Here is a 57,671-nt window from a genome sequence, read left to right as displayed (position 1 = left end):
CCGGACCAAAGCTACGGTGATGTTTAATCAACGTTTCTTTAGCGATTTCATCAAGACCTAAACCACCGATTCGCGAAACTGCACCAGTGAAATAAGTGTTTACCACTTGTTTATTTAACCCTAAAATTTCGAAAATCTGTGCACCTTGATAAGACTGTAGTGTCGAGATTCCCATTTTTGAAAAGATCTTCAACAAGCCGCTGTTTACCGCGTAAATATAATTCTTAGTCAGTTGTTCTGCTGATAAACCAGATTCTGCCTGGAAGCCATTGATGGTTTCTAAAGCCAGGTAAGGGTTAATTGCGGTAACACCGAAGCCTAATAAAGTGGCGAAGTGATGTACTTCCCAAATGTCTCCGGCTTCGATTACAATCCCCACTGCACCACGGTAACCTTTGCGGATTAAGTGGTGGTGAACGGTAGAAACTGCTAACAATGAAGGCATTGCCGCATGCTCTGAATCGATTGCTCTATCGGTTAATACTATTACCTGGAAGCCATCTTCAACGGCATCAACTGCATAACGGCACAAACGATCTAAAGCTTTCGCCATTGCGCCTGGTTTACCATCGGCTCTAAAATAGGTCTGTAAAGTCTTTGCCTGAAAAACACCAGTATCGATACTTCTTAATTTTTCTAACTCCTGATTGGTTAAAATAGGGTGCTTAATGGCCACACAATGCGATTGTAATGGATTTTCTTCTAATAAGTTGCCATTGCTTCCCATGAAACTCGCCAAACTCATCACTACCTTCTCCCGAATCGGATCGATTGGCGGATTGGTCACCTGTGCAAATAATTGCTTAAAATAGTTGGATAAGTGTTGAGGCCGTTTTGATAGAATAGCAAGTGGCGTATCGGTACCCATCGAACCAATTGGCTCTTTGGCTTCTATCGCCATTGGCTTAAGTAATAAATCTATATCTTCTCTGCTATAACCAAAAACCTGCTGATATTTAAAGATAGATTCTTCAGAAAGGCCGGTGAACATTACCCGTGGCTCGGGCAATTCTTCTAAACGGATTTGATATTGATTGATCCAGTCTGCATACGGACTGCCGCCACAAACTTTAGTTTTGATTTCATCATCACTGATAATTCTGCCCTGCTCCATGTCTACCACGAACATTTTGCCTGGTGTTAATCGACCTTTTTCGATAATGGTACTCTGATCTATGGCCAATGCACCCGCTTCTGAACCCATAATGACACGGTCATCTGAAGTGATGGCGTAACGAGATGGACGTAATCCGTTGCGATCTAACGTTGCACCAATGAGTTTACCATCTGTAAATGCAATGGCAGCCGGTCCATCCCATGGCTCCATTAAAGTAGCATGGAATTCGTAGAAGGCTTTCTTAACAGGATCCATATCCTCATTGCCATCCCAGGCCTCTGGAACCAACATCATTAATACATGTGGTAACGTTCTGCCTGCGTGAAGCAATAATTCGATTACGTTATCTAAACAGCCCGAATCGGAGTTGGTCTCATCGATTACCGGCAATAACATATCCAGTTCTTCTTTGGTAAAATAGGCAGATGCAAAAGATTTTACACCAGCTCTAAACCAGTTCAGGTTTCCTTGCAGGGTATTAATTTCGCCATTGTGGGCGATAAAACGGAAAGGTTGCGCTAACCGCCACGATGGAAAAGTATTGGTTGCAAAGCGAGAATGTACTAAGCCTAAAGCAGAAACCATTCTTTTATCACTCAGGTCTTTAAAATAAGTACGAACCTGCAGAGAAGTTAACTGACCTTTATATATAATGGTTTGCGCAGATAGCGAAACGATGTAAAAATCCTTGCCGCCGTTTACCGTATTGGCAATTAATTTAATCAGGTAATTTTTAAAAATATAGAGTTTACGTTCGAAATCTGCACCTGGATTAACTGCATAAGGGCGGGCAATAAAAACCTGCTCAATTTCCGGCTCTACTGAAAGTGCCATATTGCCAATATCGGTGGTATCAACATCAACCTTTCTGAAGCCTAAAATTTCTAATCCTAATTTTTCTGCTGCGCGATAAATTAATTCTCTGCATTCTTCTCTGGAACGGATATCTTTAGGCATGAAAAGCATACCCACACCATAATTATTGGTTTCTGGCAGGCTGAAACCTGCTTTTAAACATTCATCGTAAAAAAATTCATGGGGAATCTGAATCATAATACCAGCTCCATCGCCTGTATTTGGTTCTGCTCCACATGCCCCTCTATGATCTAGATTTTCTAAAATAGTAAGTGCATCGGAGATGATTTGATGCGATTTTCGCCCTTTCACATGTGCAACGAACCCAATACCGCAGGCATCGTGTTCAAATTGCGCATCGTACAATCCACTGTTTGGTTCCATTCTTTGCTCGTTAGTTGTTAGTGTATAGGAAACACTAAGATACGAAAAACGAAGATCAAATTACAGAGTTGCTACAATTTTTAGAATTATTTTAGTTTTTAAACAATTTTAATCCATTCTATTAAAATATAGATAATTATCAGGCACTATAATTATAAGTTTGATAATTGACTTTTTTATCTATAAATATGCTGTTTGCGCAGATTTTGGCAGTTAAAAATATAACACCTAAACATTATTTGTTCTTATGTATCTTATATATATGACGAATTTAGCAAATTCTGAAAATAATTTAAGAAAGATTTTAGCCTGTTAAATTTTATTTACGTATCAATCAGCGAGATAGCCAATAGTGCTGAAAATTTCAAAAAATGCATTTTGCAAAACAACTTCTTTTTCTACCTTTGTGGCGGGCAAGTCTTTTACGACCAGCTCCCTTTGAACTCCCCCAGGATGGGAACATAGCAAGGGTAGAAGGTTGTAGCGGTGCGATAGAAGTTGCTTGCCCATTTTTTTCTTTTCCCTTAATCCCCTGAAGGGGGAATTAAATTCTTCAGGGTTCCAATCATTGAAAACTCAAATATTTAAGAATTTACAACCATGAAATTTTTTATCGACACAGCAAATCTTGATCAAATCAGAGAAGCTCATGACCTTGGCATTTTAGACGGCGTAACCACCAATCCTAGCTTAATGGCTAAAGAAGGTATTACCGGCGAAGAAAATGTAATCAACCATTATAAAGCAATTTGCGATATCGTTGAAGATAACGTAAGCGCAGAAGTTATTGCTACTACATTCGACGAAATTATCAAAGAAGGTGAAGCTTTAGCAGCTTTAAATCCTAAAATCGTTGTTAAAGTTCCGATGATTAAAGATGGCGTAAAAGCAATCAAATATTTTTCATCTAAAGGAATTAAAACCAACTGTACTTTAATTTTTTCTGCCGGACAAGCATTATTAGCGGCTAAAGCCGGAGCAACTTACGTTTCTCCTTTCTTAGGTCGTTTAGATGATATATCTAGCGATGGCTTAGTATTGATCGAAGACATCAGAACCATCTTTGATAACTACGGTTACGAAACTCAAATTTTAGCTGCTTCTATCCGCGGTCCGTTGCATATTGTAAACTGTGCAAAATTAGGCGCTGATGTAATTACTGCTCCTTTAGCTGCAATTGCAGGTTTATTAAAACACCCATTAACTGATTCTGGCTTAGCCACTTTCTTAGCAGATCATGCTAAGGCAGCGGGGAAGTAAGTTTGGAGTTTGTGAGTTCGGAGTCTTTAGTCCTAAGTCGGAAGTCTAAAGTTAAGGAGCTTATAGCAAATAGCATATAAATTAAAAATCCTAAGTTTTGAGTAGAAGATCTGCTCGAAACTTAGGATTTTTTTATGGAGTAGGATTTTTTCAAGGACTTGACTGGTTGGTGAGCCACTAGCGAGAGATATAGGGAATAAGAGTTTGGAGTATTTAGTTTGGAGTGGAGAGTTCCAAACGCAAAAAAAACTACAAGTTACTCATTATCTATCGGTTGATGTCTCACCGACCGAAAAACCACACCTAAAAACTCAGTATTAATAGATTGAAGAGATAAAAATTAGGCTTGTTGGTGAGACACCAAACCGGGAGGTAGCGGGAAATAAGAGTTTGGAGTATTTAGTTTGGAGTGGAGAGTTCCAAAAGCGAAAAACCTACAAGTTACTCATTATCCATCGGTTGGTGTCTCGCCTATCGAAAAATCACACCTAAAAACTCACTATTAATAGATTGAAGAGATAAAACTTAGGCTGGTTGATGAGCCACAAAACCGGGAGGTAGCGGGAAATAAGAGTTTGGAGTATTTAGTTTGGAGTGGAGAGTTCCAAACGCAAAAAAAACTACAAGTTACTCATTATCTATCGGTTGGTAGGTTGAGAGATATAGGGGAATAGGAGTTTGGAGTATTTAGTTTGGAGTGGAGAGTTCCAAACGCAAAAAAGTCCTAAGTTCAATAATAACTTAGGACTTTTGTGTGTCAAAGAAATACGATTTAAGACTCTAGACTAATGACTCACGACTCAAAACTTCCTTAACCTTCTCATAACTAATCTGCTCATCAGGTGCAATTAATATTCCCTTCACTCCTGCTCCATTTGCGGCTTCCACATCTCTTACTTTGTCGCCGATCATTACAGATTGAGCCGGATCGATATCATACATATCTATAGCATCCAGAATCATACCTGAAGCTGGCTTGCGACATTTACATTCACCTCCAACCGTTGGGTGATGTGGACAGTAATAGAAACCAGCAATATCAGCTCCCTTCGCTACAAATGCATTTCTCAACATTTGGTGCATAATGGCTAGCTCTTGCTCGGTATATCTTTTTAAAGCAATCCCTCCCTGGTTTGTAATGACGATTAACAGATAACCTTCATCAAATAATTTCTTCAATACTGGAATCTGATAATCAAGAATTTTGAAATCTTCCACACGGCAGATATAATCATAAATCTCGTGATTGAGCACACCATCACGATCGAGAAAAATAGCTTTATTCATTTGGGAATTTAATATTTGAAACTTAAACTTTACGGATTAAGTTTTACGTAAAATTGAAACTTCAAAATAAGGCAAAATTAATGGTATAAGAAAGTTAAACTGATCCTGAAGGATCAGCATTATTTCTCAGACCATTTCTTAATTAGGTTTTACAGCTGAAAAGCTTACTTCTTCCCTAAGCGATAGCCACTTACAGCAAAGTAAAGGATAAATAAGTAAGCTGGAATCATCATGAGATAAGCAGTTTGTCCATTGCCGATGGTTTCAGAAATGTAGCCATAAACCGGTGGAAGGATCGCACCTCCTACAATAGCCATAATCAGCAATGCTGATCCCATCTTCGTAAATTTGCCGAGCCCATCTATCGCCATTGGGAAAATTGCTGGCCACATTACGGAGTTTGAAAATCCTAGAAGGGCAAAGATCCAGACTGCCGGATGTGTAGGTAGATTGAAGTTACTGCCGAATAAATGAAGGCTGGTAAGACCAGGATTCGCTTTTATAAACACCACGAGAATGACCAAAACTATGCTGAGCAGACACGAAACGATCAACGCATTTCTTTGTGAGATAAATTTAGGAATGGAGATGATCCCGATAGTATAGCCTAGCAACAAACCGTAGCCAGTATAGGTGGCAAAGCTTTTCGAAATATCTAGTTTGTAACCGAGATGTGTTCCAAGTCCGGCGAAAGTATCATAACTGATTACTTCCATGCCAACGTAGAAAAACAAAGCAAAAACGCCAACGATTAAATGCGGAAAATTGAATACATTTTTATCGGTTGCAGCTACCTGCGCATTTCCTGGCAAGGCATTCGGATCCAGAATATCCTGCTCCTCCTCTACTTCAGGAAGCTGAACAAAGAATAACAAAATCCCAACAATTGCAAATGAAGCGGCGATAAACACATAAGGCATTACTACTTTTTGCGCAAGGGCATCTAAAGCGGTATTTTTGGCTACCTCATCCATGGTTTTCAAACTGGCTTCAAAAGCATCGCTATCTTTCAGAATGATGCTTCCTAATACGTAAACCGCCAGAATGCCGGCAATTTTATTACAAATCCCCAGGATACTAATGCGTTTTGCAGCACTTTCTTTCGGACCTATTGCCGCTGCATATGGGTTGGATGCGGTTTGAAGTAGCGCTAAACCACTGCCAATAACAAACAAGCCAATTAAGAATGTTGGAAAACTTCTGGCATAGGCCGCAGGAATAAATACCGCAGCGCCAACCGCCATCACGAACAAACCAACAGACATTCCTTTCTTGAATCCTGTGAATTTCAGCACAAAGGATGAAGGAATAGACATGACGAAATAAGCGGCAAAAAAAGCAGAGGCTACATAATACGATTCGGTACTGGAAAGCTGACAAGCAATTTTTAAATACGGAATAAGTTGGCTATTGGCCCAGGTAATGAATCCGAAAATAAAGAAGAGCACACCGATTACGAACAATGCAAATGTATAATTTTGCGATTTTTGTGGATTTGACATTAGTTTGGTTTGTGATTTGAATGGTTTCGCCAAAATAACCAATTATTTTCCTGATTTAGAAATCAAATCGCAGTATAATATTAACACATATCTATTTTAAATTCACATTTACTAAAAAATTTGCATCAATCATCTGCCACACATCGAAAACCAGTATGTTCCAAGCCGGTATCAGCTGAGGTTTTCATTCTTGAGGTAACCCGATATCCTTTGCAATATGATGCGTTGCACATAAACGAACCGCCGCGAACTACTCTTTTAGGAACTGTAGGTTCCATCGGATCATAACTATCGCCCGGACCTTTGGGGTTTAATGCGATGCCTTTTAAGCTTTCATAATAATCCGGACGATACCAATCACTGCACCATTCCCAAACATTGCCGGCCATATCATACAATCCATAGCCATTGGGCTTGAAACTTTTAACTTTAGCTAGTCCGGCAAACTGATCCCATACTGTATTTTTTACAGGAAAATTTCCTTGCCAGGTATTTGCTTTTGGTTTGGCTGTTTCTATATCCTCATTTCCCCAGGGATATTTGGCATTTTTCAGGCCGCCCCTCGCTGCAAATTCCCATTCGGCTTCTGTTGGCAAACGCTTGCCAGCCCATTTGCAATAAGCCATGGCATCATCCCAGGATATCTGTACCACAGGATCATTTTCTTTTCCTTTGATGTTGCTGTTCAAGCCTTTCGGGTGTTTCCAACTTGCTCCTTTAACCCAACGCCACCATTGCGAAGCATCATTCAGGCTAGTGATGGTTTTGGGTTGATAAAAAACCAGGGATGCGGCAACCATTACGCTATCTGGTGGTTTTGGTGTTCCTGCAGGAAGCTGCTTTTCCATCTCCTCCCAGTTCGGCTTCCGTTCTTCTGTAGTTACATAGCCGGTAGCCGCTACAAATTTCGCAAAACTTGCATTGGTTACTTCTGTCGCATCCATCCAGAAAGCATTTAACTTCACCTGATGTTTGGGATATTCATCTTCCCGCCCCTCTTGATCTGCTGCGCCCATTTCAAATGTTCCTGCCGGAATGAATACCATTCCTTCGTGAGTTGCCTTATTCACAGCGAAACTAGAGGTATCTTTCACTATGCCAAACCGACTGGGCAAATTTTTCTCGCAAGAGGCTAACGAATCTTGTTTTCTTTTGCTTATTTCTTCTTCTTTTAGGTTGTTACAACATGCGATTAGGGCTATGAAGGGTAAATAACAGATGATTTTAAATTTATTCATAAGGCAAGACTGTGAGCTAAAAATATCAAATAACTTTAAAAAAACGGTTATCAATAATTAATCACCTTATAAATCAATACAGTAGCACTTTTCCAGGTTTTTTATTTGCATCAGATGTATTTGAACCCTATATTTGCATCACTTTAAAGGAAACGGAGACGTTTTAAGTAAAGTAGATTCCGTAGCTCAGCTGGTAGAGCATTACACTTTTAATGTAGTGGTCCTGGGTTCGAATCCCAGCGGGATCACACCAAAGACTATCAAAACGTATAAAACCCTGCAATCGCACGATTAGCAGGGTTTTTGCTTTTAGGGAATTGCCAAATTTCGCACGAATTCACAAAACTTTGGTGAGTGATTCGGTGAGTAAGGCAAAACGGTTAAAATTGACTCACCGAATTGTACATAATTATTTATTGTACAGGCTGTTACAAACTGAACATCTTGTGTAGATTTAGTTGCAAAGCTATTTTTGTTTCACCTTTAATCGTTAGATTATGAAGACCAATTTTAGCCTGCTTTTCTATCTGAAAAAGCAAAAGAACTATGTGAGTGGAAATGTGCCGATCTACATGAGGATTACCGTAGAGGGAAACCGTGCGGAGATGGCCACCAATCGCGATTGCGATCCTAAGCGATGGAACGCCAAGGGTGGCAGAGCTATCGGCTCAAAAGAAGAGATCAAGATGTTGAACACCCATCTTGACCAGTTGCAGAATGCAGTGTATTATGCCCATCAACGTGTTTTCGATATGGGGTTGCCTATTACTGCCGATGCCATCAAATCCAGTTACCTCGGTACGCTAACCAACTCCCATACCCTACTGGAAGCGGTTGCCGATCATAATTTAAAGATGGAACAGCTTGTAGGTAAAGATTATGTACGTGGCACATTGAACCGTTATAAAGTCTTGGAAAGACACCTTAAAGTTTTTATCCCTTTGAAATATGGTGTAGCCGATATGGACATTAGAGCTATCGACCAGGCATTTCTGAACGGATTTGACCATTACCTAAGGTCTGACAAGAACTGCGCGAACAACTATGTGGTGAAAAACATTAAGAACCTCGGGAAAATCCTTCGCATCTGTATGGAGAACGAATGGATAGACAAATCGCCATTTACAGCTTATAAAGGCAAAACAAGGAATGTTGATCGCTTTTATCTGAACAAGGAGGAATTGGCTCATATCGCGGGAAAAGAGTTTTTATCGGAGAGATTGAAGCAGGTAAGAGACGTTTTTATTTTCTGCTGTTTCACTGGCTTGGCTTATGTCGATGTCTTCAAACTGAAACAGGAGAATATCAGAAAGGGAATTGATGGCGAGCGTTGGATCTTTACCAATAGGCAGAAAACCAAAACAAGGTCATCGGTTCCGCTACTGTCAACAGCTGTTGAAATTGTCTATAGATATTTAACCAACAAAGTTTGCCTTAATAAAGGCTTGCTTCTTCCTGTTCCCAGCAACCAAAAGATGAACGAATACCTGAAGGAAATTGCCGACCTGTGCGGAATTGAAAAGAAACTCACCTCACACATTGCCCGCCATACCTTTGCGACTACGGTTACCCTGTTGAACGGTGTACCAATAGAGAGCGTTTCAAAAATGCTTGGACATACGAACATCAGGACTACCCAGCATTACGCGAAGATTTTGGATATCAAGGTAAGTGAAGACATGGCCATGCTAAAGAAAAAGTTAGCTATGATATAAATCAATAAATTTAATAACCTCAGCCAACTGACAAATATTTAAAAATATTAGGCATTAATTCCTGTTTTAGTTAGATTTGTAGGATGTTAAAGGAATTGAACAAAAGAGTAATCGTTGTGCATTGGAAAAGATTTGCCAGTACAGATATCGATGTGTTTTCAAGTCTGAAAGGATTTTGCGACAGCTACCCAACCTATAACTATCATACATTGAACAACTATCTTTCGAAAAAAAAGGTTCCATTCGAAAACGATGAAATCAAAATTGAAAGACATCCACTGATACAAAAGGTCAGAAGACCAGACCTTCCAAAGGTACTGTTCTGGGATTTCGATTTTGAAAAACTGGACTGGAACAGGAGTTACAAAACCGTTATCGAACGGGTGCTTGATAAAGGCAATACAATGGATTGGGAAGAGATGATCAGGTTTTATGGTAGAGAAAACGTAATCCGAGCCCTCAAAGAAGACATCACCTATCTTTCTGATATGACCATGGAGGCCGTTTGCAAATATTTTCAGTTGAGCAAAGAAAAACTCAGATGTTACATAAAGAAACAGTTACACCAGGGACACTGGATCTAATCCAGACACTGATGCAAGACCATCAGCTCAACTCCTTTTACCTTGTAGGCGGTACCGCATTATCCCTGAGGATCGGCCATAGGGAATCCATAGATATCGACTTTTCAGCTCATCGGACTTTGATGGTGATGAACTCGCTGTATACTTAAGGAACAGCTATGGCGCAGATGTAAAACGCCACAAGAGCAACTATGTAAGTGGTAGCATTGGCGAAGTTGATTTTGATTTTATCTCGCACAAGTATCCATCTATCAGGCCAATAGAAACAATCGAAGGCATAAGGATGATGTCCAATCAGGATATATCGGCCATGAAGATTAATGCAATTGTGAATAGTGGACAACGGATCAAGGATTTTATCGATATGCATTACCTGTTAATGGAAATGCCTTTAGATGAAATATTGGATTACTACTGCCAGAAATATCCAAATGTCGACTCTAACACTACTAGGTCGTCTCTAATGTACCATAACGATATCGACTTTAATGTTCCCGTAAAACTGATGGATGGAAAGCTAAAATGGCAGGATGTGCAGAAAAGCATTTCAAAGGCGGTACGTGAATATACCAGTCTACTAGAAAGCAGGGAATTGTATCGTAAGCTTCAGGAGGCAAAAAATAGCCAGAAAAATGACCGTGGCAGAGGGATGAGTCGCTAGATTTTCACAATAAGATAGGTTATCACAATTCGTGATAACCTATCTTATCTTAAGGTACCAAATTGGCACCTTAAGATATGAAGTATTTTAATTGGTTCAAAAGACAAACTGAGTTGCGATTGATGGTGAGCATTAATTTAGATTTAGCGGAAATGGTTGGAGATCATTCCTGCTTCGCTTAACCAATCGGCACCATATTCTGTAGAATTGCAGTCAACTATTACCGTTTAAATTGCTGTTTTTAATTGTCAGCTGATTACCTTATTTTAGTTTAAAGTTCTTTAACTCTATCTCTCTTTTTATACAATCCATTCCCATATTTTAATTGTTTACGGTTTCCCATAAGGTGCGCCAATATTTTAGATTTAGTTTTGAAAGCTTGATGTTTTAAAGACAAATGATCAACAAGACGAAATTGTCATCTGATGCTAACGAATTTGGCTGGACTTTGGATGGCCGAGTAATATAAATTCAACAGTAATACGGTAACTTTAGGCTGAGTCAAATAAACTAAAAAAAACAATAAACTAATTATGTCAACAACACATCATTCAAACGGGAGAGCAAAATGGTCTTTAGGAAGTGCTTATCATGAAAACGGAAGAACCGCATATTCGTTAGGAACTGCCTATCACGAAAACGGAAGAACTGCGTATTCATTAGGAACTGCCTATCATGAAAATGGAAGAACCGCATATTCGTTAGGGACTGTTTACCATAGTAATGGAAGAACCGCATTTTCGCTAGGAACTGCCTATCATTCAAATGGAAGAACTGCATATTCTTTAGGTACCTTTTACGATGAAAATGGAAGAAGAGTTGACAATAAGAGCTTTAGTATTGGATTAGGAAAAGGTATTCAAATACAAATTATACCAACTATAAAAATTACAGTTTATGGGAGAAAGATAAACTAATCCCAAAATTAACACTTGCAAGGGTATTGCGTCAAATGGGCTGAAGTGTAAACATTTGGTTCTTGGCTTCTAATGCACTTTTGTAGGGGTAAATATTTCCGACTCGATTTAAAACTTTGTAAACACTGGTCAAAGGAAAAGCCAAAACAGTTTCTATGTCATCGGAAATTGATGAATTTGCAAGTAAACCTATTTAGTAAAATATTTTAGAAAATTTTAATATGGCTTTAATAGATTCTTATCGAAATTCAAAAATTAGTAAGCAAAGGGAACTTGCTAGTTTAAATTCAGAAAAGGCAAAGGAATTTGTAAAACTATCTGATTTGAATAAAAAAATAAATTCAGCATCTGAGTCGATTAAACGTACAAAGATTGTAAGTACAGTCAACTCAAAAATGAAAGAGATTGAGCGATATAATAAAAACATAGCTGATACAAATAAGAAAATAGCAGATATAGAATCTAAGATTGCTAAGAAAGAAAAGGAAATTTTTGATTACCAAACCAAAATTGAGAAAGAACAAAGCAATCTTGATAAAAAAAGAAATGCTGAAGCTGAAAAAATCACTAAAGATCAGGAAAGAAGCTTAAGAAATATAAATTCAACGTTATACCTTCATGATAAATTGCATCGAAATACTTTAAATGAAATCAAGGAATTAAAAAATATTCCCGAGAAAATCACAGTTTTATTTTTGGCATCCAATCCAATAGATCAGGTGCAATTGCGTCTCGACGAAGAAGCTCGATCTATTTCGGATATGATAAGAAAAGCGAAACTCAGAGATTCTGTAAAACTTGAATCTTGCTGGGCGTTACAACCAATGGATTTGCTTCAAGCTTTGAATGATTTTAATCCTACAATTGTGCATTTCAGCGGTCATGGTTCAAACGAAGATGAAATAGTTTTTCAAGCTCAAGATGGTACTGCGAAATTGGTTAGCAAAGAAGCTATCGTTCAAACGATGATGGCGTCATCAGAAAATATTAGACTTGTATTTTTTAATACTTGCTATTCTAGAAATCAAGCTGAAGCAGTATCTCAATTTGTAGATGCAACAATAGGAATGAATACATCAATCGGAGATGAAGCAGCAAGAGTTTTTTCTTCACAATTCTATTCTTCAATTGGTTTTGGTCATTCTGTTGGCAAAGCTTTCCAACAGGCTAAAGCATTATTAATGATGGAAGGCATAAAAGAAGAAAACACACCAGAATTATTTATAAAATATGGAATGAACTCGAACGAGATAATATTGGTAAAACCTTAAAAAATTAAAAGCCTTCTGCTAAGTGAAATTTTAGCAGAATTGAATTCAAGGAGACTTTTACTCTATTTTCTCCAAATCAATTTGCCAATTAAAAAAAACATCTTTGGCTGTATTTCAAATTTCAACCTAACTATGCTACTTCAATTTTAAAGGGGTACAAGTCTCTTCATTTTCCCGAATTTAATTCAGAAAAATCAAACAAATCTCTCGGGTCAACCTTTAAGAACTTCGCATAAATCGAAACATGGCTGATGCTGGTGTTAACCTGTCCTAGTTCAGTTCTTGCTATCTGGCTTTGCGATACTTCAGTTAGTAATGATAGCTGTTCTTGAGATAGTCCACGGCTTTCGCGTACCTGCTTCAGCTTTTGGCCGAATTTCTTAATAAAATCTTCGTCTTTTAGATACTTCACAAAACAAATAGACAGCTATAAAACAAAATAATTAATAGCAAATTTGCTATTAAAAGTAATCTTTCTTAAATTAGCTTTATGAAAAAATAAAGGAACAAAAAATAATATTGCAGTTCTATCATCGGTAAAGGAATTGCTAACAAGCCTCGCAACTAAATCTGACAGTTTATTCCCGCGAGAGTAAGTTGAGCAACCAAAACCCTATATTTGCTATAGGGTTGGTGCTCGCTTATGTCTTTTGTGGGAGCCCTTCTGAAAGGAAGGGTGGCTTTGTCAGAGCCAAGTTACATTAGACTAAGTGGGTTGCCAACCCTATTGTAATTATGGCATCCACTTGTTGAGGCTTATTTAATTTTAAAATTAAATGAGATCAATATGGAACCATCAAAATTATTACCAGAGGCCGAACACGCTGTCAATTTCAGGGAGTTTATCCATCGGCTCGCCCAGAAGTTCGAACCGCTACAGATCCTCAGCTTTTCGCAGAACAGCTACACTCATAATTCTCAGGGCTGCTTTAATGATGGTCAACACTATTTCAGATGCGACTATTGCCTATTGGTAGTTACTGAAACTGCAACCCGAGTTGATTATGAAATGCAGGATTTCGCCAACACCTATTATCGGCAAGGCACAATTACCATCATCTGCCATGGCAGGCAATCCGTTATCGACGCAGTACAGCAAAACAGCCGCTTTTTTATCAGCGTGCTTACCTATGGAAAACTGCTCTATAGTAAGGATGGACTGTTAGACAATGATCCAATCTTTGCGTTTATCCCCACAAAGGGCGCGATAAAGGCAATAAGACATTATGAACATCGTATACCGCTAGCTGACGGATTTCTGATGTGCGCATCCGAATGTCTGGAGAAGGAACAGTTTGGAATATGTGCCTTTATGCTCCATCAGGCCGTAGAACAGACTTGTATCTGTCTGGTGAGGGTTAATATCGCCTACCGTTCTGAGTTCCATAATCTTTACCGCCTGCTCCGTCTGTGTCAATGCTTTTCTGAAAAGCCTTTTCAGCTTTTCCTGTCCAGTCCCGAAGACGAGCGGTTATTTGACGTAATGGCAAAAAGTTATTCTGGTTCACGTTATAAAGATGATTTTATGGTTTCCCGACAGGATGCGGAGCGTCTTTATCAACGGGTCGCAGCTTTTCTTTTGTTGGCAAAAGAGATGTGCAACGAAAAAATAGAACTGCTTGCTAAATCGGCATCAGATTATGCAGCCTTAAAAAATGCTGATCATGTACAGATCGAAAAAATATTACAGACCAATATTTGAAACTATGGAAAAGCAAACAAAAAGAACATCGGATAACAGGATCGTTTATCTTGACAATGATGAAATAACAGATCCGATAAAAGTGATACACGATTTTTTCAGTCACTCCTGGTTGCCCAATCATTTGAAGATGCTGAAACGCTGGCGAAACGATGCAGCACTTGAATCCGAAGAATCAAAAAAATGCAGCCCAGACTACCTTGTCTATAATTACGAACTGACCATAAAGCTGATAGAGGCCGCCTGGCTATTAAAGAGCCACAAGCTTGGCAGACTTGACTTCGATGACAAACAGGAGAGTGATATCGCAAAATGGTACATCAAAACGGAAAGGAAGAAGCTAAGGGATTATCCAGAAAACCTGAGCATTCGGGAGATCGTAAAGCCTTCATCTGTACTAAAGAAAATGTTCAGGATCTATAAACTGGACGGATACAAAAAAATCCTGAACACATGGCTTCACGAAGCGCTTAGCACCTCCTTCATGGAAGAAAGCCTTTCCAAATCTGAAGTAATCACAGTTTACGAACAACTGGTCAAACTGTTCGAGGCTACGTGGCTGATTGGTGAACGCATCAAGCTTAACGAGAATAGTTGAAATAGATATAAACCGGTATATTCGTTTATTTAGGCGCATACTTGATAAAATGGAAATACAAACACAATAAATGATTATAATTGGACTCATACTAATTTTCGCGACACTGGGAATTATTTTTCTAGCATATTGGATACCGAAAAAACTGGGCTATCCGAAAGCTGGAATATACATATCTATAATTTTGACACTATTAATTGTCATCATAACTACCTTGACAATATTTGAAGATGACCTGTTTACAAAATCCGACGCTCGGAAATTACTGATTGAACAGAACATCCAGATAAAGGACGATTTTGATCTAAAGGAAAATAAATCGATGTTTTCGCCTGGTGATTATTATCATACATTTACCTTAATCATAAGTCCTAATGACAAGCTAAGAATCATAAAAGAAATAAAAAGCTCATCGAATTTCGTTAAAACCGATCAAAGTGAATCCTATCTCGACAACCAAGATGATTACTATAACGGGCCGAAAAGAATTAAAAATTATGAGACAGACGAAAAATTTGTTAGAGAACTTTTTGAACCACACGGAAAAGGATGCACCAACTTGGAGAAAGATAGAAATTGATAAAAAAACCAATAAATTAATTTTTGAAGACATTGACTTATAGAATATTGTAACTACAATATCTTTGCAAATTTGCGGAAAATTCTTCTACTCCCCATGAGGTCTTTTAGTAGATTTATCAAAACGACAATACTCGCCAAGCTGTAAAAATGTTAGTTGCCACTCATAACTCCTAACTCAGTGCTGTCCGGTAAAAAAAGATTGACTAACGCAATTATATCTTTTTGCTCAAATAGATCCTGTTTTTGGCCGGTTATTTTTTCGCAAGCCCCCTGGTTATGTTTTAAAGAGTTTTAATTGATGTTCAGGGACTTTTTCCCTGTATCCTATCAATGCCTTTTCGGGGTTTATAAGGAATCTGACCAGGTCGATATAGGTTCCCAGATGCTGTCTGATGAGGCCTGCGACATTGGAAAACGACCACTTGGTTTTTCTAAACTTATCCGCCCTGTCCTTAACTACTTTGGTAAGCAGGTCGGCGATCAGGGTACACCATATTTGTATTTCAATGGCGTTCTGGTTGTCGCCAAGGAAGTTATGCAGTTGAAAGTTCTGTTTTATTCGTTTAAAAAGAGATTCAATCTGCCATCTTCTTTTATAGAGGCCGGCTATGGTCAGGGCGGTCAGTTCCGTGCTGTTGGTCAGGAACTCAAATGTCCTGTTGTCCTTCTTGTCGTAATAGACAATTATCCTGGCCTGCTGGAGGGGTACCTTGGCCTTTCTGGACCGATTGCCAAGGATTACCAGTCTGTCGCTGACCACGCCATTGTTTTTGAACTTTTCGGCCACGGGAAGCTCCTGGAGCACTTCCCAGCAGGCACGGGCATTTAACCGGGTGACCCAGGTGACGTTCTGTTTGGTCCATTTTGCCATTGGAACATAACTGTTATAGCCCTTATCCATCACCAATATGGAGCCGGAAGGCAAATCCAGGCGGGGCATGACCGTTCTATCCGATGTTGCCGCCTGGGTGATGTGGACAAAACAGGGTACGTCATCTTTGGCCCTTATCAGGGTATGGGCTTTCACTCCGCCCTTTTTCCTCCCATTGGCCATTGCGTTCCCGCAGCCCTTGAACACCTCGGAAAACAAGGTTATCGTTGTTGAATCGGCGATAAACAGCCGCTCGTTCAGCTTTCCCTTCAAGGTGCTGTCCGGAGAAAACCCATAGTAGCGCTTCCTCAGGGAATGGAAAAGCTCACTGAACAGTTCAGCGGAACGACGCCTGTTGGCATCGGCAAGCGTGCTTTTACGGGGCGTGTACTGAATGCCAAGGTGTCCCAGCCGCGATGAACTGGCCTGGAGGCCCGTAATGAGTTCGCGCAGGGAACTGCAGTGATGAAAGCTGCTGAAGAGCATCGTAACCAAATGGTCGTACGCCCTGAACTTCTTACAATAGCGGTTGGATTGATGCTTTTTAGCTAATTGATCCACTTTAGGGCGGGGGATTAGAGAAAGTAGCTGTCCAAGAATGGGCTGTCCGGTAAAATATGTACTTTTGGGCATAGTTTATGTTTGAAGTTTCGCAACTTAAATTTAAACTACTTAGGGGCTTCGGCCCCTATCTTTTTCCTTTTTTTAACTTTTACCGGACACTACTGACTCCTAACTTTCAAGTAGCAGAGCGGCAAACGTAAAAGAAAAATGAGCACAGAACTACACGACATAAAAACTAAAATTGAAATAGGTCAACAAATTTTTGACGCTGTTCCAATAAATCTTCAACCGAAGTGAGCTGGAGTCATTTTAAATAAATTCAATAAACACATCACAGAGATTCCAGAACAAATACAGGAACTAAATGACATAATAAAAAAGCCTGATCGTTGGCATGAAGCCCATAAACAATTTGGCTCAATTAGGCGTTTTTTACTGGACAGCATAAATTATGCGCCCCAAGAATATGTGCTTTTAGCAGAAAGTATTGCCAAAATCACTTACAATTCATCAAGGGAGCCTGCACCATTTGACTTTGATAGCGGTTATTACATTCCAAGCTTAGCCCTAAAGGCAGTAGGTTTTTTCCAGGATGAAAGGCTCGAAGAAGATATAAAAACTACTTTACTTTTATTTAGCGGAAATAAAAATTTAAAGACAGATTTAGCAAGAGCCCGAGAAATTCTCATTTATCAACAAATAGACGATGTACTTTGGTACGATTGGGATCCAATAGGAATTAATGATATGGCACCAAGGGATGAATATCATAGCTACACGCCTCAAATCTTTAATCTTGTCAAATCAAATACTGATAGAATGTTAATTGCAAAGACTTTGTCTAAGATTGAAACCTACAATATGGGATTGGCAGGAAATATAGAAAAATGCTTAAAGATTGCAGATAAGATTCTGGCTATAGATATGAAAAACTAAACTTCCCATAGTGTAGTACAATTCTTTCCGTAAACACCAGAGCAAAAACAGCGGAGTTGTGTGGGCTGGCCGTTTTTGCAGGCCGCAAATGCGCGGGGGGAAAATCTGAGACTACCGCCCAAGGCCTTGGTTTTGTTGCATCTTTCGCTTCCGCCTTTTCCGTGCTGCAAGCTCAACTGGATTTACGTCAGGTTCGATCGACTGTACTGGTTCCAGCATGGCCTCGATAAATCCGCTGATCGATTGACCAGCTACCTTGACCATATCTGCAACCGAGTGAAAAAGCCCATCTGCTACATCCCGTGCCAGTTCATTAACATGCTTTAAATTATGGTGCTGATTTGTTGACATTTCAAGAATATCCATCTGTTCCTTCTGTACGATACTGCCATTCTTCTGGACATTGGCATGCGCAAAAGTCTCCTTTAGCCTCCTGTCAAAACCAAAGAGCCTATCAAAGATGGTCTCTCCCGATTGCTTGAATGCCACACGGTTGAACTGTCCAAGCTTTTTGGAATGTGCATCGTTTTTGCCCTTCGAATTGTTCATCGGGCTTAGCTTGATTTTGTTGGTGGCATCCTTTCGGCTTACGATAATCTGAATGTGCATTTGGTTTCCCTCTTTTTTCTCACCACGTTTCTTTTCACCGTTTAATACTTCTTTGTCCTTGTGGCCGTAGTAGCGATGGTTCTCGATCTTGCCGAACCACATCAGGTCTTTAGCGGAACTGATTCCTTCACGCTTGAAGTTTATTGCATATTCGTCCATTACCTTTTCGGCATATTTCCTCAGCTGTTTATTCATCTCCTTTTTACCATAGCTTTCTTCAAGGTATTTCAATTCTTTTTGGCTGGGGCTGATGTTGACCAGAAAGAACTTTGCATCGGTCTTGCAGAGCTTGGCGTTATTGCTATCTATTAAATGCCGCACCTCATAGGACTCGATCCTGTTGCCATTATGATTGAACCAAAATTCCGGCTCAAGTTTATCTTTGATCCTGTTCTCCTTTTCAAGATAATGCACCAACTCCCTGCTGCTGCTCTTGTTGTTTGCGGTTACGCTGTCGGTAATATTGATGTACATATCAGAGCAGTTCTATTTGTTTACGCGCCTGTTCGGCCAGTTCCTCTTTTTCCCTTCCTGATGTCATCATGCCCATTCGTTCCCGTTCCCTGATGTAGCTGTTCATTATCAGCATGAAATTCTTCTTCAACCTTTCCTTTGTGATTATTTTCATCTCGATGTTGCTGACTACTTCGTGCAAAGTGCCCAGTCTTTTTGCCTGTGCCGACTGTTTTGACAGCATCTCATCATTGTGCTTCAGTATCTGACCATTGAATCGGTCAATTATCTTCTTCATCGCTTCGATCATCCTAGCCGAATCACGTTTGATGGGAATGAGCAGTTCGGTCTCCTGTGTCTTGATGAAGCCGATGTATTCCTTTTGGCCTTTAAGGATGGTGTTCTTCAACAGTTCATCGTTCAGGTCGGTCGGATCTTTTTTGCTCCGATAGAAATAGTCCAGCATCTGGGAAAATACCAAACGCTTTGACCTGCCGAGCTTGAGGGCTATCTTTTCAAATTTCACATCATCACTTACCGAATATTTTACCGTTCTCAATGTTTCCTGCATATCCATATATCTTTATAACCAGTTATATCGCACCCTTAAGGGGGTTCTAATTTCGACTTCTATGCCACCTTAACAATGGCCGAGAACCCCTGGAGGGTTCTCGAAACCCCCACCGCGCAGCGTGGGGCAAGCAAAGTAGGGCTCTGCCCAACTTCCGCTTGCTCCTTTTCCCGAAGAAGGAAAAGGACTTTTCTGCAATGTGCCTACCCCTCATAGTTCGCTATTATTGTCCAACAAGGTAACCCGGCTGGCAAGGTTAGGGTGGTACGACGGTTCGTATTCGATAAGGCCGTTTGCGATCAGTTCGCCCATGCATTTGTGGTAGGTGGCATAGGAACGGATGGCCGAATGTTTCATCAGTTCCCGCCTTGAAACTCAAAATGGATTTTGGCGTGATGCCTTGTCGTGGTACATGAGTATGGCCGAATAAAGGCTGAGGTGCGATTGACGGAAACGCCTGTTTCCGCTGGCAAGCTTTAGAAAGCTGGCCAGTTGTGCTGCCGTTCCCATTACGAATTACCGATTTCGCCCAACAACTGTTCGATGTCCGCATGTGCATAGTAGAATATGCCTCCTATCTTTTCATAGGGAAGTATCCCCTTGATTCGAAGGTTCTGCAAGGTGCCAGAAGAAATCTTCAATAGCTTCCTTACCTCCGAACTTCGAAGGAATTGTTTGTTGGTTACCGTTTCATTGGTTCTGATGGTCTGTTTGATCTCCTCAATAAGTTCGGACTTGAACCTGTGGAGCTCTTCTCTCGTTAAGATCTCGATCTGCATAATGCCTCCGTTTTTAAGTTTACGGAAACAAATTTGTAGCGCGAGATGGTCGAAACAATGACCATCCGATTGGTCTGGTCATATACAGTGGATGAATTGCCTGCTATTTTTTGGCAGGTTCTATTGGTATAACTTTGAAAAGGCGATGCTCTGGTTGTATCGAAGTACCTTTAATTGTTACATCTCCTTTTTTGTCGACAAAGTAGTTTCGAGCGGTTTCTATGGGAATGTCCTTTCCACCGTGTGAGAAATATTTGGCAATCATCTTAGCGTACGGGATTTTGTGGTCGCTCTTTATAAGTTTCCTGCCAGATGGCAGTTGTAACTCACGCAATTGTTGAATAACATCTATGAAAGTTGGCAGATGTCCATCATCAATCAGGATCTTCAGTGAAACTTCATATTGATTCAACTCCGCCAATTCAGCATTTAGTTTTTCTATTTCTTGTTTCTGGTTCTGGATGAGGTCGTCTTTTTCGGCGATAACAATGTGGGATGGCCTCGCATTCCACTCATCTATGCTCGCAAGATATTTTTGGAACTGTTGGAGCTTTGCAAGGTTCTGCCTGTGCATGCCATGATTATTTGAAAAAGGATCTTGCATTTCGAAATGTCTAATCCTTGATTGAACGATCTGCCATACATGGCGAAAAAAATCTTCTTCAATGGTCAAATCGCTTTCTAGAGCATAATTTAAATGGTAGCTGTAATAATCAGAGAACTCCTTTTCGTCTATTCTGTATATGTTCAACAAGAAATGGTTGTCATCGTGATTCTGCCATAAGCCCATAAAGGTTCCTAAGTCGTATGGATGAGCAGAAAAGGAAAAGGGCTTGCGGGGTTTGAAGTAGCTTGTACTCATATTACTGTTTAAATAAATCTAAGTTATAACTTTTTTCAAAACGTCATAATTTAGGCAGAACATATCCAAATCCTACTGTTTACAACAGTACCTAAATTTTATAACCCTAACTTGATTCGTTTAAATCTTAGTTTAAGTTATAATTGATTAAGCCTTTCAAGAACACATTCTGGTCTACTTTCTGTGATACATTGAAATATCTCATCCAATTTATCTTGAGTAATTAAAGTATGAAGTTCTTTTTCTGTAAAAAAATAATCACAATAAGGTAAAGCAATTGTTGCATGCATTATATCAATTGTGTCATTTCCGTCAGTATATTTTCTATTCGTATTCCAGCGCATAGCTCCCGCTAAGGCAGGTATTATCTTAAACGTAGGTAGTTGATTTGTGATTTTTTCAAGTTTGAAAGCCTGGTAAATTAGCTTTTGCCAGGCTGTCTTATCAGTATTTGCCAATTCCTTTTCCGTTGGCCTGAACCCAGTTTTTTTTTGGTACACATCTGCTACCACCTCATTAAATTGGTCAGTAAAACAGTCTAAAACACCCCATAACTCTGAAAGAAACATTGCTTTCTTGGATTTATTCTCATGACTATACTTTTCCTTGTTTCTGTTCATTTCATCAATATTATCCTTGCCTGAAAAAGGTATAATATATTCGGTGTGATCAATAAGTGTTGACATTGGTATTTGGCAGACGAAATCAAGGAAATCACTTTTCAGATTATCTGGCAACTCTTCAACCTTTGATGAATAAAAAAAGTAGCCTGAAATTAGCGGAAGCTTGCTCCATACTAATTTTTCAAGTACGAGTAAATCGTCCGTATTAGTCGAATACCAACAGGCAAACTCAACTTTAACCCTTTGTTGATCGCTTAGTATCGCAACTCCCTCGGAAAGCCGTTCTGCTAATTGAAATGTCTTGATCAATGATGTTTTATCTTCTTGCTTCAATATCTCCCAAAACACTGCCTCACTGACAGGAAAGATACATTTCCTGCTCTCGTATAATTCTATAATTTTATGGGCTACTTTACGAGCAATGGTATCCTGTTCCTGCTCAAGCCCGTCCCTTAAAATGATCCAATATTTCAAGTCCAGATAAATGATCTTTCTTCCAGCTATCGCAGCGTAAATATCAATACTATTTTCCGATATGTATTTGTCAATAAAACGCATGTCTCTGATTTATGTCCGGTCACGGTAAGCCTTCATGATAGAGATTATTTTATTCTGATCAAATCCCGTTTCACTTAGCACGCAACAAATTAGTATTACTTTCAAGCCTTGTGTAAGCTCAAATAACTCAATTCCGTCAGCAACATGTGCGTTCGGTTTTTTGTTGAAAAAATGCGAATAGTAATGCCGGGAGTTAACAACAATAGCCAAATCAAGAGGCGTGTTTTTAATGAGCTGAACATAATTGAACTCAATAAGCAAATATTCTAACTGTTCAATCAATGTTATGCGTTTATTTTTCTTAGGTATATAGGGTCTGAACCTTGTCGCATAACCTTCCAATGCTTGCACAACAATGAGAAAATCTCCAGTGTTGAATATGTTCTTTTCTTTAATGCTTTCGATTAAGTGTTTTAGGATCGGAGCCATCTGGGCATCAAAGCTGAACCATTTCCGAATTACATTATCAAAAGAATTTTCAATCAAGTTGTGCGTAAACAAAAAGTCTTTGGTAGATGTGTTAGCCTGCAGCTTATCGTGTTGATTAAAATAAAAATATATCGGATAGAAAATCTTTTCTCCATTCTTCAGTTCCTGAAACTCGTCCGGTGAAAAGAACTGAATGCTTTGATAGCCAATTGTATTCAGCGTACCAAGTGTAAGAAATGATTTAAATTTAGATGCCTGCTTTAATAATGTCCAAAACGATTCCGTGTTTTTAGACATAATATTTAATATATATGATTGCTCAATAATAAGCTGTTCTTCATGTGATGTTCCGGGCGGAGAGCAAGTATACTCTAATTCCAGATCAAAGCCGTCATCGAGTTGGACTGAAATTTCATTGCTATCATCACGATCAAATTTTAGATCAAAACCATGCATTCTATCATTCTTAAACGGAATAGAATAACTGACACAATAATGGTTAACCCATTTTGTCAGATAAGGAAATTTTACGGTTATTTTGCTGAAAATCTTATCAGTCCAATTGCTTAAATGAATACCTTGAAGACAATACTGAACAGTGAACTTCTGCATGGGAAAGGAACAACTAAAATTCAGCGATCCGTATGAGTTACAGTTCAGAAGTGTTATATGTTTAGCGTCTGAGCTTTCGCCCCAAATGACTTCCTTGCATTTATCATCCCCGTTTGCAAAAGCAGCCATGTAAGCATGCGGTTCATGGAAAGAGCCAATTAATTCAAGAATTAATTTTTTATTTGGAAAGAAATACAGCGTTCCCGCCACCCTGTTATCAGGTTCGGACGGCAAAAACCAATACCCTTTTATTTCAATTTTATCGACCATAATTATTACCTAGCTACCTGATGAGTTTTTTAAAAGCGTTTATTCTGAAAACAGATTTAACTCCTTGCATTTTTGATAAAATTAACATCAGCATCGCTAAATGAGCCCCATACTCCAAATGCACTATTTTGGCGAGAATACTTGCCTGAAAGTATATACGAGTTATACTCTTTTTCTAAAAAATTGACGATTTCGTCTAATGATTGAACTCTCCCAAATACGTTATCTATCAGTGCTAATGCAGGTATTTCGCTATAACTACTTTTGAAATAGGGCTCGATTACATCAGACCTTAGTTGAAGTCCGAGAATGTAAGCTTCAATCGTATTGCAATATTTTAATGTAACGCAATAATTTGGTTGTGTTTCTGCAATAAACGAACAGAACAAATCCTTTATGGAGTTTTCGTTAGGGTACACTCCGTCAGTACTAATGCTCTTTGCGCCGACCAAAAAAGGAATACTGAGGCCAGAGTTATCCTGAACGCAAACCCAATTATCTAACAATCGATACCAATACGGAAGCGGTATAGCTTTTGATTCCATTTCTTAAAACTTGTTACCTCAATTTATAAATTTCTATATTGATAAAAGAATTATGGAAGGATGGAATTATTAGAGTTTGTTTGGAAGGTAAAAAAGGCATTGGCGCTTGAAGAAATAAAAAGTTGCTATGTAGGTTTCAACGATTTTCCTGCGGGGGCCTGCATGGACAGTTCAATATTGCTGGGTATTCTCTTGAATAAAAATGGATATGGAATATTCAACCTCGTATCCGGCTGGTCGAATACGGAACATTTTTTTACCCATACCTGGCTTGAAAGCGAAAACCATATAATTGACATAACTGCCGGTCACAATTACCTGTTCTAAACTTGGTTGATACGCCAAACTTTTACAGTTCATTTGATATTCAATTCAAGGAATCAGTATTAGGATACACAAGTGTCCCTGATTTAGGTTTTTTTAAAGCATTGACATTGGTTGATAATGAACTTCTGAAGTAAATCTTTTCTAAACATTTCATTTATTCCAAGCGAAGAATTTAGCGAAAAATGTCATCCAGTTTCCAAAGTAAATCCAAGGCTTCTGGCCACCCAGATTTTACATAAATGTTGAGCAAACTCATAATTTCTGCAAAGGCATCTGGTTCTAAAAGCATTAATTTATGATCTGCAAGTAATCGTTCCGTGAACTTTACCACCTCCCTTATTGCAGAAGGGTCAAATGTGTAATTTGTTCCAGCTGCCATTTTGGTTACTTCTGCGGTAGATGCTAACGCAAAACGAGCATCAAAGCGTAATGCCTCACTCATTATTTCAATGAAATAATGGGCGCTGTGCCCTTGCATGTACCCTCCACCTAATTTTCTGGATATTTCAAGAACTTTTTCCAGTAGTGGTTTTGAGAAAAAGTAAAAACGTTCCTGATCCTCACGCGATATTTTGAAGCCCTGTTGTTTAGCACGACCACCTACCTGCATAGAGAAGTATATTCTTTGAATAACGGTATCTATGATCTTGAAAGACTGTTCTACCTTTTCATTTATAGGATCGCCCTCTTTCACTGATAAGAGTAATTCCTCACACATTTCAAGCAATGTCATCAACACGTTCAATATACGCTCGCTCTTCGCGATATCTTCCGGATCGGAGAAATCTCTGTAAAAATTCTCGGGTTCGATGATTTCGAAGGCTTGAAAAACCAAGTCCGAACCAATGGAAATATTTTCTTTCAAGCAATCTTTTAACAGGTCTTTAATACGCGTATCGCCAGTAAAACGCAGAAACGCCAACGCAATTACTAAAAACGCGTCGAGATATGAATTTCGTCCCTCTTTTAACGTTACAATATCAGTTTGTGCGATTTGATAGGCGGCTAAAAACCTATCTGCCTCATTCAAAAATATTTTTTTATGATCCAATTGGTAAATCAATGTAGATTTTGTAAACCAATCTGTTTCCAGTTCAAGCCTTTGGTTAATAATTTTCCAAAAAAGTTCTGTCTGTTCTGAATAAAGAAGCCTGAGCGATTGCGCCACCCCAAATCGAGTAACAGAGTTCTTATCATTTGCATATTGTTCGATTAGCGGCAAAAGTTCCAAGTCCTTCGTGAGTGCAAATAATTTTGGAAGTGCACGGGAAGCTTCAGTTCGAGGAGTAGAAGAATACCCAGATCCTGGTGACGAATTGGTTTCCGCATGAAAATCTACTTCTGTATACTGGTCTAAGCAGTACAGTACTATTTCCTTAATTGTATTCAGCTGTTCCTTAGATAGCTTGGTATCATGGGATAAAGTAAGATTAGAATGCAAAGCAACGGTGCATACAGAAGCAATACTGGTTAAAATAGTTTGGGAAAGGCGGGGCGGTAGATTTTCGTAATTCTCCTTTATTTCGGCGAAACTTGAGAATGCTGATTCTAAAGGAGCCAAATAGACCTCCATATCTGGAACATGATTTGAAAATTGCCTTGTAAACAGCTCCATCTTGCTGTTCTCTGTTAACAGTTTTTCATTGTTTGGTTCATTTATATCCACACCTCGTTCAGCCAAAAACATTTCTGTAGTAACCATTTCAGAAGAAGAATGAAAAGTCACTATTGGTTCATTCGCAATTGGTTCAGATTCCGTCATAAGAGCTATAGATTTCTCTTGAGTAAGCTTTTCTTTAGGTATCCTGCTCAATAACCGATTGACTATCAATTCAGCTTTTTCTTTGTTTTCAGCATTAACGAAGCCAGGTAATGACAATATCGCTTGCTCAATCTGATTTATTTGAGCGTCATTATAAAAAGGAATCGCGGCTTCAAGAAACGCACCAGCAGCAACAATTGTATCATTCCAAAATAGGATGGCAGGCTGAAGAATCAAATCAAATAATTGTCCATGTAGCTGTTCAGGAAATGATGCCCCAAAACTTAATAACTTTTCCCAGTTGTAAGCATTCTTAGCATGCCTAAAGTATAAATTAAGACCAGATTTTAACCCTTCTTCATCTCCTGCGTCGATTAAAGCCTTAAAGTAATTTATGATATATTCGGTGTGCTAAACCGAATCAGTCCTCATAAGGTTCTGGTTCCAGTAATGCGACATGTCTACTTGAAATTCTGCATTAATTCCCAATACCACAAATTGCTTTGGCAGTGTTATCGTTTCGGGTATGATTATGCCGTTTTGATTCCTCCCATCTATGAATGAGTTAGAAATTGATAGTCCGAGCGGTATGGCTAAATCCGGTTTGACTTTTATGAGTTTCGGAAATAATTGTTGAAGTCGAAAATGGCAGGTATGGAATTGATCATGCCTGCTTGACGAGAAACTCATCAAAACGCCACCGTGCATTGGCGCCGGATCGTGTGAATTTTCCTGATGTTCAAAAATTCGTTTGTAGGCATTTATACAAAAATCAGGATCGTCTTTGTATATCTCCTTTAGATCCTCGGTCAATGACGAAAAATAAGCAATGTTGAAATTCGGTTCTGCAAGCATATCCAATATTTTTTCGAGAATTGCTTTAGATGCCGGAATATCGGTCGTGTAGGTTTTCGTAACCAGAGAGGTACCGCGATAACTCGCCAGTCTGTCGATATTTGGATCTTGGCTATTAGCCAGCAAGAAATTCATAATGTTACGCGCGGCTATCCCGCAATTGGAATAAGCTTCGGTATCACCTTTTACCCGTGGATCATTGATTAATCCTTCAAGTATTAACGACAAATCCCATAAGAAAGGCAAATGAATATTTTCAGAAAGCTTTAACAACATTGATGCCTGTGCCGACTTATTATTCGTATCCCTTTGAAACTTAATGCTTGTAACACGTTACTCGCTTGCTGGGACTTATAATCGTCAGTGCCATCTAAAAATTGAAGTTGGTTTGTACGCTCAAATTCTTTTGCAATTACAGTAGAAGGAATTAATTTATTGAACAGCATAATGACCTCATCATTGCTCCTTGATAATTCGTCATAGATTTCCCAATACGTTTTTTGGTCCGTATACCATAACCTGGCGAAGAAATAGATAAAGCTTGGCCTTAAAAAAAATGGTCTGGCGCGGTCAACTGCTATAAAATCTAAAAGTTCAGTAGCTGAATCTTTAAGAATCAATTTACTAACCGCATAATCAAAGAGTATATTGTGTGCAAAGGATAGTTGTCCTTGCGTTGCTCCAGTCTCCTTTAAAACATTTTCACTAAATAAACGGTCAACTATTAATATTTCTTCTCCTGAAAGCTTTTCTAAGAAATCGTATTTGTTAACCGATAGTTGCTTGATGTTGATCATTTCCGAAGTCAACTTTCGTAACACGACCTCGGTTGCCAGTAAAGGCTTAATGCTACCAACTACCTTATTCCAATAGCGATCTAAAAGTTCAATTTCAGATTTGATAACGCTAAGTGAATTGATATCTGCATTTTCCTGGTTAAGAATAAAATCCAGTAACTTCAAGTAAAAAGGAATTTTAAAAATTTCCTTTAAACGCTGGTTCGCAACTTCATAAAGGGAAGAAAGCTTTTTATTGTCTTCCAAAAAGAGGTTTAACTCTTCATCTGAAAGTTCGGGGATTGTAAACTTCCTACAGTCTAAACTATCTTGCGATAGTCCACTTGGAAAAAGTTCAATTAATTTTTGCGACTGATGCGCATCATAGGTTCTGACGCTAACAATTATTGACCATTCAGGAAGCTCTTTTTTGACATGAGCAATTTTTTGAAGTACAATGGCCTTTAATTTTTCATCTCGTAATGTGTCAAAAGCATCAAATACTATTGTAGAACGACCTTTTGAGGGGGAAGGTATCGTTTTTAGGTTTGCCACCCAATCTGTATCTGGCATTCCCAGGTTATTCGCAATTTCGTCGTCACTGCCGTTGGTTAAGCTATCAAGTTTAATTAAACAGGCAGGAATATTTTTTTCTACAAGACTTACAACTAATTGCGAAAGTATGTGGCTCTTTCCAACACCAGGAATACCAATTATCACCCCACTTTCCTGCGCAACAAAATCCGTCATTGTTGAAAGTAATTTACTTCTATTGATCTTCACCTTCAACTCCTTTCTTAATTATGTCTGAATGTGTGCGCATCCACATCGGCAGGCCATCTACAAGGGTGTTTGAACTTCTTTCGAGTTGCTCGATGTCAATTGGGTTAACGGGTGGATCAAGTCCAATATCATGAAATCCAAGAGGTGACGAGAATACACGTTCGCATAGGCTAACTGCTGATTTTATGGCTTGATCCTGAAACTTATCTTTGTCTTTTTTCTTGTTTCCATCAGCATAGTCGCAAATTGCCTTAACCAATATCCAATCGTTAACTTTTTGATCACATGCTGCAAAAAGGCCAGCACCTTCCATTTCACCGCCTATTGCCGTTGGTTCCTCTTTTAACATCTTAGCCTTTAACTTTGCATTATCCACTAACTTTTCACCCGAAAGAATCAAGCCGAAATAAGGTTTTGCAAAACGAGCTTTTACATGACGTTTAAAAAGGCCAAAAAATGTTGGTTCTTCATGTGCTCCCTCAACTTGATGTTGCCATTCTTGTAATGATTTAAAACGATTAACGAGTACGGTACTTGCCCGTCCATGCTTGCCTCTCGCGACCTCTTCTTTGTTTCCAACTCTCCGAGGCTCGTAATTAACTACTTCTTCAGAAATCAGTACATCGCCGATATGCTGTTTTTTATTTGCGCCGAAAGCTATACCCACCATAAGAACCGCTTTAGGATTCCAGACATTTATTGCATCCATTGTAGTGACAATTGAAGAAGTGGCCCCGCTCGACCCCATTTCGCCGCAGGCAACATGCACTATGTTATAGGCTCCAAAAACCCCTAAGTAATAAGTTTGCTTTCCTTTGGCGACATGTAAGATTTTGTCTTGCCCTGCAATTGGTTTTAAATGTGCATGCAACACATCATTCTCAACCCTTGTTGCTGTTACGATTAAAAGATTAAATTCAGGTTTTAGTCTTTCTATAATGTGATAATTTATTTCTGTGTATCGGCTTTCGGTCATTATGATTTTATGAAAAGGATTGACACAAATTTAAAAAAAATAAGGGTGTTCCTGAAAGATGTAGTGTTTGATTATATGGAATTTAGCTATAAAAATTGTTATTTTAAGCTTGTTGATTAGAATGGATAACTCATCCTGCAAATTTTGATCAAAGCTTATTAAATTCAAATTATAATATTTTAATATGGGGGTAATCACATCTTGTTATAAGTGCGAAAGCTGCGGAGATCCATTTCGCCTTAGATATAATTTAGGGAATAAATACCCTCAAACGGCAATTTTCATTTGTAGCGATTGTGGAGACACCTTAAAATTTGGGTTCGATGCTAACCAGGAATCCGTTTCGTCAAAACTTGTAGGAATAGACTTTGATCGTGACTTAAGAGTGGTTAACCTGCACCCAGAGTTGATGATCGATCAATCGGGTCAGGGTGACGCTTTATATTTTCCTTCATTAGATTTTTTGAGAAAACAAAGCCAGCGTGGCGTACTGGGGTTGGACATATTTGGTAGCGCACAGGCCAGTTGCATAGACTATCAAAATGCATGGGATGCTATCCAGACCGACTTCCGGTACCTAAAGGAAGGCAGATAGAAATTTTTACAGAGCGAATATGGAAGTAATAAAATACATGTAGAACACGAAATTTTAATGCGCGTTTTTTACACTGGAGACTTTTTCTTGCAAGGAAAATGGGCAACCTTTTCTGATGATTTATTAAAACTAGTTTCTACACTATACACAAACACAAACTTTCCTCAACTGAAAACCTACTTAAAAGAGTTCAAACATGAGTTTTTATTTGACAAAATGTATACTGTAATGATGAAATATCGCAAGGTTGAATCTGGCTTGTTGCAGACGTTGTTACATCAAAAATGTGGCTTCATTCCAGAAGGGCTATCTTCTGCATGTGATTGGGAAAGTTTAGAAATGGTATATGGAGATTTTTTTGAAATCTATGCCAATCTGCTTGTTGTGCCGACAGTCTTAAACAATCTAAGCGTAAGGGGCGATTATCAAAACTTCAATTCTCCGGATTTTACTTTAGCCAAATATTTAGCTTCTGACAAATCAGGGCGTTCGGAAAACTTCAAAACTAACAATATCCTCAATTCACTAAGTGATTTTTATGATTCGAGCATACGAAATGGCACCCATCATAAAGCAAGTTCATTTGATAATAATAACCAAACTATTACATTAAGGACTGGAAAAGGTGGAAAAACTCAAAAAAACATGAGCTTAGTGAACTACATCGAACATTGTAATGAAATCTATGCAAGAATATTGATCGTGTTGCGATCATACTACTTTATCATTCAATTAACGCCCTGAAGCCTATATTTTTTTATTTATTATAATCATTCATTCGGCAACTATCCATAATTATCTATCAGCTTGTCAAGGATTTTCATTAATTTAAGATATTAGGAATGAACTGTTCATGTTGTCAAATAAGGTCTTTTCATCAACTGTTAATTCCCCTTTTACAGACAATGACAAATACTTCTCACCTAAAGCTAATTCATAAGATTTTTGTATCTCTTTAAAATCCTGGTTTTCTACATAAATTTCGAAAAAAGGATCATTTATTGAAAAAGTATTGCCCTCGAAAACTATTTTAAGGCTGTATGGTTCCGAGAAGTAAATCTCAATAGCTAATTCTTTGTGCTTAACGTTGGCTAATGCTGTAGAGAACTCTGCGTAACTTAAAAACTCAGTTTGTAGTTTTGTTCTTTTGTTACCTACTGCATCAGTTAGTTCCATTGTCCTTTTAATAAGAAGTTCCTTTTCTGCATCTTCTTGCTTGGCAACCTTCGGTTTCAAGAAAGAAAGGGTTTTCTTGCTGACTGTCGGCAGATCTTTTACTTTGAATTTGAAGTCTTGGTCAGAAATAGAAACTCTATAATCGGATTTACTATCCAATGAGTTTACGATGGTTGAATAAATTTTACTACGTTCAGTCTCATTGAATTTCTTTCCAATTTCTTGTTGAAATTCTGCTGAATTTAGGTCTGCAAACAGTACGTCTTTTTTAAAATCGTCAAATAATGTAGACTTGAAGTTGGTAAACTTCGGGGTTGCGTCAAACTTATAATTCATTATTGAAGTATCGGCAACAAGTGCAACACCAAAACTTTGAAACTTTAGGTCAACCATTAACAAATTTGAGTCTTTTTTAAAATTTATTATAGCGCCGTCGAAATCGTTATAATCGTTTTCTCCAAAAGTCTTTCTAAAAAGCACCTCTGCAAAATTCTTATAAGAAGTTTGTACATTTTTTAAAAAGTCAACAATGGAATCCAGAACAACAGCCTTAGAGTACCTATCTGTCTTTGGTTCCACTTTTAAATTGACAGCATTCTCTTTTATTACATTGATATAGCTGTATTCTGTTATGTCATTGGTTGACAATTCAAGACCATAAGCCAACTCTATAGATTCCTTTAAAGACAAAAGCTCTGCTTTTATTTCGGCATGTGGAGAACCCGATAAGGCTTGATAGATTAGTTTTTCTGCTTGATCATACAGTCCTAAGTTGTATGCAAGGTTCGCAGCACTTCTAAACAAAACTGATCGTGTTGGCTCACTTTCAAAATTTGAAAGTAAGGCATAAGCTGCCTCTTGTTCTAAGTCGAAAGCAGCTTGGGTGTTTTTTAAATAGTTGTCTTTATCTCTATTTTCCAGATCTTGCTTCGCAATTCTCATGAACTCCATCGCTCGACCATGTATGCTTCTAATGTCTTTCATTTTTTGCTAAAATGGGCTTTTGGTGTGGAATGTTCAACAATTGATATATATGCGGGCAAAGCTGTCCCATCACTGGGGGTAGTTTGCTTTGTTTTAACTTTTACTCGTGAAGCGACTGTATTCGTAGGTGTTTCATTGTTGATCCCTGAAATTTCCAATCGCGCATTAAAAAAATTCATTGGGTCATAAGACTGATGATTTTCATCATAACCTAACCAATAATCTACTCCCGTGCCAATGCAAGATTCTTGGATAACATTATATTCTGTATATTTCCGGCATAGAAAAAACGAAATCGCTTCGGCACTTTTCTCAATGAATTTTTTTTCTTCCTGATATCCATTCTTCACGATCACTGTGGTCCATTGTAGTTGTATTTCTTCGGTTTGATCGCCTGTCACGTTCAATACACAACCAGATTCATGATTATTGTGCTCAAGTGCCACTATACTATTTTCACTCCAAAAGTCAGCCTGTATTGCGCTGAAAAGTGTGATAGTATCTTTTAGTTCATCTAACGTAAAGACGGTCATATAGTGATTGCGATAAATAGATTTAGAATGTAATATTATATAAATATTCTCATAATCAAAACATATCGTCACTTTAATCCTCTATTTAACTTTGTGCAATAATGAAAAGCGCCGTTAGACGCATGTTCACTTTATGTTAATTTGCGAATATAAGGCAAGAAACGCTAAAAATATTGGTAAATCACAAAGTGTGCGAAAAAGAATGTTATGTGACTGTATATGTTTTAAATAACATTAAGTAATCGGAAAAAGTGACTTTAGTTGCAATGCTTTGTGAAGAAGTCTTATCTTATGTTCAAACAAATTCTTAATGAACTTTTAAGCAGGCTATAATTGCATTTTGAATAAAAATTGTTTAAATTTATAACATAGCAATTGCAACTAAAAAATACAGACAAAAAGGTGAGTGATTCGGTGAGTCACTTTTCAAAAACCTTCCAGATAGTCTTTAATCGCTGAAAATTGAACGAAGTTCACATCCCAGCGGGGATCACAAGACCGAGATCAGAACTTTTAACAGTTGGATATCGGTTTTTTTTATTCCATAAATAACTGTCTACCACAAAAATATACTTAGTTATTACATTCACTTTTCTATGAAAGAAAGATAACATACACTGAATTTTCTTGAAAATGGTATATTTCAGAAATTGCTCGAGAATTAGTTGTAACTAGTGGGCAAGGAGAATTCTTCGAACAAAAAATAGTTATAGATTTTCCATTAGCTTTAGAGGCTATGCAATATTACCTTCTAATGGTGAAATGAGCCTACAACTAACACGGGAAGAGTATTACATCATATTCTATTTCACCATCCTGATTTTAAATATATGTCAGTACAAAAAATGAAAAAAATTATATTTAAGTTTTGGTTAATAAACATTTTAATAAGTATTGCGTTATTCGTTACTTACAGAATAGTAATTGCAGAAACAAATCATGCTGATGGAAATTTTCTTGAATGGGTTTTACAAATTTTAGATATAATATTAAACTTAGCTTATTCATTTGTATATCTCATTGCAATGGCTTTTTGTTCGTTTGCACTTTTTCTAAATCTGATAGATAAAATTAGAAATAATCTTTATCTATCATTATTAACATTTTTAGGAATACCATTATTTTGTGTTATTTTTATAATTATTACCATATTAACTGACAGACTTTTATACAATAGTACTGTTACTGTATTCAGAAATATTTTAATTTTTTCAATAATTTATCTCTTTTTTACAACTTTAGAATTTTTAATATTCAGAAAAAGAATTAACAAACTGCGAGCTGTATAAATAACTACCGCTAAGAAAAGTTTTCCGTCAGGCGGGCTGATTGAAAACTCACATAGTTTTTTCAGTTGAACTTTATTTCTGCTTGTTCATCAGTAGAAACTCTGATGTATAAATCGGAAATTATCATCATAAATCTATTAAATTAAACTTTTGTGATATCCAACCATATCCGCAACCGAGTGAAAAAGGCCATCTGCTACATCCCGTGCCAGTTCATTAACGTGCTTTAAATTATGGTGCTGATTTGTTGACATTTCAAGAATATCCATCTGTTCCTTCTGTGCGATACTGCCATTCTTCTGGACATTGGCATGCGCAAAAATTTCCTTTAGCACCCTGTCAAAACCAAAGAGCCTATCAAAGATGATCTCTCCCGATTGCTTGAACGCCACACGGTTGAACTGTCCCAGCTTTTTGGAATGTGACTCGTTCTTGCCCTTCGAATTGTTCATTGGACTCAGCTTGATTCTGTTGGTCGCATCCTTCCTGCTGACGATGATCTGAATGTGATCCTGTCTTCCTTCTTTGCGCTCGCCCATTTTCCTCGTCCCGTCCCTTACTTCCTTATCTGTATGTTTGTAATAACGGTAGTTTTCGTGCTTGCCGTACCATAGCAAATCTTTATGGCTGTTAATGCCTGGTCTTTTAAAGTTTTTGGCATACTCATCCATTACCTTTACCGCAAATTCCTTTAGCTTTTCTTTTGTACCTTTGAAGTAACACATTCATTCAATGCTTACCATGGCTGCACATTTAATCCTCTTGATAAGCTAATGGAAGCTTTAGATGCGAATAAAGATTTATATGAGCGGTTACTAGCCAGCGAGCGTGAAAAAAATGAGATTTTAAAGAATAAGTAATTCAACTATTACGCTTTGTCGTTTATACGTATATTGTAACTAATATTGTAACTAATTTTGTTCGCTACCTTTTAGCCAGCTGTTTTTTAGATTGGTTGGTTAATCGATATACTTCATTTTTTGATTAACAACTTTAAATAAGTAAAAATCATCCCACTATGCTCCGCTTCGTGATAATTAGCGGCTTGTAGTACGTCGACATGATTTTTTTACTTAAAATCCGATGGGTATCTCAAATGGTGTATAGTTGGCGAACAATCCGGATTTCAAATCTGATTCAAGGTGGTTCACCGTGTCTATTAATAAATGTTTCACCTCATTAACATCTGGAGTAACTTTCCATGAACGTGGGGACGATCCAATCTTGAAGGACTCTTCGAATTCATTAGATATGTACATAGGTAATCCACTACGCATGTACATATGCCGCTGTTGAGAAGTGATACAATGACCAATTTGCCAAATTATATTATTGTTAAAACCCTCTGGAATTTCAAATAATATTTCATAATTACTTTTTTCAGTCAATTGCAATAGCCGGGTTCTGCTAGCTCTTAAAATTTCACATTCGAAACGTTCATTAATCATTTGAGTTGGTTTAAGTCCACCAATGAATCTCTAGTGTATTTTCAACAAATCTGGAAGAACTCTTAAAAGAACATTTTAAACAAGGATCCCTTTCTTTATGCTTTTAGAAAGCACATCAAACTGATAATTAGACTTTGCACTTCGAATACAAATTCATCAAAATACTCCAAATTACTATAATAAACATGTATGCTATCCGGGAAGACATTTCCATTGCATTCTTTTATCCAAACAAAAATTATGGAAATCATCAAACAGATCGCACCTGTGAGGTTTATTCGAAACTCTTAAAACGATATCTTGTATGATTTTCCTTTCAAGGTCCGAAAAGTGGTGATGTAAAACTTGCCAGCTTTAACGGATTTTGCCCCAACAAGGCCCACTGGTAAAGTTGTTCGCAACCTGCACATTGAACCCCCTAATGATTTTACGCTAACTGAAACAATTTGACTGCTTTTCCATTGTAGATCAACTTCGAAAGCGCCGCGTGCTTTTAAACCAGTAATCTGTCCATCAGGCCAGGCATCAGGGAGTGCTGGCAATAGGTGAATTTCATCATCAATGCTCTGTAGAAGCATTTCGGCAATCCCAGCGGTGGCACCAAAGTTTCCATCAATTTGAAACGGTGGATGCCCGCAGAATAGATTGGCATAAGTACCGCCAGCATCTGACATGTTTACCTGGTAACTGGTTGTTGGCCTAAGCAACCGCTGCAAAAGCGTATACGCTCGGTTTCCGTCTTCCAACCGTGCCCAGAAGTTTATTTTCCAAGCGAGCGACCAGCCGGTACCTTCATCAGTACGTGCATCTAAAGTTTTTCGTGCTGCCAAAGCCAAATCAGGAGTTAGCCCAGGGCTAATCTCTGTTCCAGGATATAGGGCAAACAGATGTGAAACGTGGCGATGTGTAGGCTCTCTTTCTTTAAAATCTTCTGGCCATTCCATTAATCGGCCATCGGTTGCAATTTTGGTCGTAGCGAGGTTAGCTAAAGCCTCTTTAACCTGATCTTGGAATACAGAACGGTCGCCCATAATTTTTCCAGCCTGGATAACTGCGTTAAATAGTCCACTAATGATCTGCTGATCGTGAGAGGGGCCCATTGTAACCGAAGCTACCGAACCATCTGGTGCAGCAAATGAATTTTCTGGAGAGGTAGATGGCCCTGATACCAACTTTCCTGTTTTAGGATCTTTAACCAACCAAGACAGGTAAAATTTCGCTGAACCAATCAAAGTTGGATAGATCTGTTTTAAATATACCGGGTTTCTGGTAAAGGCATAATGATCCCAAAGTTGTTGGGCCAACCAGCCGCCGCCAGCTGCATACATCCCCCAGCCAGTTCCTTCACCAGGAGAAGTAAATCCCCAAACATTGGTTATCGCCTGGCTGCACCAGCCATTGGCACCATATTGAATTCGTGCCGTTTCTTCTCCAGGTTTTACAAGCGATTGTACCAAATTTGTCATCGGACTAAAACAATCGGAAAGATTGGTCACATCAGCCGGCCAATAGTTCATTTGTAGGTTAATATTGGTATGATAGTCGCAATTCCATGGATTTTGAATCTTATTACTCCATATGCCCTGAAGATTTGCGGGCAAGGAACCAAACCGTGAGGAAGAGATCAGTAAATACCTGCCAAATTGGAAGTAGGTTTGTTGTAAACGTCTGTCATTTTGCTGATGAAGACGAGTATCTGTTGGAATAGTATCCTCCCCTGTTACAGCAAGATCCAATTTTACCCGATCAAACAATGATTTATAATCTTTCTCATGCCTTTCTTTAAGTTTAGGATAAGAAAGAGCGACCGCTTTCTGCATTTGATCTAAAGAACTTTGCAGAGGTTTCCCAGCCCTGTAACTGGGATATTGCTGCACATAGTTGGTGGCTGCAGTGAGTATCAAGGTAACTTCATCGCCATTGCGAATAACAATTGCATTGTCTTTAAATCTGATTTCCCCCCGTCCGGCAATTGCCTTTAAGCGTGTTGAAAATTGCATTCCTTTACCATTTTTGCCGTCATCAAGAGTTCCGCTCATCAATAGGTGATCGCCCTGCGCCTGGGTAGTAGCACGCTCTGACCGCATAAGCTTAACATTGAAGTTGATGGATGATTTCTTATCGGCTGTAAAACGAATTACAAGTGCACGGTCAGGGTAACTTGCAAAAATCTCCCGTTTAAACCGTATCCCCTTCTGAGTATAAGAGATGACTACCTTTCCATTATTTAAATCAAGCTCTTTTCGATAATCAGTATAGGCAGCGTCAGTCTGGAAATCAAAGATAAGATCGCCAAGAGTTTGATAAGAACCATATTGTTTGCCTGCAGATCCTGGTCCTTTACAAACCTGAGTTTGTTCAGTAAGAAGACTTGCTTCTCTATACTTCCCTAAGAATAACAACTCATGTATCTTTTGCAGAGAGATGGCCGCCGCCGGATTGTTGCTGTCTTGATAACTGCCAGACCAAAGCGATTTTTCGTTTAACTGTATTCGTTCCTTATTAACATCTCCATAAATCATTGCACCTAAAAAAGCGTTCCCTACAGGAAGTGCTTTTAGCCATTCGGGATCGCTTTCATAAACATTTTTAACATCTGGCGTAGTAGAATTAGCGGGCCTGTTGTACCAAAGCTTCAACTTAGGGCTATTTGCTGTCAGGTTTTGCGCATTGCAGATTGGTGCAATGAAGATCATCGCCACCAACGTTATAAGTAAATTTAGAGTCGTTTTAGCCATTTTTATTACTTCTTTACAGTAGACAACCAAAAGATTGATTTCTACTGGTTGGAAAAAATTTAGGTAGCGCAACTATTAGCTTTCTAAGATGCGCAATTTATTTCATATCCAATTCTGGAAAATGGTTATGAGCTTTATTCATAGATCAATCATTCAACATAGGAATTCGAGATTTCTATATCATCAAAAAGCTTCCTATTTAGCTGCTTATTGTAAGCTTTTTATTAACTCATTTCCTACAAAAATCTGATAATCCTTTATTCTTCCCAGGCTTTTACTTTCTGATTTAGGAATAAATCGGATTGCATCTATTTCCTCTTCTTTTCCTAAATCTATGACCAGGTAATGCGGATAGGACATTTTTCTCACGCTCCAATCGGTGCTCCAGTAGTTAAAAGTCTGACCGTCGATTGCATTCTCAGCACTACCATTTTCTTTGGCCAGTTCCTCACTGCTCACATAGGCGATGGTCCAACTTTGATGGCTGATTGCTTTTCCTTCCTTATTCAGTAAATCCAGTTCTGCTATGGAAGCGGTGGTTCCATCAAAAGAACTTAATGCTGCAATGCAGAAGTAACGGCCTTTGCCAAGTGTGGTGAGCTTAACAATTTGCATAGCATTATTATCAGCAAACTCTCCTTTAGCATTTGGTATTAAATTTTTAGCAGAAAACGTTACATCAGGACGTTTAGACAGCGTAAAATCCTTCTGCGGATTTAGCTCATTTAGAATGGGTGCTGATAAACCCTGAAGAACAGGATTTTCGGGTCCAACTAAATCTAATACCAAAACCTTATTTGCTCCCTTTTTTAACCAAGGTGCCGGGATATACATCGTTTGTGTAGGTCCAATGTTCCAGTATCTGCCTAAACAATGGCCATTAACCCAAACTACGCCTTTACCCCATTTACGTACATCTAAAAATGTATCTCCTATTTTATCTATCATAAATTCGCCTTTCCAAATCCCAGGTTCAGCTAAACGAACCGGATTGGGCGTTTCAAAAGAGAGATTGTTCAACATTTCATCTCCATAAGACAAATTGAAGAGCTTCCATCCTTTTACAGAAATAGGGCTATTGTTTTTGTTAAGGAATTGGATCGGCCCAATAAGGCCTTTTCTATCATGCACTTCAGGCCCGAAATTAATTCGTCCCATGGCATGCACTAAAATATCTATTGTACTTGCTTTGTCTCTGGCAGGTATTAAAATGCTGTAATTGTGTTTACGGCGATCCATTACCGTAACTTTTTTACCATTTAAAAATACCCAGGCGAAGTCATGCACCTCATCAACTTTAAATACGCATTCCGGTCCGGCAGGTAAGGTTGTTCTATACAAAATACTTCCCCTAGATTGGTCATAGTACTCCATAGTTTTAGGGTCATCTGTGGTTATGGGAACTGGTAGATTTTTAAATAATGGAGCGAACTTGTTTAGTTTCACTGTCCGAAGAGTTGTGATAGGGTTTGCCGATGGAGGTACTGGTAAAGGTGCTTCTCCCGGCATTAAGTACTTCGAAATTAAATCTCTGGTAGCCTTAAACTTTTCGGTTGTCCAGCCAGCCTCACTAACCGGAGCGCCATAGTCATAACTTGATACGTCAGGTTTAAATGGCCGATCTGCTCCTGCCCAAAAATCAAATGTTGTTCCGCCATGTGCCATGTAAATGCTAAACGACGCCCCTGTTTTTAGCATGTATTCCATGTCTTGAAGGTACTGATCTATTTTGCCATAATTATGCGGCGTTCCCCAAGTATCAAACCAACCTGAATAAAACTCACCGCACATCAAGGGACCTTCAGGTTGAACCTCTTTCAAGGCTTTAAAAGCCTCGACTGGATTTGAACCAAAGTTTACCACTTGGAAAAGATCTTTACGGAAGCCCTTCTTGAGGTGATATGGCGGATTACATGCAAATAACGGCACATTGAAGCCGGCATCGAGGATAGCTTTCCTCATTAAACCCATATAATCCGCATCATCTGCATAAAAACCATATTCATTTTCCACTTGTACCATGATGATTGGTCCACCTTTGGTGACCTGCATAGGCGCTAAAACTTTACCAACTTCTTTTAAATATTGATTGGATCGATCAATGTAAATCGGGTCTTTGGTGCGGAGTTTAATACCGTCATTTTTCAGGAGCCACCAAGGGAGCCCGCCCATTTCCCATTCGGCACAGGTGTAGGGACCAGGTCGAAGAATTACCCATAAGCCCTCTTCCTGTGCAATTTTGCAAAATTGTGCAATATCAGCTTCGCCGTCCCATTTAAAAACGCCGGGTGTTCTTTCATGAAAATTCCAAAACAGATAAGCGCAGACCGTATTCATCCCTAAAGATTTCATCATTTTTAGTCGGTGTCGCCAATATGGCTTAGGAACTCTTGCAAAATGGAGTTCACCACACCTGATTTGGAAGGGTTTACCATTTAACAGAAAATCTTTTTTACCAATTTCAAAGGTAGTGGGCGGTGTTTCGTTTTTGAAAGAAGAAAGAGTAAACATCATTAAAATCAAGACGCCAACAGGAACGATCTTCAATAGCTTTTTTCTCAGCATGTTTTTTTTATTTTTTGAGGTCAGTAACTTGGTTTATAAAACCAATATATCCAGGTGAGCAATACATTTGTTTTGACGAACTAACTTTTACAAATCAATCTATTTGCCAGTTATAGGTATCCACGAAGCTTTCCAGTTAATCTCAGGTTTTCCATCTTTCATCTCGAGAGGAAGCCAAACTATTCTCGAATCTTTGAGGTCGAGTTTGTTCCATCGATCTCCCAAATAAACAAAGCTATTTTTGTTATTTTTTAACGGCAGAACGTAGGTACTTTGCGAATGAAACGTTTTATCTGCATCGTTTCCTATACAAGGATTACCCAGGTTTGTCCATTCTCCCAAAACACTATCTGCTACAGCATAAGAGGCAGGGTTAGGCGACCAGCCTGTGGTTCCTGAAGTGATTACATAGTATTTTTTATTGTACTTAAATACCGCCGGAGATTCTCGCGATTGATTGATTAATATTCTTTTCTCAGTCTTGGTATGGGATAAATAATCATCTGTTAGCAAGCTCATGTGCATGGTACTATTTTCTTCCGAAGAGTAAAAATGATAGACTTTCCCATCATCATCTTGAAATAAAGTCATGTCTCTGGCCATATTTCCATTTGGTCTGATGCTGTTAATGTAAACAAACGGGCCATTAGGACTATCGCTCACTGCAACGCCAGAACGTGCATACGAGTAATCTTTTGAATCAATATGCATCCACATCACGAACTTTCCGGTACTTTTATTATAGACTACTTTCGGTCTTTCAATAACCTTTCCTGTATCGATATCTGATGTAGGATCATTTGTAGTTGCAGCAAGGGCAACACCTTCGTATTTCCAATTTAACAAATCCTTTGAAGAATAACAAGATACACCTCCTGCGGGAACCCGATAGCACTCCCAACCTTGATCGGGAACTAGCCAGGTATTTCCTTCTTTAATTTCGCCATACAAATAATAGGTACCCTTATGTTCCATAATGCCGGCACCGTGTGCATTAATTGGTTTTCCATCAATATCTTTCCAAACTTCACCTGGTTTAATAAAATTTTCCTGGCCTTTTACAATACCCAAAAAGGCAATTAAAAATAGAGATAGCACTAGTATTCGCATATTGATTAGTTTATTTTATTATAATAGCTTTTGTGGTGTAACAAACGTATTTTTTCCATTGATCCTGAGCTCAACTGGCTTGGGATTAGGGCTGCTTAGAGACCATTCTGTTATTTCCCCATCTTTCCACGACAAATTAACCGTAATATTTCCACGAGCTTTAAGTCCTTTTGCATAACCATCTTTCCAGGCTGCAGGAAGAGTTGGAAGTAAGGTTATCTTCCCATCAACAGATTGAATAAGCATTTCGATCATAGCAGCCGAGATCCCATAGTTTCCGTCTATTTGAAGCGGTATATGATGTGTGGTAAAGAAATTATCCAGCATGTTGTGAGTAATTAGACCTTCAATCATATCATGTGCTTTTTCTCCGTCGTGCAAACGTGACCAAATCATGCAGCGCCATGTCCAGGCCCACGAACGCCAGCTATCTCCTCTGTTAGCCCGCCATAGTAATGATTTCCTTGCCGCAGCAGCGAGTTCTGGTGTTTTACTTGTGCTAAAATAATCGTACAGGCGTCGGCGTTGTTAAGTTCCAGAGTTCCGTCTTTGGCGGTCAATGTGCCACCTAATTTTAAAAATATAGCTTTGCCTTTAAATTTAATCCCATTTTTCAATTCGCCAGTAATTGTCATCGAACTATTATCGGCGAACACCATGTCTTGGGGACGTTGCGTTGCATAAGAAAATTTAATTTTTAGTCCCCCAGGTTGACCGGCCCTATAGCTAATCACAATCGTCTGGTCCGGATAGCTTGCAAAAGCAGCGCTGCTCGTTTTTACACCTTTGCGCACCGCCTCCGAAACAACCTCTCCTTGGTTAATATCTACCGAACGGGTAAAACTACCCTTTTTAACGGGTGCTCCGAAGTCGGCGATGAGATCGCCAATAGGCTGGTACCCTCCAAATCCATCATCTTTTTCATCAGGACCAATCCTACCATCAAATTTTTTGTCTCCCCTGTTATTAATGGTCCCTGCGTTTTGTCCTCCAGACCAGTACGAAATTTCGTTCAAGGCGTAGCGGTCGCGTCCACTTCCATTGAATACCATAGCTCCAAGCCGTCCATTACCGATAGGATATCCCTCCTGTTCCCAAATACGGCGCGCGTTATTGTACCTCCCTCCTGTAACCCTATGAACTTCAGGGTCTAAGTAGTCGATTCCCTCTCCCGCTGCCCATTTCTTTTTTTCAGCGACCTTGTCTTCTATTTTTGACCGCCCAAGAACTTTATCGCCTTCCCAAACATTGTCGTAAATAGGTGATGTAAAGCCTAGTTCATTCTGGTTTTCAAGCAATATGGTAAAAGAAGGTCGGTTAGACCATAGGCGATATCGGCTTTGCGCAAATGAGTTTATAGTGCCGCCCAGTGTGATCGTGAGTAGCGCAATGGTGACTACCAAAAAATTCTGTATTTTACTGTTAAGAGGCATGTTTTCGTTGCTTTCTGACTATTGGATTAAGGATAAAAGGCCATTTGAATTTTCATCCAGATATTTACCGGATGTTAAGGACTAGCGTGCTTATACTAGGATCAAATTGAAGCTGCTTTAATGAAATAGTAATACCTTTTGTAGTTTGTTTAAATTTTAAATTGGCACCAAGCATTTGTTTACAGGAAACAATTTTGCCTTTGATAGGCGGTAGTTGCAGTTCACTTGTATTTTTTAGAAGATGGATATAAATTAAATTGCCCTTTTGAACTGCGCCATAGTAATCGTCCTTTGGTTCAAACGGGCCGGGTTGGGTGCCATAAATACTCTCGCCATACTTTTTTAACCAGTCTCCAACTTCTTTCAAAACCGTAACCTGCTTTTCGGGGATTACTCCTTGTGCATCCGGACCAACATTTAGCAGCATATTACCACCTCGATCTACCGTATTAACCAGCATGGTGAGTACATCTTTTGTTGTCATTATGGTTTGATTTGGAGTGTAACCCCAGCTATGGTTAAGGCTCAAGCATTTTTCCCATGGTGTGTTGATGATAGGCCCACTAACTTTTGAAGGTCCTTCATTACATTGAAAATCACCCTCCCATCCTGAACGGGGATTGATGACCACATTAGGCTGATAGCTTCTTACCATCCTGTTTAATTCTACAGGGTTCCAAAGCCATGCCGCATCGGCATCTTTTCCATTATGCGCCAACCATCCCCCATCATACCAGAGTACATCAATCTTTCCATAATTTTTCATCAATTCTTCAACTTGTCCATACGTTTGTTTCTTCAACAATAATGCATTTTCAGGTAGTTCTTTGGGTTTAAAATAAGCGGGAAAACGCCAATCCATAGGAGAATAATAAATGCCAACGCCAAGACCTGCTTTGCGGCATGCATCTGTATACTCTTTTACAAAATCACGATGAGCAGCCGTTTCGAAACTATTAAAATGAGCATTACTAGAAGGACTATCCCAAAGTGCGAAGCCATCGTGGTGACGTGAAGTAAGCACCATATATTTCATTCCAGCATCTTTAGCTATTTTTGCCCATACAGCGGCATCGAAATGCTGTGGGTTAAACTTAGTAGCTAGTTTGGCATATTCTTCTGCGGGAATTTTATTATTGAACATTGCCCATTCCCCCTGACCTAGAATGGAGTATAAGCCCCAATGAATAAACATTCCAAACTTTGCATCCTGCCACCATTTCATTTGATCAGCAGATAACCTCAGGTCTGGCGCTACTATTCCATTGTCACCTTTAACTCCTGAATATTTTTCCATGGACTTTAATTCGTCCCCCTTTAAATCCTGAGCATTCAGCTTGCTATTGAATAGAAAAGTTACCAGGATTGCGGCGATGATGAGTAATTTGTTTTTGATCATATTTTATATAGTTGTCATTTGCTTGTGTTTCTGAACCCTAATGATGTCTTTAGATTAAAAAAAGTTTCTCCATTTAACCATTAAGATTTTTTCTCATAAAATGAGAAGATACAATACAAAGGAGGCTGTTCCAAGCTGAGTTGAAACAGCCTTCAAACTTGTATTAGTACAACGGGTTTTGAATCAACTTGGGGTTCTTATTCATCTCTCCAATTTCAATAGGCAGGAAATAAAACTTAGGGTTCCAGGCACGATTTTCGGCTGTTGTGACTGTATACTTAGCCGTTCCGGATGCAGCAGCGGCGATATAAGATGCATATCCTGATGTCGGGCTTCCATATACGATGTTTATTGCTTTGGCAGGTTGAAAAGTGCTTGGTGCAATCATCCAGCGCCTTACATCAAAGTAACGCAACTCTTCGAAAGCGAGTTCAATTCTACGCTCATGACGTAAGCTTGCTACCAGCGCATCGCCCGTTGTGGCAATGGCAGGCATAAAAGCCCTGGCTCTGATCATATTGATATAGGATCTCCCCTCTGATTCTTGCCCCAGGGCGATAGCCGCTTCTGCATAATTTAATAAAACTTCGGTGTAGCGCATATAGCGCCATGGAACGATTTGTTGTGTAGCGGTTACATTTATTGCTGGGTCTATCCCTTTTCTAAGGTAGTAGCCGGTTACACCCGCATTCCAGGAATCAACGGCGCCAGAGCCATTTGCATCTAAACCATCCTTTTTAACACCGCTGGTATTGTAAAAGAAGCCAGTCTGGATTTTCCCTTCCGGATCACCGCTAACATCGGATGGACGGGTACGCCATTTGGCACCATCATATAAAACTGTGGCATAAAAACGAGGGTCCCTATTTTGATAAGGTGCTGCTGCTGCAACTGGATTATTCCAGCTAAAAGCGGTACCATTACTCATCTCATAATCATCAACAAACTGCTGTAGTGGTGCCTCATTACCCCATCCGTGATAACCACAAGGATTTTGAGCCTGACCAACCATGTATATAAACCAATCACCATGCGTCATTTTCACAGAAAAATATTTAATAAAAATATCTTCTGATGTGCCTGCATTCTGGAAAATATCCCCGTAGTTTTTGCTTGCATCATCCGCAGAAACCGGTGCGGGTTTATAAAGTGCATAAGTACCTAAATCGATCACCGCTTTGGCCGCATCTTTCGCCTTCTGCCAACGCGTTTGTCTATCACTAGTAGAAATATTGGTGTATCTCACCAATTCAGGATTTGAATAACCTGTAGCAGCAGTATTGTAAAGATCGCTGGCCGCAAATAGCAAAGCTCTTGATTTCAGTGTTAATGCTGCGCCTTTGGTTGCCCTACCCTGCTCACTTTGCACTACTGGCAGGTATTTAGCTGCACTATCACACTGATCTACTACAAACTGAACACTTTCTGCAAACGTGTTTCTAGCCACGCTGAAATTATCAGTAGATACATAGGGTTTGGAAATCAAAGGTACGCCCCCATACATATTAACCAAGGTATGGTAGAGATAACCTCTTTGGAAATAGACTTCACCTTTCAATAGATTTTTATCGGTTGAAGAAATAGGTGATTGATTAACCTCGGAAAGGAACAGATTGGTTTGTCTTATTCTGGAATATAAACTAGCCCAGTTGTACCTTCCTGTAAAGTTGCCGCTTGAGAAAGATTGTACAGCGCTTGGGCTTATTTCGCTTCGCATAAGCGCCGACATCCCCGCCCAGCTGCCGGCATTGTTGTGCGCTTCATCTGAGATCGAAGCCAATCTACTCCCAAAATCACTTGCATCGGGAAATGCCTGATAAATGTTATTAACATAGGCCCTCATCAGACCCGGATCGGTACTGTTAAATACCACTTCATTTGAAATTGCAGACTCAGATTTTAGATCCAATTCCTTTTTGCAGGATACAATAAGGAAACTTAGCAAAAATAAAAGTCTTGCTTTTATCGAAATATTTTTCATTGTAATTATTATTTAAAATTAATTATCTCCTATTTACTTGCCGTGATTACAAACTGGCTGAAAGTCCTACAGACATTACCTTGGTTAAAGGATAATTATATCCCGTAATAGATGCCGCAGACCCTCTCGCATTGGTGTTTGAACCTATTTCAGGATCAAAGTCTTTCATATCAGGACTGTAAGTAAAAAGGTTGTAACCGCTTACGTAAACCCTTAATTTTTGAATTCCAGCTTTTTGAATAGTTGACGTGTTAAGTGTATAGCCAAACTGTAAGGTTTTTAAACGTACATAATCCGTTTTACGAAGCCAATAATCGTTAGATTGGTTTGCCCAATACAAGTTGCCTCTATTAAAAGTTCTTGGCCCAGTCGCACCAGGGTTATCAGGGGTCCAACGGGCATCAGCAAAACTCTGGTAATAGTTTCCAAATTGTCCTGCCTCTGAGGTGATGTATGCTACCGCACCTGTTGCTCCCTGGATCAGGGCAGATAAATCAAAGTTTTTGTAATTGAGGTTAATGTTAGCGCCAAAAGTGAAAGTGGGAATATTGTTTTTATAGATCCTTACCTGATCATCGGCATTAATTTTACCGTCTCCATTGTGATCAACAAACTTTACATCTCCTGGCTTAGGTGTACCAATCTCATAATTTAAGTTGGCTGGTATTTCCGAAGCACTGTGATAGATGCCATCGGTTTTGTAATACAAGCCAGACCCCATCGGGAAACCAGTTGTTTTTTGCCAATCCAGAACGCCTGGAGTTTCAGCCCAGTCTATGATTTTGTTTTTAGCATATCCACCATTTACTGCTACTGAATAACCAAATTTATGCTTGTTATCGGTAAAAGCTGCAGAAAAATCAAATCCTCTATTGGCAGCCTTTGCATAATTTATAGCCGGTAAACTTGCCCCTACTGTTGATGGTACGAGCCCCATCTGCGGCCACAAAATATTATCTCTCTTGTAGCTGAAATAGTCTGCTTCTATTGTAAGCCTGCTATCTAAAAACGAGGCATTGAAACCAATATTGGTTTGGTTAGCCGTTTCCCAGGTAATATCAGTGTTGTAAAAGCCTCCACCGTAGATAGTCCCCAATTCAGATGTGTTGTTAACGATAAATGGATAATAAGAAGCTACCTGACTTCCAATGGTATAGGAACTTAAGTACTGATAAGGGTCAGTTCTGTCATTACCTGTTTTTCCCCATGAAGCTCTTAACTTGAAATAATCAATGAATTTGATATTATCTTTCCAAAAGCTTTCATCAGAGGCTACCCAACCTGCCGAAACACCAGGGAAAAATCCATACCTGCGTCCGGGTGCAAAAATATACGATCCATCATAACGGCCTATAAATTCAACTAAGTATTTATTTGCAAAATTATAGTTAGCCCTTCCGAAATAACTTACCCGCGATTCTGCACTTGCAGAACCGGTATTCGTCATATTTCTCAGATCTCCAGCAAAGAGTTGTTGAACAGATGAAGATAAATACTGATCTCTTGAAGCGCTAAAGTTATCATTCCTCACTTTTGAAATCTGAGAACCAGCCATCAGCTTAAGATAGTGTTTCTCAGCAATCGTAGTTTCGTAATTGATTACCCCATAGGCCAGTTTACTATAATTGCTCACAAAAGATTGAGAAAGTGCAGGCATGTTGTTTGTACCACCACCATAAGTATTTGAGGCTAATACCGGATTACCATTGGCATCCACAGTTGTTCTATCCCAGGTATATAATTTGAAAGGTGTGCTGAATGATTTTTTAAAATCAAAGCCCTGATCATAAGAAAGGTTACCATTTATCGACAAGCCTTTTACCCCTGGGATTTTGATATCCAGTTTCAAGTTACTGTTTAACGCATAATATTTATCAGTAACATTACCTGCCGCATCTGTACTGGTTACCAAGGCATTTCTACCTCCTTCAATCGCCGGACCTGGTTCGCCACCTGGCCACTTCGCCACCGAATTGGGATACGATTGAACTAAACCCCTAAAAATATCATTAGCACCACGAATTGGATATTTCCTATCTTCCATACGACCAGAAAAATCGACGCCAATATTAATGTATTGGTTTATTTTTCCATCAATATTGCTTCTGAAATCATATTGCTTAAATGAAGTGGCACTGTTATAATAATTACCATCCTGAAACTTTCTTCCCAGTGAAACAAAGTATCTGGTCGCATCAGAGCCTCCGGAAACGGTAATATTTTGATTATCCTGAGCTGACCTTGGCTTGATTACTTCTTTAAACCAATCAGTGTTTGGGTAACGCAGTGGATCAGACCCATCTCTATATTTCTGAATTTCAGCAGCGGTATATTTAGAATTTAAGCCCACCGCATTATTGTCGTAATAGGCAATCTCGTTTAATAACGTTGCATAAGTAGCGGCATCGGCCATTTTAGGCAGTCTGGTTGGCTCACTAAAACCGTAATTGGTATTAAAGGTGATTTCAGGTTTCCCCGTTTTACCTCTTTTGGTCGTGATTAATATTACGCCGTTGGCCGCCCTCGAACCGTAAATAGCGGCCGATGCATCTTTCAACATGGTTACACTTTCGATACTATTTGGATCAAGCCGATCTAAACTTCGATCAGGTACACCATCAATAACCACTAGAACGCCATTGTCGTTAAAGGTATTACTTCCCCTGATCCGCAATGTTGAACCATCTGCTCCAGGCTCGCTACTACTGGTTACTGCGGTTAGGCCTGGCAACCTGCCTGCTAATGTATTACTCACATTAACTACCGGCGCTTCTGTTATTTCTTTGCCCTTTATAGTGGAAACAGCTCCTGTTAACGAAGCTTTTTTCTGACTTCCATAACCAACCACTACTATTTCGGATAACGCTTCGGTATCAGATTTTAAAATCACATTGATAACTGTTCTATTACCAATATTTTCTGTTTTAGAAACATAGCCAATATAAGTAAATATCAGAATGTCGTTCTCATTTGCTGCATTTATCGTGAACTTTCCATCTTTATCTGTAGTTGCTCCGATCGTTGTTCCCTGGACTTTTACGGTTACCCCCACTAAAGGATCACCTTTTTCGTCTGTAACGGTACCCCTAATCGCTAACTTTTTTGCCTGTTTAACTTTATTATCTTTCTCCTTTAAAACTGATAATGTCTTATTAAATGAAGATTTTGGATTGCGGCTTTCCGCATACGAAATTCCGGAGAAAACAAGCGCTATAATTAGTTGGCTCATTGAAACCTTCATTATATTATACCAGTTTAGATGACTTGGTAAATTTATTTTCATGATGTTTGGTTATTATATTTGGTTATTAATTGAGATCACTGAACCCTACACCTGCTTTATGCAGACATAGATGGATGGGCATTAAATCTGGAAAAATGGTGATCTCACTATTCCTTCTTTTTTTATTTAGTCTTCTATTTTCACATATACGTTTGGTTAGCGTTGACACTGGACAATTATTTTAAATTATTCCCTTTTCACATTGATGCTCGACTAACATGCTTCAATTTTGGTTTAATTATTTCACCAAATTGGGTTTTATTTTAGGTTAGCAGGAGGGGGAAAATCATTCATTAAAAGGGGATAATTCATTCAAAAAAGCTTGTTACCAGCAACCAACATGGCTAAGGGCTGGAAATGTGAGGGGGGAGGCAGAAAAAAAAATAACCAGACCTTCATCAAAAAACCTTTTGCAATCCTATTTGTATCAGCGATGAAATTGATGATCAATAGTTTTCAAAGCCATCGAAAATTTTAATAAAAGCAAAATAAAATAGACCTTGAAAGCGGTGGTTCAGCCATCGAAAGTTTTCTATAAAGGCAGAATATTTATGATTATGCTTGACAACCTGATACGGTTGCCAAGCTATTGATTGCTAACCAATACGAAAGCTTAATCTACCATTGTTAGGAAATTGGCATTTAATCAATCTGGGTTTGTCATAGCTTCCAAATGATATTGAAAGAACCAATTAGGAATACCTAGTTTGCCAATACCATACAGGCCTGATGAACCAACAATCTATTGGTTACTAATCCTTTACTATTTTACCATTCAGCTTATAACCTTTATTGAAAGGCTTACGGTACTTCTTAATGTACTCTGAAGGTCTAAGCCCGAACAATTTAGTAAACTGCTCGCGGAAGTATTTGAGATCACTAAAGCCTGCTTCGAATGCGGCTTCATTTACTTTACAATCTGTATTTATAAATAGTTCTGCAACTTTACGTAGCCGAATAATACGAATAAATTCATTAACAGATTTACCAGAAATAGACTTTACCCTTTTGTATAAAACAGAATGGCTCATCCCTATTTCATCTGTCAGCGTTTTGATGTTAAAGTTTGGATTACCAAGATGCTTTTCAGAAATAGCGATACACTTTTCTAAAAAATCTTTGTACTCATTAGATACGTTATAATCATGCGATTTGAGCGTAACTTCATTGTAAAAAAACTTCTGCAAATTACTGCGACTCTTTAGCAAATTAGAAACTCTCGCAATCAGAATATCCTTATCGAAAGGTTTTGTAATGTAATCATCAGCCCCATTCTCAATACCTTTCAACTTAATTTCGGCAGATGAACTGGAGGTAAGCAAAATAACAGGGATATGGTTTAGTGCAGGGTCTGCTTTTATTTCCATACAAAGCTCAACCCCACTTAACTGTTTCATTACCACATCAGTAATAACAATATCAGGAATATGTTTTTTCACTAATTGTAGTCCATACTCACCACTATCTGCCTCATAAATAGTATATTCTTGTTTAAATAAGTGCTTCACATAATTGCGAATTTCATCATTATCATCCACCACAAGCATCGTTGGTTTTTCCGTTATTACTTCAAAAGATGGATCATCTAAAACGTCTGATAACTCTTCCAACTCATATTGGTTATCATCGATCAGTTCGTCTAAAAATAACGGAGCTTCATCTCCATGTTCGTAAATGAATTGAGGATTGAAATGCGCTTTGCCCTTTAATAACCGGATTACAAAATCAGTACCTACACCAGGCTCACTGGTGTAGCTCACGCTACCCGAATGATTTTCAATAAACTTTTTTACCAGATATAATCCAATCCCAAAGCCGGTTTTCGACTGCGAACCTCTTTCAAATACCTGAAAAAACTTTTCAAACAATCTTGCGCCAATCTCTTTAGATATGCCACTTCCCGTATCAGTAACATGAATTTCCACATCTTCTTCCAGTGCGGTGATACTTAACTTAATTTTACCGCCATTGGGTGTAAACTTGAAAGCATTAGCAACAAGGTTAAACAAGGCGATTTCTATTTTTTCCTTATCAGCAAAAATGCTAATCAAATCTTGGCTACAATTAAAATCAAACTGAATATTTCTTGATTTTGCTTGTTGAGTAAAGCAGATATACACCTCTTTACAGAAAGAAACTAAATTAAATTCAACTACTTTTAAATCATCGGCGTCAGACTTTCTAAAATGCAACAATTGATCTACAAGACTTAACAAGCGACGAGCATTGCGATATACTACAATTAAATCTTTTGTATCTACTTGAGTTGTGCTACTATTTAAAAATTCTTTTATTGGATTGATAATCAAGGTTAAAGGCGCTCTAAACTCGTGGGAGATATTGGTAAAGAATGAAAGTTTCTTTTCATTTAATTCAATTTCTTGCGCTACTTTAACATGAGCCAGCTGGATTTGGTACCGGAGCATGTTTTGTTTCTTTTGATAAAGCGTATAAATATAAAGCGTTGCGCAGCCAGCTAAAGTATATAAAAAATAAGCCCACCAAGAGCGCCACCAAGGTGGCAAGACCTTAACCAGAAGCAAGCGTTCGTTGTTCAGCCACAGGCCTTCGGCATTAGTAGATTTGATACGCAACTTATAGTTTCCTTCGCGTAATTTTGAATAGCTAATTGTTCTAACTTTAAAGGAATTATTCCAGCCATTATCCCAACCCTCTAAATAATAAGCATAAGAAATTTTATCAGGTGTGGAATATTCCAAGGCTGTAAAATCTACCGAGAGCACTGCTTGATCATAAGGTATCGTGATCTCCTCAAGCTCATAAACAGTTTTTTTATCTTCGAAGTTAGCGTCCTGCTCATATGGAACAGTGTTGATCCGAAGGTCGGTAATTAAAAGCTTAGGTGCACTAACAAATGGCTTGATCTCATTGGGAAAGAAAATATTAAAACCGTTTATACCCCCAAATAAGAGTTCTCCTGATTTTAGTTTTAAAGCGGCATTGTAATTAAATTGATTGCTCTGCAAACCATCTGCTCCATAAAAATTCCTAAACTGCCTTTTGGCAGGATTAAACCGCGATAAGCCTCCGAAAGTGCTGATCCATAAATTGCCTGAGTTATCCTCCAAAATATTTAATAAAGAGTTTCCTGGCAAACCATCATTCTCGGTAAAAGTTTTATATTTACCTGTATTACGATCAAATAATAATAGGCCACCACCTCTTGTTCCTACCCAAAAATCACCCTGATTATCTTCGTAAATTGTTCTCACTTCCCGATCCAATCTGTAAACCCTATGTTTCCGGCCTTTCCTGTCGATCTTAACAAGACTTGCAAAAGTTCCGACCCACAACTCCCCATTTTTATCCTCTGCAATGGAATAGATGTCGCCTAAAGTCAAATCGAATATTTCAAACTTTTTTGTACTGCGGTTAAATAGGTATAAACCACCTTGAATAGTGCCAACCCAAAGATTTTTTAAACGATCTTCATAGATGATCCACGTGTTTTGATTAATGTTTTTTGTTACTTTATTATAGCATGGGTAGTATTGAAAAGTGCTTGTTGATTTATCAAACTTATTTACTCCTCCTCCATAGGTGGCCATCCAGATATCATTTTTGTGGTCTTTAATAATACTGGCGATATTGTTATTACTTAGGGAGTGCTGTTGATTTGGTTGATGGCTATAATTTGTAAATGAATTGTTATTTCTGTTCCAAAGCGCAACACCTTTGCCATCAGTGCCAACCCACACTTCACCAGATTTATCCTCACAAAAAGAAAGTATGAAATTGCTGATCAGTCCGTTTTTGTCTAAAGTGTTATTTGAGACCGTTTTAAACCGATTTTTTCGCTCATCTACAATATTAATACCCCCTCTTAAGGTGCCAATCCATTTACGACCATCTTTATCCTCCAGCACTGTCATCACTGCACCGCTGGTTAACTGGTTTCTCCCCTTTCCTGCCAATAAATAGGTTAGCTTGTAGGTTTTAAGGTCATAAATAGTAACACCTCCACCATCCGTACTGATCCAAAGTTGATTTTTCTGATCGATTGATAAATTGTGGACATCAATATAGGATAAAAATCCAACTGCCGTATGATGTGCTACGATTGACTTCGAAGCAATATCATATTGGTATAATCCCCGCTCATTCCCTATCCAAATATTCCCTTGCCGATCTGGCTGGATACATTTGGCGGTAGTTATTGATCCATTAATCAATTGAACAGTATTGCTTTTATAGTTATACAAACATAAACCGTATCCTTGTACAAATAGCCACACCCTTTTTTGTTGATCAACTTTTACTGATTGGACACTGTAGTTAGTGCGATTTTCTTTCGACATTTCGAAGGATATTTGATCTGCCCTTAACTGATTTTGCCGATAGATTAATAGTCCGTGTCCTTCGGTAGCTATAAAGACGTTAGCCTGCATATCTTTCTCAAACCCGAAAATGACACTCGATGTCCGCTGCAACCCTTTACTTTTAATAAATGAACGAAATTGAATTTGAGAAAACTTGCCTGTAGCCGAATTATAAATACTTGCACCCTGCTTAGTTCCTACTAAAATATTACCAATACGATCTTCATGAATAGACATTACGTCACTGTTAACCAGTGATGTGGTATCATTTAAGCGATTTCGGAAGATTTTAAAAGTGTAACCATCAAAACGATTTAAGCCGTCTGACGTGCCAAACCACATAAATCCATATTTATCCTGATGGATACAATTTACCCCATTATTAGAAAGGCCTTGTTCAATCCCCAAATAACTGAGCGAAGGATTATCTGACGCCATCAATGGCAACATATAAAACAGACATAATGTTAGAAAAATCGGATAGCGCATCAGAAAGCAGAAATAGAAGATATATTTGGTTTGAACTTCTAAAGTAAAGTATATTTTTTTGAGACTAGCCAAGAATTTTCAACTTTTGTTTTTGAGTGGTTAGAAGTTCTGTTTAAAATTGGACAAGAGAAGACATTAACTATAAGATTTTAATGCAATAAAGTAGCCATGAACAAAGGAAAGGCTACTTTATTGGGTATTTGGAATTGAAATTCAAGTTTTAGTTTGATATTATTATTTCAATTAAGAACTTATCCATTTTGAGATTAGAGGTTAAGGGATAATCTGCCATTGTTGGTCATTCGAGAAGTTGAAATCGGCCAGCACTACACCTGCGTTATCAGCCGTTGATGCTCCAGAAATCCCTAAGCATTTACCTAATGTATTAACCGAAACTATACGATAGTAACCTCCTTCACAAGGAATTAGGTGCCACTTTTGCGAAAATTCATTGTTGTTAGTGTATTGGATAACATTGGTGCCAAGTGTTCTTGAATTACCAGGGTTATCTAATGATTTGCCACTATGAACATTCGCTATTCTGAATTCGCCATTGCCAAGGTTTGTAATTGTCCATTTTTGATTATTTCCGCCGTTTGAAGTATATTGTTTAAGTTGTTCTCCTTCTGCAGTTGACCATGCTGGAACATCTAATACTTTTCCGGAATTACGGTTAACAAGTCTTCTACTTCCGCTAAATGATACCGCAGGTAACGACGACCAAGTACCTGTGGCTGTATTAATATCCCATTGATCATACCACGGTAAGCTCAAGTTGGTTCCAGAAACATTAAATGGAAGCATTACTAATCTTGACATCGAAAAGTTTCCTGTAGACCATCTGTCACCTATATAGACGTATGACGTACCACTTGATCCAGTTACAGGGAATGCATTGGTTACCTGAGACTGATATGTTCTTGCCCCAGAAGGAGCCACAAGACCTCTACTCGTCCATGGTCCGGCCAAGGAAGTAGCCGTATAATAACGATTGTCGTTTGTATCCCAACCCGAACACATTGATTCTATTAAGAAATATACACCATCTTTTTTAATCAGAGCGTGTCCCTCGCAGCCAAAGCCCCAAGATGCATTTGCACCTGATCCTCTATATACTTCCCTAACGTGAGCTGTATAGGCTGAATTAAGCTCCATGATTACAACTTCTGAATTGTTTGAGATGCTACTAATCATATAAGCTTTACCATCGGTATCCTTGTAAACGTTCATATCCTTACTATCAAGTCCTAGTGGTCTATAGTGCCCTTGCCAAGTATAGTTTCCACCTACTGTACTAGAGGTAGCATAGCCTACTTCAGAGGTTGCATAAGCATTCCATCCCTCATAATGTACCCACAATACAAATTGTCCGGTGGTGGTATTGTGCAACAGCTTGGGCCTTTCAACTACCGATCCACTCGCAACATCAGGGTGAGATGAGTTTTTAAGAATGGTGTTTACGAAAGTCCATGTTTTCAGATCTGGTGATGAGTATAGGTTTACACCACGAAATGTATAATTATCTTGAGAGCGATCCATACCCCATAGGTAATAGAGATTATCTACTTTAATTACACCGCCTTCTACCGCATGCACAATATTACCATTTGTGTCATAAAGATCTCCTGCTGTGGTGATGTTTGCTGCCGCAGAAAGACTTGCTACATTTTGAGTGGCTGAGACTTTAGGGATTTTAAAAGTGTCCTGACTTTGGGAATCTACTACTTTTTTACAAGATACTACGTAACAAGACACTAATAAGAGTGCATACCATCGTAGTGATGAAAGTTTAAACTGGTTCATATTTGGTTTTGGTTTCTAATCAACATATCTTTTGATGATTGTCAAAGACATACTGTGGTTAATAACTTTAATTCCTCTTGAGCTGCAGTCTCAAGTAGCCTGAAATCGTAATCCGTTTATCACGCAGATTAGTTCAATGATTGGCTAATGCAAATTGCGGTAATAATATGAGTTCGAAGGGGGGCGCATCGTTTTATTTTAGGGGGAAAATTAGTCATTGTTAGTATTTATGGGCTAAAGATATATTGACAATGATGGGGTAGTTTCTTATGATGAAAAAGCCTTAGTGGTATGTAGCAGCAGCGTAGGAGTTAGCAGGATAAAACAACTTTCAATCGGTTCAATCATATTCTTCTTATTGCATAAGTTAGCCAAAAATTTTAGCATTCGATTTATTTACTGGAAATCGCATAAAAATTTATGGTAATATGCTGTAGGTATATATCTCATTGCAATGGCTTTTTGTTCGTTTGCACTTTTTCTAAATCTGATAGATAAAATTAGAAATAATCTTTATCTATCATTATTAACATTTTTAGGAATACCATTATTTTGTGTTATTTTTATAATTATTACCATATTAACCGACAGTCTTTTATACAATAATACTGTTACTGTGTTCAGAAATCTTTTAATTTTTTCAATAATTTATCTCTTTTTTACAACTTTAG

45 protein-coding genes, 1 tRNA gene, 1 other RNA gene and 1 pseudogene (1 of these 48 cut by a window edge) are annotated in these 57,671 nt (G+C 38.5%); 16 read left to right on the top strand and 32 right to left on the bottom strand.

The genetic code is table 11. From position 1 onward, the window contains the following. Positions 1 to 2,356, bottom strand: partial view of a glutamate synthase large subunit gene (gene gltB, locus ACN1CD_RS04805; RefSeq protein ID WP_419129141.1) — the 5' portion only. Its footprint begins 2,144 nt before the window's first position; only the first 2,356 of its 4,500 coding nucleotides appear in the window; the start codon lies at positions 2,354 to 2,356; its stop codon lies off the left edge, out of view. A gap of 411 nt (positions 2,357 to 2,767) precedes the next feature. Here gltB and ffs point away from each other — a divergent pair. Together ffs and fsa are read left to right on the top strand one after the other, a co-directional pair. Beyond that, an RNA gene (gene ffs / locus ACN1CD_RS04800) (signal recognition particle sRNA small type) lies at positions 2,768 to 2,867 on the top strand. A gap of 89 nt (positions 2,868 to 2,956) precedes the next feature. After that, positions 2,957 to 3,616, top strand: coding sequence for a fructose-6-phosphate aldolase (gene fsa, locus ACN1CD_RS04795; RefSeq protein ID WP_419129139.1), 660 nt, complete (start codon positions 2,957 to 2,959; stop codon positions 3,614 to 3,616). Positions 3,617 to 4,396: 780 nt separating this feature from the next. Here fsa and ACN1CD_RS04790 read toward each other — a convergent pair. The 3 genes from ACN1CD_RS04790 to ACN1CD_RS04780 all read right to left on the bottom strand — a co-directional run bounded on the left by ACN1CD_RS04790 (position 4,397) and on the right by ACN1CD_RS04780 (position 7,643). Further along, positions 4,397 to 4,903 (bottom strand): D-glycero-alpha-D-manno-heptose-1,7-bisphosphate 7-phosphatase, encoded by a 507-nt coding sequence (locus tag ACN1CD_RS04790; RefSeq protein ID WP_419129137.1) that lies wholly within the window; start codon positions 4,901 to 4,903, stop codon positions 4,397 to 4,399. Positions 4,904 to 5,067: 164 nt separating this feature from the next. Then, complete coding sequence (locus ACN1CD_RS04785; RefSeq protein WP_419129135.1) at positions 5,068 to 6,405, bottom strand: sugar MFS transporter; 1,338 nt, start codon at positions 6,403 to 6,405, stop codon at positions 5,068 to 5,070. A gap of 125 nt (positions 6,406 to 6,530) precedes the next feature. Next, positions 6,531 to 7,643, bottom strand: a complete 1,113-nt coding sequence (locus ACN1CD_RS04780; RefSeq protein WP_419129133.1) for a formylglycine-generating enzyme family protein — start codon at positions 7,641 to 7,643, stop codon at positions 6,531 to 6,533. Positions 7,644 to 7,818: 175 nt separating this feature from the next. On the opposite strand from ACN1CD_RS04780, the gene ACN1CD_RS04775 reads away from it, so the two are divergent. From ACN1CD_RS04775 to ACN1CD_RS04745, 7 genes are all read left to right on the top strand, one after another. After that, positions 7,819 to 7,891: transfer RNA gene (locus ACN1CD_RS04775), tRNA-Lys, on the top strand. 249 nt (positions 7,892 to 8,140) lie between these two features. Then, a complete protein-coding gene (locus tag ACN1CD_RS04770) occupies positions 8,141 to 9,358 on the top strand; it encodes a site-specific integrase (protein WP_419129131.1) in 1,218 nt (405 codons plus the stop codon). Positions 9,359 to 9,453: 95 nt separating this feature from the next. After that, a complete protein-coding gene (locus ACN1CD_RS04765; protein WP_419129129.1) occupies positions 9,454 to 9,942 on the top strand; it encodes a DUF6922 domain-containing protein in 489 nt (162 codons plus the stop codon). After that, positions 9,900 to 10,091, top strand: coding sequence for a nucleotidyl transferase AbiEii/AbiGii toxin family protein (locus tag ACN1CD_RS04760; RefSeq protein WP_419129127.1), 192 nt, complete (start codon positions 9,900 to 9,902; stop codon positions 10,089 to 10,091). The genes ACN1CD_RS04765 and ACN1CD_RS04760 overlap by 43 nt, the downstream gene beginning before the upstream one ends. Positions 10,092 to 10,252: 161 nt before the next feature. Further along, the gene (locus ACN1CD_RS04755) at positions 10,253 to 10,603 is read left to right on the top strand and encodes a hypothetical protein (protein ID WP_419129125.1); all 351 of its coding nucleotides are present in this window, start codon (positions 10,253 to 10,255) and stop codon (positions 10,601 to 10,603) included. A gap of 533 nt (positions 10,604 to 11,136) precedes the next feature. Next, a complete protein-coding gene (locus ACN1CD_RS04750; RefSeq protein ID WP_265849933.1) occupies positions 11,137 to 11,520 on the top strand; it encodes a YadA-like family protein in 384 nt (127 codons plus the stop codon). A 221-nt stretch (positions 11,521 to 11,741) separates the two neighbouring features. Beyond that, positions 11,742 to 12,791, top strand: a complete 1,050-nt coding sequence (locus ACN1CD_RS04745; protein WP_265849934.1) for a CHAT domain-containing protein — start codon at positions 11,742 to 11,744, stop codon at positions 12,789 to 12,791. Between the two features lie 166 nt (positions 12,792 to 12,957). Here the strand turns inward: ACN1CD_RS04745 and ACN1CD_RS04740 are convergent, their stop codons facing one another. Further along, the gene (locus tag ACN1CD_RS04740) at positions 12,958 to 13,203 is read right to left on the bottom strand and encodes a helix-turn-helix domain-containing protein (RefSeq protein WP_265849935.1); all 246 of its coding nucleotides are present in this window, start codon (positions 13,201 to 13,203) and stop codon (positions 12,958 to 12,960) included. A gap of 375 nt (positions 13,204 to 13,578) precedes the next feature. On the opposite strand from ACN1CD_RS04740, the gene ACN1CD_RS04735 reads away from it, so the two are divergent. Both ACN1CD_RS04735 and ACN1CD_RS04730 read left to right on the top strand, forming a co-directional pair. Beyond that, positions 13,579 to 14,493: a HEPN domain-containing protein gene (locus ACN1CD_RS04735; protein WP_419129122.1), complete on the top strand. Its 915-nt coding sequence runs from the start codon at positions 13,579 to 13,581 to the stop codon at positions 14,491 to 14,493. A 4-nt stretch (positions 14,494 to 14,497) separates the two neighbouring features. Next, positions 14,498 to 15,091, top strand: coding sequence for a hypothetical protein (locus ACN1CD_RS04730; RefSeq protein WP_419129120.1), 594 nt, complete (start codon positions 14,498 to 14,500; stop codon positions 15,089 to 15,091). An 856-nt stretch (positions 15,092 to 15,947) separates the two neighbouring features. Here ACN1CD_RS04730 and ACN1CD_RS04725 read toward each other — a convergent pair. Then, positions 15,948 to 17,177: an IS4 family transposase gene (locus ACN1CD_RS04725; protein ID WP_419129118.1), complete on the bottom strand. Its 1,230-nt coding sequence runs from the start codon at positions 17,175 to 17,177 to the stop codon at positions 15,948 to 15,950. Between the two features lie 399 nt (positions 17,178 to 17,576). Here ACN1CD_RS04725 and ACN1CD_RS04720 point away from each other — a divergent pair, with 399 nt between their 5' ends. Further along, entirely contained in the window at positions 17,577 to 18,044 is a 468-nt protein-coding gene (locus ACN1CD_RS04720; RefSeq protein WP_419129116.1) for a hypothetical protein, read from the top strand. 111 nt (positions 18,045 to 18,155) lie between these two features. Here ACN1CD_RS04720 and ACN1CD_RS04715 read toward each other — a convergent pair whose 3' ends face one another. The 7 genes from ACN1CD_RS04715 to ACN1CD_RS04685 form a co-directional block, all read right to left on the bottom strand. Then, positions 18,156 to 19,127, bottom strand: a complete 972-nt coding sequence (locus ACN1CD_RS04715) for a DUF5712 family protein (RefSeq protein ID WP_419129114.1) — start codon at positions 19,125 to 19,127, stop codon at positions 18,156 to 18,158. Between the two features lies 1 nt (position 19,128). Further along, a complete protein-coding gene (locus tag ACN1CD_RS04710; RefSeq protein ID WP_419129112.1) occupies positions 19,129 to 19,683 on the bottom strand; it encodes a BfmA/BtgA family mobilization protein in 555 nt (184 codons plus the stop codon). Between the two features lie 503 nt (positions 19,684 to 20,186). Then, the gene (locus ACN1CD_RS04705) at positions 20,187 to 20,456 is read right to left on the bottom strand and encodes a helix-turn-helix domain-containing protein (RefSeq protein ID WP_419129110.1); all 270 of its coding nucleotides are present in this window, start codon (positions 20,454 to 20,456) and stop codon (positions 20,187 to 20,189) included. 103 nt (positions 20,457 to 20,559) lie between these two features. After that, positions 20,560 to 21,318: a hypothetical protein gene (locus ACN1CD_RS04700; RefSeq protein ID WP_419129108.1), complete on the bottom strand. Its 759-nt coding sequence runs from the start codon at positions 21,316 to 21,318 to the stop codon at positions 20,560 to 20,562. Positions 21,319 to 21,455: 137 nt separating this feature from the next. Then, positions 21,456 to 22,499, bottom strand: a complete 1,044-nt coding sequence (locus tag ACN1CD_RS04695; protein ID WP_419129107.1) for a hypothetical protein — start codon at positions 22,497 to 22,499, stop codon at positions 21,456 to 21,458. Between the two features lie 9 nt (positions 22,500 to 22,508). Beyond that, positions 22,509 to 23,810 carry a HEPN domain-containing protein gene (locus tag ACN1CD_RS04690; RefSeq protein WP_419129106.1) on the bottom strand — a complete coding sequence of 434 codons (1,302 nt, stop codon included), beginning with the start codon at positions 23,808 to 23,810 and terminating at the stop codon, positions 22,509 to 22,511. 56 nt (positions 23,811 to 23,866) lie between these two features. Further along, entirely contained in the window at positions 23,867 to 24,355 is a 489-nt protein-coding gene (locus ACN1CD_RS04685; protein WP_419129105.1) for a hypothetical protein, read from the bottom strand. 60 nt (positions 24,356 to 24,415) lie between these two features. On the opposite strand from ACN1CD_RS04685, the gene ACN1CD_RS04680 reads away from it, so the two are divergent. Next, positions 24,416 to 24,682 (top strand): hypothetical protein, encoded by a 267-nt coding sequence (locus ACN1CD_RS04680; protein WP_419129104.1) that lies wholly within the window; start codon positions 24,416 to 24,418, stop codon positions 24,680 to 24,682. Positions 24,683 to 24,854: 172 nt separating this feature from the next. On the opposite strand, the gene ACN1CD_RS04675 is transcribed toward ACN1CD_RS04680, so the two are convergent. The 4 genes from ACN1CD_RS04675 to ACN1CD_RS04660 all read right to left on the bottom strand — a co-directional run bounded on the left by ACN1CD_RS04675 (position 24,855) and on the right by ACN1CD_RS04660 (position 29,834). After that, complete coding sequence (locus ACN1CD_RS04675; RefSeq protein WP_419129103.1) at positions 24,855 to 26,681, bottom strand: hypothetical protein; 1,827 nt, start codon at positions 26,679 to 26,681, stop codon at positions 24,855 to 24,857. Positions 26,682 to 26,855: 174 nt separating this feature from the next. After that, positions 26,856 to 27,527, bottom strand: coding sequence for a hypothetical protein (locus tag ACN1CD_RS04670; RefSeq protein ID WP_419129102.1), 672 nt, complete (start codon positions 27,525 to 27,527; stop codon positions 26,856 to 26,858). Between the two features lie 38 nt (positions 27,528 to 27,565). Further along, entirely contained in the window at positions 27,566 to 28,825 is a 1,260-nt protein-coding gene (locus ACN1CD_RS04665; RefSeq protein ID WP_419129101.1) for a hypothetical protein, read from the bottom strand. 19 nt (positions 28,826 to 28,844) lie between these two features. Then, entirely contained in the window at positions 28,845 to 29,834 is a 990-nt protein-coding gene (locus ACN1CD_RS04660) for a hypothetical protein (RefSeq protein ID WP_419129100.1), read from the bottom strand. Between the two features lie 184 nt (positions 29,835 to 30,018). Here ACN1CD_RS04660 and ACN1CD_RS04655 point away from each other — a divergent pair, with 184 nt between their 5' ends. Both ACN1CD_RS04655 and ACN1CD_RS04650 read left to right on the top strand, forming a co-directional pair. Continuing rightward, complete coding sequence (locus ACN1CD_RS04655; RefSeq protein ID WP_419129099.1) at positions 30,019 to 30,429, top strand: hypothetical protein; 411 nt, start codon at positions 30,019 to 30,021, stop codon at positions 30,427 to 30,429. A gap of 87 nt (positions 30,430 to 30,516) precedes the next feature. Continuing rightward, positions 30,517 to 31,173, top strand: coding sequence for a hypothetical protein (locus ACN1CD_RS04650; RefSeq protein WP_419129098.1), 657 nt, complete (start codon positions 30,517 to 30,519; stop codon positions 31,171 to 31,173). Positions 31,174 to 31,257: 84 nt separating this feature from the next. On the opposite strand, the gene ACN1CD_RS04645 is transcribed toward ACN1CD_RS04650, so the two are convergent. After that, a complete protein-coding gene (locus ACN1CD_RS04645) occupies positions 31,258 to 32,589 on the bottom strand; it encodes a hypothetical protein (RefSeq protein WP_419129097.1) in 1,332 nt (443 codons plus the stop codon). Then, a complete protein-coding gene (locus tag ACN1CD_RS04640) occupies positions 32,586 to 33,122 on the bottom strand; it encodes a hypothetical protein (protein ID WP_419129096.1) in 537 nt (178 codons plus the stop codon). Before ACN1CD_RS04640 ends, ACN1CD_RS04645 begins: the two co-directional genes overlap by 4 nt. Before the next feature lie 845 nt (positions 33,123 to 33,967). Between ACN1CD_RS04640 and ACN1CD_RS04635 the strand changes: the two genes are divergently transcribed. Continuing rightward, on the top strand, positions 33,968 to 34,411 hold the full coding sequence (locus tag ACN1CD_RS04635; RefSeq protein WP_419129095.1) for a hypothetical protein: 444 nt from the start codon (positions 33,968 to 33,970) through the stop codon (positions 34,409 to 34,411). A 137-nt stretch (positions 34,412 to 34,548) separates the two neighbouring features. Here ACN1CD_RS04635 and ACN1CD_RS04630 read toward each other — a convergent pair whose 3' ends face one another. The 13 genes and pseudogenes from ACN1CD_RS04630 to ACN1CD_RS04570 all read right to left on the bottom strand — a co-directional run bounded on the left by ACN1CD_RS04630 (position 34,549) and on the right by ACN1CD_RS04570 (position 57,000). Continuing rightward, positions 34,549 to 35,136, bottom strand: coding sequence for a DUF5712 family protein (locus ACN1CD_RS04630; RefSeq protein WP_419129094.1), 588 nt, complete (start codon positions 35,134 to 35,136; stop codon positions 34,549 to 34,551). A 348-nt stretch (positions 35,137 to 35,484) separates the two neighbouring features. Then, entirely contained in the window at positions 35,485 to 35,859 is a 375-nt protein-coding gene (locus ACN1CD_RS04625; protein WP_419129093.1) for a DinB family protein, read from the bottom strand. Positions 35,860 to 36,146: 287 nt separating this feature from the next. After that, the gene (locus tag ACN1CD_RS04620; protein WP_419129092.1) at positions 36,147 to 38,597 is read right to left on the bottom strand and encodes a glycosyl hydrolase family 95 catalytic domain-containing protein; all 2,451 of its coding nucleotides are present in this window, start codon (positions 38,595 to 38,597) and stop codon (positions 36,147 to 36,149) included. Positions 38,598 to 38,804: 207 nt separating this feature from the next. Continuing rightward, on the bottom strand, positions 38,805 to 41,162 hold the full coding sequence (locus ACN1CD_RS04615; protein WP_419129091.1) for a beta-galactosidase: 2,358 nt from the start codon (positions 41,160 to 41,162) through the stop codon (positions 38,805 to 38,807). Positions 41,163 to 41,261: 99 nt separating this feature from the next. Further along, positions 41,262 to 42,272 carry a glycoside hydrolase family 43 protein gene (locus ACN1CD_RS04610; protein ID WP_419129090.1) on the bottom strand — a complete coding sequence of 337 codons (1,011 nt, stop codon included), beginning with the start codon at positions 42,270 to 42,272 and terminating at the stop codon, positions 41,262 to 41,264. Between the two features lie 18 nt (positions 42,273 to 42,290). Then, positions 42,291 to 42,599: a glycoside hydrolase family 95-like protein gene (locus ACN1CD_RS04605; protein ID WP_419129629.1), complete on the bottom strand. Its 309-nt coding sequence runs from the start codon at positions 42,597 to 42,599 to the stop codon at positions 42,291 to 42,293. Beyond that, a pseudogene (locus ACN1CD_RS04600) lies at positions 42,573 to 42,716 on the bottom strand (glycosyl hydrolase family 95 catalytic domain-containing protein); the annotation flags it as partial. The pseudogene ACN1CD_RS04600 and the gene ACN1CD_RS04605, both read right to left, overlap by 27 nt. Continuing rightward, on the bottom strand, positions 42,665 to 43,705 hold the full coding sequence (locus ACN1CD_RS04595) for a glycoside hydrolase N-terminal domain-containing protein (protein WP_419129089.1): 1,041 nt from the start codon (positions 43,703 to 43,705) through the stop codon (positions 42,665 to 42,667). The gene ACN1CD_RS04595 and the pseudogene ACN1CD_RS04600, both read right to left, overlap by 52 nt. A gap of 64 nt (positions 43,706 to 43,769) precedes the next feature. Then, positions 43,770 to 45,104, bottom strand: coding sequence for an alpha-L-fucosidase (locus tag ACN1CD_RS04590; protein ID WP_419129088.1), 1,335 nt, complete (start codon positions 45,102 to 45,104; stop codon positions 43,770 to 43,772). Positions 45,105 to 45,267: 163 nt separating this feature from the next. Beyond that, a complete protein-coding gene (locus ACN1CD_RS04585; protein WP_419129087.1) occupies positions 45,268 to 47,085 on the bottom strand; it encodes a RagB/SusD family nutrient uptake outer membrane protein in 1,818 nt (605 codons plus the stop codon). A 46-nt stretch (positions 47,086 to 47,131) separates the two neighbouring features. Then, a complete protein-coding gene (locus ACN1CD_RS04580) occupies positions 47,132 to 50,314 on the bottom strand; it encodes a SusC/RagA family TonB-linked outer membrane protein (protein WP_419129086.1) in 3,183 nt (1,060 codons plus the stop codon). An 806-nt stretch (positions 50,315 to 51,120) separates the two neighbouring features. After that, on the bottom strand, positions 51,121 to 55,146 hold the full coding sequence (locus tag ACN1CD_RS04575) for a two-component regulator propeller domain-containing protein (protein ID WP_419129085.1): 4,026 nt from the start codon (positions 55,144 to 55,146) through the stop codon (positions 51,121 to 51,123). 324 nt (positions 55,147 to 55,470) lie between these two features. Further along, complete coding sequence (locus tag ACN1CD_RS04570; protein ID WP_419129084.1) at positions 55,471 to 57,000, bottom strand: RICIN domain-containing protein; 1,530 nt, start codon at positions 56,998 to 57,000, stop codon at positions 55,471 to 55,473. Positions 57,001 to 57,671: the final 671 nt, after the last annotated feature.

This window comes from Pedobacter sp. N23S346 (genome assembly GCF_048515415.1).
Lineage (GTDB): Bacteria > Bacteroidota > Bacteroidia > Sphingobacteriales > Sphingobacteriaceae > Pedobacter.
The sequence above is the reverse complement of the archived record's forward strand: the minus strand, read 5'-3'. Positions and strand labels throughout refer to the sequence as shown.

Coding starts and splice junctions, on each gene's coding strand:
- fsa (WP_419129139.1), top strand. CDS start 2,957: ATGAAATTTTTTATCGACACAGCAAATCTTGATCAAATCAGAGAAGCT.
- ACN1CD_RS04790 (WP_419129137.1), bottom strand. CDS start 4,903: ATGAATAAAGCTATTTTTCTCGATCGTGATGGTGTGCTCAATCACGAG.
- ACN1CD_RS04785 (WP_419129135.1), bottom strand. CDS start 6,405: ATGTCAAATCCACAAAAATCGCAAAATTATACATTTGCATTGTTCGTA.
- ACN1CD_RS04780 (WP_419129133.1), bottom strand. CDS start 7,643: ATGAATAAATTTAAAATCATCTGTTATTTACCCTTCATAGCCCTAATC.
- ACN1CD_RS04770 (WP_419129131.1), top strand. CDS start 8,141: ATGAAGACCAATTTTAGCCTGCTTTTCTATCTGAAAAAGCAAAAGAAC.
- ACN1CD_RS04760 (WP_419129127.1), top strand. CDS start 9,900: ATGTTACATAAAGAAACAGTTACACCAGGGACACTGGATCTAATCCAG.
- ACN1CD_RS04755 (WP_419129125.1), top strand. CDS start 10,253: ATGAAGATTAATGCAATTGTGAATAGTGGACAACGGATCAAGGATTTT.
- ACN1CD_RS04750 (WP_265849933.1), top strand. CDS start 11,137: ATGTCAACAACACATCATTCAAACGGGAGAGCAAAATGGTCTTTAGGA.
- ACN1CD_RS04745 (WP_265849934.1), top strand. CDS start 11,742: ATGGCTTTAATAGATTCTTATCGAAATTCAAAAATTAGTAAGCAAAGG.
- ACN1CD_RS04735 (WP_419129122.1), top strand. CDS start 13,579: ATGGAACCATCAAAATTATTACCAGAGGCCGAACACGCTGTCAATTTC.
- ACN1CD_RS04730 (WP_419129120.1), top strand. CDS start 14,498: ATGGAAAAGCAAACAAAAAGAACATCGGATAACAGGATCGTTTATCTT.
- ACN1CD_RS04725 (WP_419129118.1), bottom strand. CDS start 17,177: ATGCCCAAAAGTACATATTTTACCGGACAGCCCATTCTTGGACAGCTA.
- ACN1CD_RS04715 (WP_419129114.1), bottom strand. CDS start 19,127: ATGTACATCAATATTACCGACAGCGTAACCGCAAACAACAAGAGCAGC.
- ACN1CD_RS04710 (WP_419129112.1), bottom strand. CDS start 19,683: ATGGATATGCAGGAAACATTGAGAACGGTAAAATATTCGGTAAGTGAT.
- ACN1CD_RS04705 (WP_419129110.1), bottom strand. CDS start 20,456: ATGCAGATCGAGATCTTAACGAGAGAAGAGCTCCACAGGTTCAAGTCC.
- ACN1CD_RS04700 (WP_419129108.1), bottom strand. CDS start 21,318: ATGAGTACAAGCTACTTCAAACCCCGCAAGCCCTTTTCCTTTTCTGCT.
- ACN1CD_RS04695 (WP_419129107.1), bottom strand. CDS start 22,499: ATGCGTTTTATTGACAAATACATATCGGAAAATAGTATTGATATTTAC.
- ACN1CD_RS04690 (WP_419129106.1), bottom strand. CDS start 23,810: ATGGTCGATAAAATTGAAATAAAAGGGTATTGGTTTTTGCCGTCCGAA.
- ACN1CD_RS04685 (WP_419129105.1), bottom strand. CDS start 24,355: ATGGAATCAAAAGCTATACCGCTTCCGTATTGGTATCGATTGTTAGAT.
- ACN1CD_RS04680 (WP_419129104.1), top strand. CDS start 24,416: ATGGAATTATTAGAGTTTGTTTGGAAGGTAAAAAAGGCATTGGCGCTT.
- ACN1CD_RS04665 (WP_419129101.1), bottom strand. CDS start 28,825: ATGACGGATTTTGTTGCGCAGGAAAGTGGGGTGATAATTGGTATTCCT.
- ACN1CD_RS04660 (WP_419129100.1), bottom strand. CDS start 29,834: ATGACCGAAAGCCGATACACAGAAATAAATTATCACATTATAGAAAGA.
- ACN1CD_RS04655 (WP_419129099.1), top strand. CDS start 30,019: ATGGGGGTAATCACATCTTGTTATAAGTGCGAAAGCTGCGGAGATCCA.
- ACN1CD_RS04645 (WP_419129097.1), bottom strand. CDS start 32,589: ATGAAAGACATTAGAAGCATACATGGTCGAGCGATGGAGTTCATGAGA.
- ACN1CD_RS04640 (WP_419129096.1), bottom strand. CDS start 33,122: ATGACCGTCTTTACGTTAGATGAACTAAAAGATACTATCACACTTTTC.
- ACN1CD_RS04635 (WP_419129095.1), top strand. CDS start 33,968: ATGAAAAAAATTATATTTAAGTTTTGGTTAATAAACATTTTAATAAGT.
- ACN1CD_RS04630 (WP_419129094.1), bottom strand. CDS start 35,136: ATGTGTTACTTCAAAGGTACAAAAGAAAAGCTAAAGGAATTTGCGGTA.
- ACN1CD_RS04625 (WP_419129093.1), bottom strand. CDS start 35,859: ATGATTAATGAACGTTTCGAATGTGAAATTTTAAGAGCTAGCAGAACC.
- ACN1CD_RS04620 (WP_419129092.1), bottom strand. CDS start 38,597: ATGGCTAAAACGACTCTAAATTTACTTATAACGTTGGTGGCGATGATC.
- ACN1CD_RS04615 (WP_419129091.1), bottom strand. CDS start 41,162: ATGCTGAGAAAAAAGCTATTGAAGATCGTTCCTGTTGGCGTCTTGATT.
- ACN1CD_RS04610 (WP_419129090.1), bottom strand. CDS start 42,272: ATGCGAATACTAGTGCTATCTCTATTTTTAATTGCCTTTTTGGGTATT.
- ACN1CD_RS04605 (WP_419129629.1), bottom strand. CDS start 42,599: ATGCTGGATAATTTCTTTACCACACATCATATACCGCTTCAAATAGAC.
- ACN1CD_RS04595 (WP_419129089.1), bottom strand. CDS start 43,705: ATGCCTCTTAACAGTAAAATACAGAATTTTTTGGTAGTCACCATTGCG.
- ACN1CD_RS04590 (WP_419129088.1), bottom strand. CDS start 45,104: ATGATCAAAAACAAATTACTCATCATCGCCGCAATCCTGGTAACTTTT.
- ACN1CD_RS04585 (WP_419129087.1), bottom strand. CDS start 47,085: ATGAAAAATATTTCGATAAAAGCAAGACTTTTATTTTTGCTAAGTTTC.
- ACN1CD_RS04580 (WP_419129086.1), bottom strand. CDS start 50,314: ATGAGCCAACTAATTATAGCGCTTGTTTTCTCCGGAATTTCGTATGCG.
- ACN1CD_RS04575 (WP_419129085.1), bottom strand. CDS start 55,146: ATGGCGTCAGATAATCCTTCGCTCAGTTATTTGGGGATTGAACAAGGC.
- ACN1CD_RS04570 (WP_419129084.1), bottom strand. CDS start 57,000: ATGAACCAGTTTAAACTTTCATCACTACGATGGTATGCACTCTTATTA.